This is a genomic window from Monashia sp. HAY1-11D, assembly GCF_056868035.1.
In genome coordinates this window covers 4,563,541-4,605,241 of the sequence record NZ_CP200320.1, presented here as the reverse complement: position 1 = coordinate 4,605,241, position 41,701 = coordinate 4,563,541, and the positions used below count along the sequence as shown (strand labels likewise).

42 protein-coding genes (1 of these 42 cut by a window edge) are annotated in these 41,701 nt (G+C 73.0%); 21 read left to right on the top strand and 21 right to left on the bottom strand.

The window, feature by feature from the left end; all coding sequences use genetic code 11:
• Positions 1-125 precede the first annotated feature (125 nt).
• Positions 126-500, top strand: a complete 375-nt coding sequence (locus AC1VM9_RS21280; protein ID WP_481344589.1) for a cupin domain-containing protein — start codon at positions 126-128, stop codon at positions 498-500.
• Between the two features lie 14 nt (positions 501-514).
• Positions 515-1,705, top strand: coding sequence for an adenosine deaminase (locus AC1VM9_RS21275; protein WP_481343257.1), 1,191 nt, complete (start codon positions 515-517; stop codon positions 1,703-1,705).
• A 19-nt stretch (positions 1,706-1,724) separates the two neighbouring features.
• Here the strand turns inward: AC1VM9_RS21275 and AC1VM9_RS21270 are convergent, their stop codons facing one another.
• From AC1VM9_RS21270 to deoC, 4 genes are read right to left on the bottom strand one after another with little or no spacing between them, the layout of a single operon-like run.
• The gene (locus tag AC1VM9_RS21270; RefSeq protein WP_481344588.1) at positions 1,725-2,402 is read right to left on the bottom strand and encodes a uridine kinase family protein; all 678 of its coding nucleotides are present in this window, start codon (positions 2,400-2,402) and stop codon (positions 1,725-1,727) included.
• Positions 2,403-2,409: 7 nt separating this feature from the next.
• Positions 2,410-3,297, bottom strand: a complete 888-nt coding sequence (locus tag AC1VM9_RS21265; RefSeq protein ID WP_481344587.1) for an aldehyde dehydrogenase family protein — start codon at positions 3,295-3,297, stop codon at positions 2,410-2,412.
• Positions 3,294-4,778 carry an aldehyde dehydrogenase family protein gene (locus tag AC1VM9_RS21260; RefSeq protein WP_481344586.1) on the bottom strand — a complete coding sequence of 495 codons (1,485 nt, stop codon included), beginning with the start codon at positions 4,776-4,778 and terminating at the stop codon, positions 3,294-3,296. The genes AC1VM9_RS21265 and AC1VM9_RS21260 overlap by 4 nt, the downstream gene beginning before the upstream one ends.
• A gap of 12 nt (positions 4,779-4,790) precedes the next feature.
• Positions 4,791-5,780, bottom strand: a complete 990-nt coding sequence (gene deoC / locus AC1VM9_RS21255; protein WP_481344585.1) for a deoxyribose-phosphate aldolase — start codon at positions 5,778-5,780, stop codon at positions 4,791-4,793.
• Between the two features lie 164 nt (positions 5,781-5,944).
• On the opposite strand from deoC, the gene AC1VM9_RS21250 reads away from it, so the two are divergent.
• Positions 5,945-6,628 (top strand): PH domain-containing protein, encoded by a 684-nt coding sequence (locus tag AC1VM9_RS21250; protein WP_481343251.1) that lies wholly within the window; start codon positions 5,945-5,947, stop codon positions 6,626-6,628.
• A gap of 21 nt (positions 6,629-6,649) precedes the next feature.
• Here AC1VM9_RS21250 and AC1VM9_RS21245 read toward each other — a convergent pair whose 3' ends face one another.
• Together AC1VM9_RS21245 and AC1VM9_RS21240 are read right to left on the bottom strand one after the other, a co-directional pair.
• Entirely contained in the window at positions 6,650-8,380 is a 1,731-nt protein-coding gene (locus tag AC1VM9_RS21245; protein WP_481344584.1) for a phospho-sugar mutase, read from the bottom strand.
• Positions 8,380-9,213 (bottom strand): purine-nucleoside phosphorylase, encoded by an 834-nt coding sequence (locus AC1VM9_RS21240; RefSeq protein WP_481344583.1) that lies wholly within the window; start codon positions 9,211-9,213, stop codon positions 8,380-8,382. The genes AC1VM9_RS21245 and AC1VM9_RS21240 overlap by 1 nt, the downstream gene beginning before the upstream one ends.
• Before the next feature lie 65 nt (positions 9,214-9,278).
• On the opposite strand from AC1VM9_RS21240, the gene AC1VM9_RS21235 reads away from it, so the two are divergent.
• On the top strand, positions 9,279-10,682 hold the full coding sequence (locus tag AC1VM9_RS21235; RefSeq protein ID WP_481344582.1) for an NAD(P)H-quinone dehydrogenase: 1,404 nt from the start codon (positions 9,279-9,281) through the stop codon (positions 10,680-10,682).
• Between the two features lie 3 nt (positions 10,683-10,685).
• Here AC1VM9_RS21235 and AC1VM9_RS21230 read toward each other — a convergent pair whose 3' ends face one another.
• Entirely contained in the window at positions 10,686-10,955 is a 270-nt protein-coding gene (locus tag AC1VM9_RS21230; protein ID WP_481344581.1) for a hypothetical protein, read from the bottom strand.
• Positions 10,956-11,050: 95 nt separating this feature from the next.
• On the opposite strand from AC1VM9_RS21230, the gene AC1VM9_RS21225 reads away from it, so the two are divergent.
• Positions 11,051-11,560 carry an antitoxin gene (locus AC1VM9_RS21225; protein ID WP_481344580.1) on the top strand — a complete coding sequence of 170 codons (510 nt, stop codon included), beginning with the start codon at positions 11,051-11,053 and terminating at the stop codon, positions 11,558-11,560.
• An 86-nt stretch (positions 11,561-11,646) separates the two neighbouring features.
• Here the strand turns inward: AC1VM9_RS21225 and AC1VM9_RS21220 are convergent, their stop codons facing one another.
• A complete protein-coding gene (locus tag AC1VM9_RS21220) occupies positions 11,647-13,431 on the bottom strand; it encodes an acetyl/propionyl/methylcrotonyl-CoA carboxylase subunit alpha (protein WP_481344579.1) in 1,785 nt (594 codons plus the stop codon).
• A gap of 116 nt (positions 13,432-13,547) precedes the next feature.
• On the opposite strand from AC1VM9_RS21220, the gene AC1VM9_RS21215 reads away from it, so the two are divergent.
• The 4 genes from AC1VM9_RS21215 (at position 13,548) to kynA (ending at position 16,907) form a co-directional block, all read left to right on the top strand.
• Positions 13,548-14,390, top strand: a complete 843-nt coding sequence (locus AC1VM9_RS21215) for an aldo/keto reductase (protein WP_481343143.1) — start codon at positions 13,548-13,550, stop codon at positions 14,388-14,390.
• Between the two features lie 32 nt (positions 14,391-14,422).
• Positions 14,423-15,406, top strand: a complete 984-nt coding sequence (locus tag AC1VM9_RS21210) for a glycosyltransferase family 2 protein (RefSeq protein WP_483123938.1) — start codon at positions 14,423-14,425, stop codon at positions 15,404-15,406.
• A gap of 81 nt (positions 15,407-15,487) precedes the next feature.
• Entirely contained in the window at positions 15,488-16,003 is a 516-nt protein-coding gene (locus AC1VM9_RS21205) for a DUF3806 domain-containing protein (protein ID WP_483123937.1), read from the top strand.
• Positions 16,004-16,025: 22 nt separating this feature from the next.
• Positions 16,026-16,907 carry a tryptophan 2,3-dioxygenase gene (gene kynA / locus AC1VM9_RS21200; protein ID WP_481343140.1) on the top strand — a complete coding sequence of 294 codons (882 nt, stop codon included), beginning with the start codon at positions 16,026-16,028 and terminating at the stop codon, positions 16,905-16,907.
• 52 nt (positions 16,908-16,959) lie between these two features.
• Here kynA and AC1VM9_RS21195 read toward each other — a convergent pair whose 3' ends face one another.
• The 4 genes from AC1VM9_RS21195 to AC1VM9_RS21180 all read right to left on the bottom strand — a co-directional run bounded on the left by AC1VM9_RS21195 (position 16,960) and on the right by AC1VM9_RS21180 (position 20,121).
• Positions 16,960-17,562, bottom strand: a complete 603-nt coding sequence (locus tag AC1VM9_RS21195; RefSeq protein WP_483123936.1) for a helix-turn-helix domain-containing protein — start codon at positions 17,560-17,562, stop codon at positions 16,960-16,962.
• 713 nt (positions 17,563-18,275) lie between these two features.
• Complete coding sequence (locus AC1VM9_RS21190) at positions 18,276-18,731, bottom strand: SufE family protein (protein ID WP_481343138.1); 456 nt, start codon at positions 18,729-18,731, stop codon at positions 18,276-18,278.
• Positions 18,732-18,759: 28 nt separating this feature from the next.
• Positions 18,760-19,638, bottom strand: a complete 879-nt coding sequence (locus AC1VM9_RS21185; RefSeq protein WP_481343137.1) for a sulfurtransferase — start codon at positions 19,636-19,638, stop codon at positions 18,760-18,762.
• A gap of 87 nt (positions 19,639-19,725) precedes the next feature.
• Positions 19,726-20,121, bottom strand: a complete 396-nt coding sequence (locus AC1VM9_RS21180; RefSeq protein WP_481344573.1) for a MerR family transcriptional regulator — start codon at positions 20,119-20,121, stop codon at positions 19,726-19,728.
• Between the two features lie 60 nt (positions 20,122-20,181).
• Here AC1VM9_RS21180 and AC1VM9_RS21175 point away from each other — a divergent pair, with 60 nt between their 5' ends.
• Genes AC1VM9_RS21175 through AC1VM9_RS21165 form a run of 3 tightly spaced genes read left to right on the top strand, consistent with a single transcriptional unit; the run spans position 20,182 to position 24,192 of the window.
• Positions 20,182-21,366 carry an acyl-CoA dehydrogenase family protein gene (locus AC1VM9_RS21175; protein WP_481344572.1) on the top strand — a complete coding sequence of 395 codons (1,185 nt, stop codon included), beginning with the start codon at positions 20,182-20,184 and terminating at the stop codon, positions 21,364-21,366.
• On the top strand, positions 21,363-22,931 hold the full coding sequence (locus AC1VM9_RS21170; protein WP_481344571.1) for an acyl-CoA carboxylase subunit beta: 1,569 nt from the start codon (positions 21,363-21,365) through the stop codon (positions 22,929-22,931). The genes AC1VM9_RS21175 and AC1VM9_RS21170 overlap by 4 nt, the downstream gene beginning before the upstream one ends.
• Complete coding sequence (locus tag AC1VM9_RS21165) at positions 22,885-24,192, top strand: hypothetical protein (protein ID WP_481344570.1); 1,308 nt, start codon at positions 22,885-22,887, stop codon at positions 24,190-24,192. Before AC1VM9_RS21170 ends, AC1VM9_RS21165 begins: the two co-directional genes overlap by 47 nt.
• Positions 24,193-24,225: 33 nt before the next feature.
• On the opposite strand, the gene AC1VM9_RS21160 is transcribed toward AC1VM9_RS21165, so the two are convergent.
• The 5 genes from AC1VM9_RS21160 to AC1VM9_RS21140 form a co-directional block, all read right to left on the bottom strand.
• The gene (locus AC1VM9_RS21160; protein WP_481343132.1) at positions 24,226-24,888 is read right to left on the bottom strand and encodes a Maf family protein; all 663 of its coding nucleotides are present in this window, start codon (positions 24,886-24,888) and stop codon (positions 24,226-24,228) included.
• 71 nt (positions 24,889-24,959) lie between these two features.
• Complete coding sequence (locus AC1VM9_RS21155) at positions 24,960-26,678, bottom strand: DUF885 domain-containing protein (RefSeq protein ID WP_481344569.1); 1,719 nt, start codon at positions 26,676-26,678, stop codon at positions 24,960-24,962.
• 60 nt (positions 26,679-26,738) lie between these two features.
• A complete protein-coding gene (locus AC1VM9_RS21150; protein ID WP_481344568.1) occupies positions 26,739-28,361 on the bottom strand; it encodes a protein kinase domain-containing protein in 1,623 nt (540 codons plus the stop codon).
• A 137-nt stretch (positions 28,362-28,498) separates the two neighbouring features.
• A complete protein-coding gene (locus AC1VM9_RS21145) occupies positions 28,499-28,774 on the bottom strand; it encodes an acyl-CoA carboxylase subunit epsilon (protein WP_481344567.1) in 276 nt (91 codons plus the stop codon).
• Positions 28,771-30,447 carry an acyl-CoA carboxylase subunit beta gene (locus AC1VM9_RS21140; RefSeq protein ID WP_481344566.1) on the bottom strand — a complete coding sequence of 559 codons (1,677 nt, stop codon included), beginning with the start codon at positions 30,445-30,447 and terminating at the stop codon, positions 28,771-28,773. Before AC1VM9_RS21140 ends, AC1VM9_RS21145 begins: the two co-directional genes overlap by 4 nt.
• A 23-nt stretch (positions 30,448-30,470) precedes the next feature.
• On the opposite strand from AC1VM9_RS21140, the gene AC1VM9_RS21135 reads away from it, so the two are divergent.
• The 8 genes from AC1VM9_RS21135 to purE all read left to right on the top strand — a co-directional run bounded on the left by AC1VM9_RS21135 (position 30,471) and on the right by purE (position 37,973).
• Complete coding sequence (locus AC1VM9_RS21135; RefSeq protein WP_481344565.1) at positions 30,471-31,382, top strand: biotin--[acetyl-CoA-carboxylase] ligase; 912 nt, start codon at positions 30,471-30,473, stop codon at positions 31,380-31,382.
• A gap of 28 nt (positions 31,383-31,410) precedes the next feature.
• On the top strand, positions 31,411-32,700 hold the full coding sequence (locus AC1VM9_RS21130) for an adenylate/guanylate cyclase domain-containing protein (RefSeq protein WP_481344564.1): 1,290 nt from the start codon (positions 31,411-31,413) through the stop codon (positions 32,698-32,700).
• A gap of 106 nt (positions 32,701-32,806) precedes the next feature.
• Positions 32,807-33,622, top strand: coding sequence for an enoyl-CoA hydratase-related protein (locus AC1VM9_RS21125; RefSeq protein WP_481344563.1), 816 nt, complete (start codon positions 32,807-32,809; stop codon positions 33,620-33,622).
• Between the two features lie 192 nt (positions 33,623-33,814).
• Positions 33,815-34,492, top strand: a complete 678-nt coding sequence (locus tag AC1VM9_RS21120) for a response regulator transcription factor (RefSeq protein ID WP_076259350.1) — start codon at positions 33,815-33,817, stop codon at positions 34,490-34,492.
• Between the two features lies 1 nt (position 34,493).
• The gene (locus tag AC1VM9_RS21115) at positions 34,494-35,522 is read left to right on the top strand and encodes a sensor histidine kinase (protein ID WP_481340773.1); all 1,029 of its coding nucleotides are present in this window, start codon (positions 34,494-34,496) and stop codon (positions 35,520-35,522) included.
• A gap of 40 nt (positions 35,523-35,562) precedes the next feature.
• Positions 35,563-36,207 carry a GtrA family protein gene (locus tag AC1VM9_RS21110; protein WP_481344562.1) on the top strand — a complete coding sequence of 215 codons (645 nt, stop codon included), beginning with the start codon at positions 35,563-35,565 and terminating at the stop codon, positions 36,205-36,207.
• Positions 36,208-36,232: 25 nt separating this feature from the next.
• Complete coding sequence (locus tag AC1VM9_RS21105; protein WP_481344561.1) at positions 36,233-37,423, top strand: 5-(carboxyamino)imidazole ribonucleotide synthase; 1,191 nt, start codon at positions 36,233-36,235, stop codon at positions 37,421-37,423.
• A 55-nt stretch (positions 37,424-37,478) separates the two neighbouring features.
• Positions 37,479-37,973, top strand: a complete 495-nt coding sequence (gene purE, locus AC1VM9_RS21100; RefSeq protein WP_481340782.1) for a 5-(carboxyamino)imidazole ribonucleotide mutase — start codon at positions 37,479-37,481, stop codon at positions 37,971-37,973.
• Positions 37,974-38,035: 62 nt separating this feature from the next.
• Here purE and AC1VM9_RS21095 read toward each other — a convergent pair whose 3' ends face one another.
• Entirely contained in the window at positions 38,036-38,500 is a 465-nt protein-coding gene (locus AC1VM9_RS21095) for a CoA-binding protein (RefSeq protein ID WP_483123933.1), read from the bottom strand.
• Between the two features lie 75 nt (positions 38,501-38,575).
• Between AC1VM9_RS21095 and AC1VM9_RS21090 the strand changes: the two genes are divergently transcribed.
• Positions 38,576-39,595: an LLM class F420-dependent oxidoreductase gene (locus AC1VM9_RS21090; protein ID WP_483123931.1), complete on the top strand. Its 1,020-nt coding sequence runs from the start codon at positions 38,576-38,578 to the stop codon at positions 39,593-39,595.
• A 21-nt stretch (positions 39,596-39,616) separates the two neighbouring features.
• On the opposite strand, the gene AC1VM9_RS21085 is transcribed toward AC1VM9_RS21090, so the two are convergent.
• The 3 genes in view from AC1VM9_RS21085 to AC1VM9_RS21075 are tightly spaced (each overlapping or abutting the next) and all read right to left on the bottom strand, a layout consistent with a single transcriptional unit that may run on beyond the window.
• Positions 39,617-40,447: an SDR family oxidoreductase gene (locus tag AC1VM9_RS21085; RefSeq protein ID WP_483123930.1), complete on the bottom strand. Its 831-nt coding sequence runs from the start codon at positions 40,445-40,447 to the stop codon at positions 39,617-39,619.
• Positions 40,444-41,274, bottom strand: coding sequence for an acylneuraminate cytidylyltransferase family protein (locus tag AC1VM9_RS21080; protein WP_483123929.1), 831 nt, complete (start codon positions 41,272-41,274; stop codon positions 40,444-40,446). Before AC1VM9_RS21080 ends, AC1VM9_RS21085 begins: the two co-directional genes overlap by 4 nt.
• A protein-coding gene (locus tag AC1VM9_RS21075) for a Gfo/Idh/MocA family protein (protein WP_483123927.1) crosses the window boundary here: on the bottom strand, positions 41,271-41,701 show its end. 559 nt of this gene lie beyond the right edge of the window; only the last 431 of its 990 coding nucleotides appear in the window; its start codon lies off the right edge, out of view; its stop codon occupies positions 41,271-41,273. Before AC1VM9_RS21075 ends, AC1VM9_RS21080 begins: the two co-directional genes overlap by 4 nt.

Here is a 41,701-nt window from a genome sequence, read left to right as displayed (position 1 = left end):
GGAGCCTTTTGCAGGAGCCCGTTCCGCGGGCGCCGAACGGGGTTCACCCGGCGTTCGCGGGGTCGTCCACCGGGCGCCTTTCGGCGGCGTCTTCCGGCCGCCGACGCGGGGCGTAGGGTGGCCTCGTGCCTCATCTCATCCCGTCCCCGACCCGCATTCCCGTGCCCGGCGGCAAGGTCATCGACGAGCACGTCGGCGCCGTCAACAGCCCGGACGCCGGCCTCGGCTCCTCGGTCTCCGTCGCGCACATGGTGGCGCCGGCGGACTGGTCGGAGCCTTTCCAGACTCCGGAGTTCGACGAGATCACGCTCGTCCTGCGGGGCCAGGTGCTCCTGGACCATGACGGCGGCCAGTTGTCCGTGGAGGCCGGCCAGAGCGTCGTGACACGGGCCGGCGAGCGGATCCGCTACTCCTGCGGCCCGGAGGGCGCCGAGTACGTGGCGGTGTGCCTGCCGGCCTTCAGCCCCGACACGGTCAACCGTGAGGACGACGAGCAGTGACCGACCGCGCACCGATGACGTCGGTCCCCACCTCCTCGTCGGACGCCGGCCTCGTCGGCGACCTGCGGGCAGCCCCGAAGGTCCTGCTGCACGACCACCTCGACGGCGGGCTCCGGCCCCAGACCATCATCGAGCTGGCCGGCGAGGTGGGGTACGAGTCCCTGCCGGCCACCGACGCGGGGGCCCTGCGCAGCTGGTTCCGCGAGAGTGCGAACTCCGGCTCGCTGCCGCGCTACCTCGAGACCTTCGACCACACGCTCGCGGTCATGCAGACCGAGGAGGGGCTGTTCCGCGTCGCGAGCGAGTGTGCCCAGGACCTCGGTGCCGACGGTGTCGTGTACGCCGAGAGCCGCTACGCACCGGAGCAGCACCTCGGTCGTGGCCTGTCGCTCGAGGCCGTCGTCGAGGCCGTCAACGCCGGCTTCCGTGACGGGGAGGCGAGGTCCGCCGTGGCCGGTCACCCCATCCGGGTCACGTCCCTGCTGACGGCGATGCGCCATGCCGCGAAGTCCGCGGAGATCGCCGAGCTCGCGGTGAGGTACCGCGACCGCGGCGTCGCCGGCTTCGACATCGCGGGTGCCGAGGCCGGCTACCCGCCCACCCGGCATCTCGACGCCTTCGAGTACCTGCGCCGCGAGAACGCGCACTTCACGATCCACGCCGGTGAGGCCTTCGGGTTGCCGTCGATCTGGGAGGCGATCCAGTGGTGCGGAGCCGACCGGCTGGGCCACGGTGTGCGCATCGTCGACGACATCACCATCGACGACCGGCCCTTCGGTGAGTGGCTCGACGGGCACCGCGACGACCCGAAGGCGCTCGTGCACGTCGAGCTCAAGCGTGTGCGCCTCGGCCGCCTCGCCGCGTACGTGCGTGACATGCGCATCCCGCTGGAGATGTGCCCGAGCAGCAACCTGCAGACCTCCGCGGCGCTGTCGATCCCGCTGCACCCCATCACGCTGCTCAAGCGGCTGCGGTTCCGCGTGACGCTGAACACCGACAACCGGCTCATGAGCGACACCTCGATGACGAAAGAGTCGACGCTGCTGGCCGAGCAGGCGGGCTGGACCCTCACGGACTTCCGGTGGGCGGCGATCAACGCCATGAAGTCGGCGTTCATCCCGTTCGACGAGCGCCTCGGGTTCATCAACGAGGTCATCAAGCCGGGGTATGCCGCGTTGGGCTACGTCGCCTCGCCGATGGGCTGAGGCCCGCCGCTCGACGGCGTCAGGGGCGGCTGTTCGTCACGAGGTGCGAGAGCTCCGTCTCCGCCTCGCGTGGCGTGATGCAGCGCGCCCCGAGGGCCTGGGCCTCGGCGACGACGTGCGGCTCGTCGCGCAGCAGCGCCAGGCCCCGCCGGAGGAGGATGTGGGGCGGTTTGCGGCGCTCGGCGAGGTCGCGCGCGAACCGGCGCAGCGCCGTGACGTACCGGTTCTGTCGCACGCACAGCGCGTCGGCGAGCAGACCCTCGGCCCGCAGCGGCGCCACGAGGCGCCCGGCGAACAGCCCCTCGGCCAGGATGTGGTCGCGGGGACCGGCGTCGACGGCGTGCCGACCCGTGACGGCGGAGGCCCCGATGTCGTACACCGGGACCTCGACGTGCCCGGTGTCGACCAGGGTCCGCAGGGCGGTGACCGCCGCGTCGGTGTCCCACGAGTCGATGTGGTCCCAGTCCGCGATGCCGATGGGGGAACGCGGCAGCCGTGGGTCGTCGTGCTCGCGGTAGAAGTCGTCGAGCCGGACGACGGGCCAGCCGTGGGCGGCGCTGAGCCGTGCGGCCAACCGGCTCTTGCCGGCGCCGCTCGGCCCGGTGAGCAGCAGCACGCGTCGTCGGCCGGGCGACGACGCGCTCGCGACCTCGCCCGTCGCGTCCGTGCCACCCACGGCCTCGCGCCCCGCGCTCACGAACCGGTCACAGGCCCTTCGGGTGCCAGACCGTCTTCGTCTCGACGAAGGCACGGATTCGGGTCAGGCCGGGGTCCGCGCTCCAGTCCGGCTCGACCGCGGCGCCCTCGGACAGCGTCGGGCGCAGGACCCGCTTGAGGTTGCCGGCGGCCTCGGCCTCCAGCGCGCCCCACTCGAGTCCGTCGGCGCCGGCCGCACCGGTGAGGTCGATCGCGTTGACGTCGCGGTGCGAGGCGAGCCACGGGGCCACCTCGGCGGTGCGCCCCGTCACGATGTTGACGACGCCGGCCGGCACGTCCGACGTGGCCAGGACCTCCCCGAACGTGACCGACGGCAGCGGCCGGTCGGTCGAGCTGAGCACGACCGCGGTGTTGCCCGTCGCGATGACCGGCGCCACCACGGACACGAGGCCCAGCAGCGAGGAGCGTTGCGGCGCAAGGACGCCCACGACGCCTGTCGGCTCGGGAGCGGACACGTTGAAGAAGGGTCCGGCCACCGGGTTGAGGGTGCCGAGCACCTGGGCGACCTTGTCGGTCCAGCCGGCGTACCAGACGAGGCGGTCGACGGTCGCATCGACGACGCCCGACGCCGCGCGCGCCGACAGTCCCTCGCCCGCTGCCACCTCCTCGACGAACTGCGCGCGCCGGCCCTCGAGCACCTCGGCCACGCGGTACAGCACCTGGCCGCGGTTGTAGGCCGTGGCCGCCGACCACGTGGGGAAGGCGCCACGCGCCGCGACGACGGCGTCGCGCAGGTCCTTGCGCGAGCCCATCGAGGCGTTGGCGAGGAACTGGCCCTGGGCTGAGACGACCTCGTAGGAACGACCCGACTCGCTGCGGGGGAAGGCGCCCCCGATGTAGAGCTTGTACGTCTTGCGGACGTCGAGGCGGCTCATCGGGCGGCTCCCGTCGCGGTCGAGGACACTGTCGCAGGGGTGGTGGTGAGGTAGGCGTCCAGGCCGTGGCGCCCGCCCTCACGGCCGTAGCCGGACTCCTTGTAGCCGCCGAAGGGCGAGGCAGGGTCGAAGCGGTTGAAGGTGTTGGCCCAGACGACGCCGGCGCGCAACCGGTCGGCCATCCAGAGGATCCGCGAGCCCTTCTCGGTCCACACGCCGGCCGACAGGCCGTACGCCGTGTTGTTCGCCTTGGCGACGGCCTCCTGCGGCGTGCGGAAGGTCAGGACCGACAGGACAGGGCCGAAGATCTCCTCGGTCGCGACCCGGTGGGTCTGCGAGACGCCGGTGAGGACGGTGGGCGGGAACCAGAAGCCCTTGCCCGGCAGGGTGCACTCGGGGCTCCACCGCTCGGCGCCCTCGGCGATACCGGCGTCGACGAGGGTCGTGATGCGGTCGAGCTGGGCCCGGCTGTTGATGGCGCCGAGGTCGCTGTTCTTGTCCATCGGGTCCCCGACGCGCAGGGTGCCCAGGCGACGCTTGAGCCGGGCGACGACGTCGTCGTGGACGCTCTCCTGCACGAGCAGGCGCGACCCCGCGCAGCAGACCTGGCCCTGGTTGAAGAAGATGCCGTTGACGATGCCCTCGACGGCCTGGTCGATGGGCGCGTCGTCGAAGACGACGTTGGCCGCCTTGCCGCCGAGCTCGAGGGTGGCCTTCTTCGCGGTACCGGCGATCGATCGGGCGATCAACCTGCCCACCTCGGTCGAGCCGGTGAAGGCGATCTTGTCGACGTCGGGGTGCTCGACGAGCGCCTGGCCGGTGCGCCCGTCGCCGGTGAGGATGTTGACCACGCCCGGGGGCAGGTCGGCCTGCTGGCACACCTCGGCGAACAGCAGCGCCGTGAGCGGCGTCGTCTCGGCCGGCTTGAGCACGACGGTGTTGCCCGTCGCGAGCGCCGGTGCGACCTTCCAGGCGAGCATGAGCAGCGGGAAGTTCCACGGGATGACCTGCGCGACGACGCCGTGCGGTCGGGGCACGGGTCCGCCGGACGGGGTCAGGCCCGCGTACTCGAGCTTGTCGGCCCAGCCCGCGTGGTAGAAGAAGTGGGCCGCGGCCGTCGGGACGTCGACGTCGCGGGTCTCCTTGATCGGCTTGCCGTTGTCGAGGGTCTCGAGGACGGCGAACTCTCGCGCGCGCTCCTGCAGGATGCGCGCGATGCGGAACAGGTACTTGCCGCGCTCGGCGCCGGACAGACGGCCCCAGACACCGTCGTAGGCGCGGCGGGCGGCGGCCACAGCCTTGTCGACGTCCTTGGGTCCGGCCTGGCTGACCTCGGCGAGGACGGACTCGTCGGCGGGGTTGACGGTGGCGAAGGTGGCCTTGGGGCGGGTGAAGGCGCCGTCGACGAAGAGGCCGTAGGACTTCTCGATGGTGACGACGGCGCGCGACTCGGGCGCAGGGGCGTACTCGAAGGTGGGCATCAGGGTCCTCGGTCAGTCGATCGTCACGTAGTCGGCACCGGAGTAGGCGCCGGTCGCCAGCTTCTGCCGCTGCAGCAGCAGGTCGTTGAGCAGGCTCGAGGCCCCGAAGCGGAACCACTCCGGCGTCAGCCAGTCGTCGCCCGCGATCTCGCTGACCATGACGAGGTGCTTGATGGCGTCCTTGGTCGTGCGGATGCCGCCGGCGGGCTTGACGCCGACCTGCACGCCGGTGACCTCGCGCCAGTCGCGCACCGCCTCGAGCATGACGAGGGTGACCGGCAGGGTCGCCGCGGGGGACACCTTGCCGGTCGAGGTCTTGATGAAGTCACCACCGGCGAGCATTGCCAGGTAGGACGCCCGGCGCACGTTGTCGTACGTCACGAGCTCGCCGGTCTCGAGGATGACCTTGAGATGCGCGGTCCCGCAGGCGGCCTTGACCTCGGCGATCTGGTTGAAGACCGTGAGGTGGTCGCCGGACAGGAACGCTCCCCGGTCGATGACCATGTCGATCTCGTCGGCCCCGGCGCGCACGGCGTCGCGGGTGTCGGCGAGCTTGACCGCCATGCTGGCGCGCCCGGACGGGAACGCGGTCGCGACGGCCGCCACGTGGATGCCGCTGTCGCCGAGGGCGTCCTTGGCGGTCGCGACCATGTCCCCGTAGACGCAGACGGCCGCCGGACGCGGCGTCGTCGGGTCGAGCGCGTCGGGCACGAGCGCCTTGGCGCACAGCGAGCGGACCTTGCCGACGGTGTCGGCGCCCTCGAGCGTCGTCAGGTCGATCATGCCGATCGCGGTGTCGATGGCCCAAGCCTTGCTCGTCGTCTTGATCGACCGGGTGCCGAGCGAGGCGGCCCGCGCCTCGCAGCCGACCTGGTCGACGCCGGGGAGCCCGTGCAGCCACGAGGTCAGGGCCGAGTTGGTCAGGCGCGACACCCCGAGGACGTCCCGCGCCTGGGCGGTGAGCTCCTGCGCGCTGCGCGTCGTCGTCGTACTAACGGTCACCCGCCGAGTGTATCCACCATCCGAGACGCCCCCGACCGAGCCGAGGCCGCCCCGGCCGTCGTCGCCACGCCCGGCGCGTGAGAGAGTCAGGCGATGACCCTCGGACCCGGAGGGTGCGTGCCCGGCCTGACCGGGCGGTGACGACGAGGAGACGGGGAGGACGCGTGAGCCGCGACGACGAGGCGTTCGACGCCACACGCCCCGGTGGCGCCGCGGACGCGACGCCGGCGGGCCTCGGACCGCTTCGCGACCCCCACACCGTGCGTCCCGGGTCCTCGATCGCCGTCGGCGCGGCCGGGGGCGTCTGCGGTCTGGCCCTGCTCGTGCCGGCTCTGCTGACGCCCTCGCGCAGCTGGACGCTCATCTCGAGCGTCGTGCTCGCCCTCGTCCTCCTGTGGCTGTTCGTCGTGCGTCCGAGCGCCGTCATCCACGCGGAGGGTGTGCGCCTCGTCAACCCGATGCGGGTCGTCGACGTGACGTGGCCGGCCATCGACGAGGTCCGCTCGCGCTGGGCGCTCGAGCTGTTCTGTGCCGGCCGCAGGTACACCGCCTGGGGCGTGCCGGCCGACCCGGGCCGGCCCAGGTACGGGCGTCAGGCCCTCGCCATCGGGGCCAACCGGCTCCGAGGCACGGCCGGCACCGCCGGCGCCGAGGCCGACACCCGTCCGCGCCGTCCCAAGGTCGATGCACAGACCGTCGCGGCCGAGATCGAGGAGCGGCGGGAGCAGGACCGCCGCCGCAAGGACGGGCGCACGCCGCGCATCGCCACGCAGGTGTGGGACCCGGTCTCGGTCGGGCTGCTCCTGGCGGCCGCCGCCTTCTTCGTCATCGGGACGTTCGTCGTCTGAACGGGTGGGCGGGGCCCGAGGTCAGATCGCGGTGAGGTGCTCGAGGTCGGCTCGCACGGCGGCGAGACGCGTCTCGGCGGTGGCGCGCGCCATCCGGAGCGCGTCGGGCCCCTCGACCGGCTCGATGACCTCGAGGTAGACCTTGACCTTCGGCTCCGTGCCGCTCGGGCGCACGATGACGCGGGAGTCGTCCTCGAGGTACCACCGCAACCCCTCCGTCGGCGGCAGACCACCGTCGCCGCGCGACAGGTCGTCGACGCGCACCACGGTGATCCCGGCCACCGACGCCGGCGGGCCGGACCGCAGCCGGTTCATCAGCGTCTCGGTCTGGGACAGGTCGAACACCCGCACCGAGAAGGAGTCGGTGGCGTGCACGCCGTGCTCGGCGGCGAGGTCGTCGAGCAGGTCGGTCAGCGTGCGCCCCTGCGCCTTGAGGGACGCGGCGAGCTCGGCCAGCAGGAGCGCGGCGCTGACACCGTCCTTGTCGCGGACCAGCTGCGGCGCGACGCAGTAGCCGAGCGCCTCCTCGTACCCGTAGCGCAGGCCCGGCACGCGTGAGATCCACTTGAAGCCGGTGAGCGTCTCCTCGTGGTCCACCCCGGCGGCTCGGGCGATGGCGGCGAGCAGGCGCGAGGACACGATCGAGTTCGCGAACACGTCGCCGCGCCCGACGCCGCGCCGCACGACGTGGGCGCCGAGCAGGGCACCGACCTCGTCACCGCGGAGCATGCGCCAGTCGCCGAGGGCCGGGTCGTGCACCGCGGCCGCACAGCGGTCGGCGTCCGGGTCGTTGGCGATGACGAGGTCGCACGGCGCGGACCGGGCCAGCGCCAGGGCCAGGTCGATGGCCCCCGTCTCCTCGGGGTTGGGGAACGCGACGGTCGGGAAGTCGGGGTCGGGCACGGCCTGCTCGTCGACGGCCGCGAGGTCGGCGAACCCGGCGCGCTGGAACGCGGCCGTCACGGTCCCGTGGCCGACGCCGTGCAGGCTGGTGTGCACGATCGCGAGGTCGCGCGGCGAGCCGGCATCGAGGACGGTGACGACGGCGTCGAGGTACTCCGAGAGCAGCTCGTCGCCGAGGGTCTCCCAGCCGTCGTGCGCGCGAGGGACGTCGGCGACGCGCTCGACGCGGGCGATGTGCGCGGCGATCTGCGCGTCGGACGGCGGCACGATCTGGCTGCCGTCGCCGAGGTAGACCTTGTACCCGTTGTCCTGTGGTGGGTTGTGGCTCGCCGTGACCATGACGCCGGCGTCCGCGCCGAGGTGACGGATCGCGAAGGCGAGGACCGGTGTGGGCAGTGGCTGGGGCAGGAGCAGGGCGCGGCCCCCGGCGGCCACGACCACCGCCGCGGTGTCGCGGGCGAAGACGTCGGAGTTGTAGCGGGCGTCGAAGCCGATGACGACGGTCGGGTGGTCGCCGGCGCCGCCCTCGCTGCGCAGGTAGGCGGTCAGCCCGGCCGCGGCCCGGATGACGACGCTGCGGTTCATCCGGTTCGGGCCCGCGCCGAGCGCGCCGCGCAGTCCCGCCGTGCCGAACTCGAGCATGCCCGCGAAGCGGTCGGCCAGGTCGGTCCGTGCCGCGTCGTCGCCGGCCGCCGCCCGCTCGAGCAGCGCGTCCAGCTCGCCGCGCGTCGTCGGGTCCGGGTCGTCGTCGCGCCACGCGGCGGCGACCGCGAGGAGCACGTCGGCGCCGGGGGCGTCGGTACCGGGGGCGTTGGTGCCCGGGGCGTCGGTGCCGGGAACGGCGGCCATCAGATGCGCCCCACGACCGCGGCGAGGAGGCGACCGCACCGTCCCGCGGCCGCGCGCCCCGCCTCGAGCACCTCCTCGTGGTGCAGCGGCGTCTCGGAGATGCCGGCCGCGAGGTTGGTGACGAGCGAGATGCCGAGCACGTCCAGGCCGCACTGGCGGGCCGCGATGGCCTCGAGGGAGGTCGACATGCCGACGAGGTCACCCCCGATGACCCTGGCCATCTGCACCTCGGCCGGGGTCTCGTAGTGGGGCCCGCGGAACTGCACGTAGACGCCCTCGTCGAGGTCGGGGTCGACCTCGCGTGCGAGCTGGCGCAGCCGGGGCGTGTAGACGTCGGTCAGGTCGACGAAGTTCGGTCCCTCGATCGGGGAGTGCGCCGTGAGGTTGATGTGGTCGCGGATGAGGACCGGGGTACCCGGACCCCACGCCGGGTTGAGGCCCCCGCAGCCGTTGGTGAGGACGACGGTGCTGCACCCGGCGGCCTTCGCCGTGCGGACGGCGTGGACCACCGACCGCACCCCACGGCCCTCGTAGAAGTGGGTCCGCGTCCCGAAGACGAGCGCGCGCCGGCCGGTCTCACCGATGGCGACCGAGCGCATCGTGCCGGAGTGCCCGGCGACCGCGGCGCGGTGGAAACCCGGGACGTCGGCGTTCTCGATGGTCGTCAGGGTCTGCCCGACGAGATCGGCGGTCTGGCCCCAGCCGGAACCCAGGACGAGGGCGACGTCGTGGCGCTCGACCCCGGTGCGCTCGGCGATGACGGCCGCCGCGGCCTCGGCGACGGCGAAGGGGTCGGTCGAGGGGTCGGCGAGGTCGAGGTGCGTCGTGGTCACGCTCAGGACTCTAGCGACGCCCTCCACGTGCCGGACACCTCCCGGCGGGATGGTTGGATGGACGCGTGATCACGCGTGAGACGTCCGTTGTCATCATCGGGGGCGGCCCGGGTGGGTACGAGGCGGCGCTCGTCGCCGCCCAGCTCGGCGCGCAGGTCACGGTCGTCGAGAAGGACGGCCTCGGTGGCGCCGCGGTCCTCACCGACTGCGTCCCGAGCAAGGCGCTCATCGCCACCGCCGACTACATGTCCGACTTCCAGACCGCCTCGCACCTCGGCGTGCGCCTGCAGGACGACGACGGCGACGAGGTGTCCGATGCCGTGGCCCAGCCCGGGACGGTCAACGGCCGCATCCTCGAGCTCGCGGCCGCACAGAGCGCCGACATCCGCGGCAGCCTCGAGCAGGTCGGCGTCACCGTCCTGCCCGGCACGGCCCGCCTCGCCCGGCGCGACCTCGTCGTCGCCGACCTCGCCGACGGCACGACGCGTGAGCTGCCCGCCGACGTGGTGCTGCTGTCCACCGGCGCCTCGCCGCGGGTCATGGACACCATGCGCCCCGACGGCGAGCGCATCCTGACGTGGCAGCAGATCTACTCCCTCGACGAGCTGCCCGAGCGGATCGTCGTCATCGGCTCCGGCGTCACCGGTGCGGAGCTGGCGCAGGCCTACCTCGGGCTCGGCTCGCAGGTCGTCCTCGTGTCCTCCCGCGACCGCGTGCTGCCCGGGGAGGACGCCGACGCCGCGACGGTCATCGAGGAGGTGTTCCGCAAGCGCGGCATGGAGGTGCTGAACAAGTCGCGGGCGGCCTCGGTCGAGCGCACCGCGGACGGCGTCGTCGTCACCCTCGTCGACGGCCGCACCGTCGAGGGGTCGCACGCCCTGCTCGCGGTCGGCTCCGTGCCCAACACGGCGGGCCTCGGCCTCGAGGACACCGGCGTCGAGCTGAGCCCGTCCGGACACATCCAGGTCGACCGCGTCTCGCGCACGAGCGTCGGCGGGGTCTACGCGGCCGGAGACTGCACCGGGGTGCTGCCGCTCGCCTCCGTCGCCGCCATGCAGGGCCGCATCGCCATGTGGCACGCCCTCGGCGACGCCGTGGCACCGCTCAACGTGCGCGGGGTGGCCGCCAACATCTTCACCGAGCCCGAGATCGCGACCGTCGGCATCAGCCAGAACGCCGCCGACGAGTCGCCCGACGTCGAGTCGGTCATGCTGCCCCTCGCGCGCAACCCGCGCGCCAAGATGCAGGGCATCACCGACGGCTTCGTCAAGCTCTTCTGCCGCAAGGCGCACGGCACCGTGCTCGGCGGCGTCGTCGTCGCACCCAAGGCCTCCGAGCTCGTGTTCCCGGTGGCCCTCGCCGTCCAGAACCGGCTGTCGGTCGACCAGGTGGCCAGCACCATCACCGTCTACCCGTCGCTGTCCGGGTCGGTCGCCGAGGCCGCGCGACAGCTGCACCAGGCCGACTGAGCCTCAGCGGGGCGTCGGGTCGTCCGGGTCCGCAGCGCCGTCAGGGTACGTGGGGCCGACGGGGTGGTCTGCGTCCCCGGTGTGCTCGTCCCCGAGTGACTCCTGCTCGCGCCGGTCCTCCTCCGCCCACCGCTCGCGGCGCCGCGTCGAGACCCGGTCGCGCAGCCAGCGCTGGAAGAGCCAGAAGAGCAGGACGAACACGAGCGCGGCGAGCAGGTTCGTCACCGAGAAGCCGTTCGGCTGGGTGGTCGCGGTGGACAGGGTCACAAGCACCCCAGCAGTGTGCCAGAGGCGTAACGTCGGCTCCGTGGCGGCGCCGCCGCCGTCCGGGGCGCTCCCCGCCCCGGTCCAGCCATCCCGGAGGACACGTGAGCGACTGGATCAGCAAGGCCAAGGACTTCATCAAGGGCCATCCGGACCAGGTGGGCCAGGGCCTCGACAAGGCCGAGGAGCTCATCAACGAGAAGACGGGCGGCCGGTACGCCGAGCAGCTCGACGAGGGCTCGGACCGGGTCCGCGACGCCCTCGGCCTGCCGCCGGAGGACGACGGGACGCAGCCGGGTGCGCCGGGCGACCCGACACCCGCCCCGACACCTGCCCCGACGCCTGAGCCGGGACCGAGCCCGGGGCCCGCGCCGACGCCGGAGCCCTCACCGGGACCCGCGCCGGTGCCGACCCCGCCTCCCACGCCGCCCACGCCCGAACCGGGCCCCGTGCCGACGCCGGAGCCGGGGCCTGCGACGCCGCCGCCGGGCGTGCCCGACCCGAACGACCCGAGCCCGGTCGACCCCTCCCTCCCCGGAGGCCCGGGTCCGTCCGAGATCCCGCCCACCGGCGAGGGGGACATCACGCTCGGGGACCCGCCCAGTCGGTCCTGACCCGGCGCAGCCCGGACACGACGGAGGCCGCCACCCGGACGGGTGGCGGCCCCTCGCGGTGTCGGACGGTGGTAGGCCGGGTGGGCTCAGGCCTCGGTGTCCTTGATGTCGGCCAGGACGGCGCCGGAGGTGACGGTCTGGCCGACGGTGGCGCTCAGTCCGGTGATGATGCCGGGTTTGTGGGCGGTGATGGGTTGTTCCATCTTCATGGCCTCCAGGACCAGGACGAGGTCGCCGGCGGCGACGGTGGCCCCGTCGGCGACGGCGATCTTGACGATGGTGCCCTGCATCGGGGCGGTCAGGGAGTCCCCGGAGGCGGCGGCGCCGCCCTTGGACGCGCCGGCGCGTTTCGGGGCCTTCTTGCGGGTGGTGGCCGCGCCGTTGCCGATGGCCAGGCCGCCGGGCAGGGACACCTCGAGGCGGCGGCCGCCGACCTCGACGACGACGGTCTGGCGCGGCTCGGGGGCCGCGCCGGCGGCGTCGGGGCCGGTGACGGCGTAGGCGGGGATCTGGTTGTCGAACTCGGTCTCGATCCAGCGGGTGTGGATGGTGAAGGGCTGGTCCGGGTCGGTCGGGGCGAACGCGGGGTCGGTGACGACGGCGCGGTGGAACGGGACGACGGTGGGCATGCCCTCGATCTGCAGCTCGGCCAGGGCGCGGCGGGCCCGCTGCAGGGCCTGGGTGCGGTCGCGGCCGGTGACGATGAGCTTGGCGATCATCGAGTCGAACGCGCCGGCGACGGTGTCGCCCTGCACGATGCCGGCGTCCCAGCGCACCCCGGGGCCGTGCGGCACGACCATCCGGGTCACGGTGCCGGGGGCGGGCAGGAACCCGCGGCCGGGGTCCTCGCCGTTGATCCGGAACTCGATGGAGTGCGCGTGCGGTTCCGGGTCGACCTCCTCGAGGTGCTCGCCGTTCGCGATGCGGAACTGCTCGCGGACCAGGTCGATGCCGGTGACCTCCTCGGAGACCGGGTGCTCGACCTGCAGGCGGGTGTTGACCTCCAGGAAGCTGATGTCGCCGGCCGGGCCGACGAGGAACTCGCAGGTGCCGGCGCCGACGTAGCCGGCCTCGCGCAGGATGGCCTTGGACGCGCGCAGCAGCTCGGCGTGCTGGGCCTCGGTCAGGAACGGGGCGGGGGCCTCCTCGACGAGCTTCTGGTTGCGGCGCTGCAGCGAGCAGTCCCGGGTCGAGACGACGACGACGGTGCCGTGCTGGTCGGCCAGGCACTGGGTCTCCACGTGCCGGGGCTTGTCCAGGAACCGTTCGACGAAGCACTCGCCGCGCCCGAACGCGGTGACGGCCTCGCGGACCGCCGACTCGAACAGGTGCGGGATCTCCTCCAGGGTGCGGGCCACCTTCAGGCCGCGGCCGCCGCCGCCGTAGGCGGCCTTGATGGCGACCGGCAGCCCGTACTCCTTCGCGAAGGCGATGACCTCGTCGGCGTCGGCGACCGGGTCGGTGGTGCCGGGCACCAGCGGGGCGCCGGCCTTGGTGGCGATGTGGCGGGCCTTGACCTTGTCGCCGAGGGCGTCGATGGCCTCCGGGCCGGGGCCGATCCAGGTCAGGCCGGCGTCGATGACCTTCTGCGCGAAGCCGGCGTTCTCGGCCAGGAACCCGTAGCCGGGGTGGACCGCGTCGGCCCCGGAGCGGGCCGCGACCTCGAGCAGCTTGTCCTGGTCCAGGTAGCTCTCACCGGGGGTCGCCCCGCCGAGGGCGAACGCCTCGTCGGCGACCGTGACGTGCAGCGCGTCGCGGTCGGGGTCGGCGTACACGGCCACCGAGGCGATGCCGGCGTCGGTGCAGGCCCGGGCGATCCGGACGGCGATCTCACCACGGTTGGCGATCAGGACCTTGCTGATGGGAGCCATGGTTCGGACTCTAGCGGCTGGGCCGTGGCCCGTTTTCCGGTCACCCGGCTCATTCCCGCCGTCTCGCCGTGAGGTCCAGCACATTGCCGGACCGTCCCCGATCTAGCGTGTGTCCCATGACGCCACGACAGACGGTCCCGACCCTTCCACTCGGCCACGCCAGCACCCCGGGCCTCGCCGTGCCCCAGCTCGGCTTCGGTGTCTGGGAGGTCCCGGACGCCGAGGTCGACGCCGCCGCCGGGCGCGCGCTCGAGGTCGGCTACCGCCACCTGGACACCGCGCGGCTCTACGGCAACGAGGCGGGCATCGGCCGCGTCCTCGCCGCGTCCGAGCTGCCCCGCGACGACGTCTTCGTCACGACGAAGGTCTGGAACGACGACCACGACGACGTCCGCGGCGCCTTCGACGCGTCCATGGGGCGGCTCGGCCTCGACGTGCTCGACCTCTACCTCATCCACTGGCCCGCGCCGAAGCAGGACCGGTACGTCGCCGCGTGGCGCTCGATGCTCGAGCTGCAGCAGGAGGGACGCGTCCGTTCGGTCGGCGTGTGCAACTTCCAGGTGCCGCACCTGCAGCGACTCCTCGACGAGACCGGGGTGCTGCCCTCCGTCAACCAGGTGGAGCTGAGCCCGTACCTCCAGCAGCGTGAGCTGCGTGCCTTCCACGAGGAGCACGGGATCGTCACGGAGGCGTGGAGCCCGCTCGCCGTCCGGGCGGGTCTCCTCGAGGACCCGGTCGTCACCGACGTCGCGCGCCGACTCGACGTCTCGCCGGCCCGCGTCGTCCTGCGGTGGCACATCGAGCTCGGCAACGTCGTCCTGACGCGGTCGGTGACGCCCGAGCGCATCGAGGAGAACGCCCGCCTCTTCGACTTCGCCCTCGACCGCGAGGCTCTCGATGCCCTGGCCGGCCTCGACCGCGGACGGCGCACGGGCCCGGACCCCGACACGTTCGGCTGACGGGTTCCCCACCCCGTCGCTAGGGTGCGGCCATGGACGAGGGGGTGGTCGGGCAGCACGTCGCCGGGCGCGGACGGGCCGGCCTCAGCGTCTGCGTGGTCACGTACGAGCGCGCGGCCTTCCTCGACCGCTGCCTGGCCGGTATCGCCGCTCTCGAGGACCCCGTCGACGAGGTGGTCGTCGTCGACGCGTCGGCCAGGGACAGGAGTGCGGAGGTCGACGCGCACGACCTGCCGCTGCACTTCGTCTGGGCGCCGCAGCTGGCCGGCTGGATGACACGGTCCCGCAACGAGGCGCTGCGCCGGGTCACCGGTGAGGTCGTGGCCTTCCTCGACGACGACGTCGTCGTCGAACCCGGCTGGTCCGGGGCGGTGCGCGCCGCGTACCGCGACCCCTCCGTCGCGGCCGTCGCCGGTCGCACCCGCAACGGGATCGCGGGAGAGGAGCGCTACGACCAGCCGGTCGGGCGCTACCTGCCGAACGGCCGCCTGACCGAAGGGTTCGCCGTGACGGCGGACGCCCCGTTCGAGGTCGACCACGGGATCGGCGCCAACATGTCGTTCCGGCGCTCGGTGCTGGCCGACCTCGGCGGGTTCCGCGACGACTACCCGGGCACCGCGCTGCGCGAGGACACCGACGTGTTCCTGCGTGTCGGGCGGATCGGCGGACGAGTCGTCTTCGCCCCTGACGCCGTGGTCGACCACCTGCCCGCGCCGCACGTCAGGGGCGCCCGGTTCGACACCCGCTACAAGCTGTACGGACGCCGCAACCACGCGGTCATGGTGGCGCGGCATCGCGGTCTGGGCTCGGCCGACCTGCGCCGCTGGGTGGCTGGTGAGCTTCGTGGTGTCGGCGGGGCGTCGGGTCTGCGGGCTCGCGCCCTGCGGTTGGGTGTGACGGTCATGGGGATCGGCTGGGGGCTGGGTGCGGCTGTGCGACAGGCGTCGTGGGGTCCGTCCGAGCCGCGCCGCACGGGCCCACAGGCCGAGGACCTCCGCGCTCTGCTCTCCGGCTGAGGCGGACCGGCTCACCCGGGTGTGGTGGGCCCGGCATGGACGGGGCTGGGCGGGCTCCCTGCGCCGCAGTACGTTGGCGGCATGGGTCTGTTCTCCCGCCGCAGAAGCTCCGAGGTCACCGACACCGAGGGGCGACCCGCCGTCGACGAGGCCCCGGAGACCGACGACTCGTTGGTGCCCGACCCCTCGGGGCGTCCGGAGAGCCGCCCACTCGGTGAGGAGGAGCGCGCCCGGATCTCCGCGGGCCTGGACCGCGCTCGGACGCTCGGGGTGGACGTCGACGACCTGGAGTCCATCGGTTCGCACTTCGACCAGCAGTTCCGCGCCGTCCAGGCGGACCCGTCGGCCGGGGGCGGGTCCGACGTCGTGGTCGACACCTTCGCCATCGCGATCGGTGAGCACCTGACACGACACAGCGCCCGGGACTGGGCCGTGGTCACCGATGCCTTCGGCACGGACCTGGGACTCGTCGCGGCACGGGCCGACACCGTGGTCGTCCCGCACAACCTCGTCGGCGCCCGGTGGATGCGTGGCGAGACGGGCTGGATCCCGGGCGTCGTGTCGCACCTGGTCCGCCTGCGTCCTCGCCCGCGCTGAGCGGGCCCTTAGGATCGCGGTCATGAACGGAACGGACGGTGCCACCGGTGACACGGATGCGCGCAGCCGACGCGACCTGGAGCAGGGCATCGAACGCGACTTCACGCGCCGGATGTCGTACGGCGACTACCTGCGTCTCGACACGCTGCTGAGCGCGCAACAGCCGCTCAGCGACCCCCCGCAGCACGACGAGCTGCTCTTCATCATCCAGCACCAGACGTCCGAGCTGTGGCTCAAGCTGATGATCCACGAGCTGCGGTCCGCCCGGAACCTCCTCGCCTCCGACGAGCTGGCCCCCGCCCTCAAGAGGCTCGCCCGGGTCAAGCACATCCAGCACTCGCTGACGGACCAGTGGTCGGTGCTCGCGACGCTGACGCCGAGCGAGTACGCGCAGATCCGGCCCTTCCTCGCCACGAGCTCCGGGTTCCAGTCGGCGCAGTACCGCGAGGTCGAGTTCCTCCTCGGCAACAAGAACGCCGACATGGTGGCGGTCTTCTCCCATGACGAGACGGCCCGCACCGCGCTCGACGAGCTGCTGCACGAGCCGAGTCTCTACGACGCGTTCCTGGCCTACCTGGCGCGCCGCGGATATGCGGTCCCCGCGCACCTGCTCGAGCGGGACTGGACCCAGCCGTACCGGCTCGAGCCGGGACTCGTGGACGTCTTCGCCGGTGTCTACGCGGCGCCGCACGACCACTGGGGCGTGTACGAGACCTGCGAGGAGCTCGTCGACCTCGAGGACAACTTCCAGCAGTGGCGGTTCCGGCACCTGCAGGTCGTCCAGCGGACCATCGGCCAGAAGACGGGGACCGGAGGTTCGAGCGGCGTCGACTTCCTGCGTCGGGCCCTCGACCTCACGTTCTTCCCCGAGCTCTACGAGGTGCGCACCCGGATCGGCGGCTGACCGCCGGCACGGGCGGGCCGGGGCCCCTGGTCACGCTCCGGTCAGCCTCGGGTCAGGCTCCGATGGAGCGGGACGGCACGACGAACCTGCTGCGCCGAGGCTCGCACTGGCAGGTGCACTCGGCGATGCAGAGCTCCTCGAAGCACGCGTCGGGGCACGAGCACTCCGGCTCGAGCTGCCGGGGAGGCCGTGTCAGGGGCTGCGGGCCGCGCATGAGCCGGGCGCGGGTCTCGAGCTCGCCCTCGGTCGGGTGGTCCGCGGGGCGCTCACGCCGCGGGCCGTCGGCCAGGGCGCGGTCCCGCGCCGGCCGGAGACCGTACCAACCCCTCGCCGGCCGTCGGTCGTAGCGCGGGTAGGCCCACCGCTCGTAGGGCACCTCGTCCGGAGGCGCCACGTCCAGGTGCGCCGGGAAGCGGCGCCCCTGGTTGTCCCGGACGCCGTCCACCGGCACCGGCTCGACCTCCTGTCCGCTGGAGTCGAGGACAGCCAGCCGGAGCCCGGCGAGCTCGAGGATCTTGCTCAAGGTCGCGAGGCTCGGCAGGCCTGTTCCCGACTCGATGCGGGCCACCGACGCCGGGGCCAGACCGACCCGTGCGGCGAGGTCTCGCTGGCTGAGGTCGGCCCGGCGCCGCACGCGCACCACCAGGCGCCCCACGTAATCGGGATCGGAGAACGACGGTGCAGCGGGAGCGACCATGGACCGACGCTGTCACGACCCACCGACAGAGGCGGCCGGGTCCAAGGTGCCGGCCCCCGACCTCTACGTCAGTGCTCAGTGAGAGTGAGCAGTGACGTAGCGGTCGGAGGGTGTCGCTGCGGGGCGTGGGGGTGCTGCTGGTACGTCAGTGCTCAGTCAGAGTGAGCAGTGACGTAGCCGTGGGAGGGTGTGGCTGCGGGGGCGTGGGGGTGCTGCTGGTACGTCAGTGCTCAGTCAGAGTGAGCAGTGACGTAGCCGTGGGACGGTGTGGCTGCGGGGGCGTGGGGGTGCTGCTGGTACGTCAGTGCTCAGTCAGAGTGAGCAGTGACGTAGCGGTGGGAGGGTGTGGCTGCGGGGGCGTGGGGGTGCTGCTGGTACGTCAGTGCTCAGTGAGAGTGAGCAGTGACGTAGCGGTGGGAGGGTGTGGCTGCGGGGGCGTGGGGGTGCTGCTGGTACGTCAGTGCTCAGTGAGAGTGAGCAGTGACGTAGCGGTGGGAGGGTGTGGCTGCGGGGGCGTGGGGGTGCTGCTGGTACGTCAGTGCTCAGTGAGAGTGAGCAGTGACGTAGCGGTGGGTGTCGCCGCGGCGGCGTGGGGTGCTGCTGGTACGTCAGTGCTCAGTGAGAGTGAGCAGTGACGTAGGAAGGGGCGGCCGACCTGGCCCGGGCGCAGGTCACGCCGCGGTCCTGGCACGCACCTGGCGCTTGATGCGGGCCAGCATGGCGACCATGCCGCGCATGCGCAGCGGGGAGACGGCCTCGGCGAGGCCGAACCGCATCGGGGCGTCGTCCGGGACGGCGAGGACCTCTGCCGCGGTCAGCCCGTCGAGGCCCTCGTGGAGGATGCCCGCGAAGCCGCGGGTCGTGGGTGCCTCCGCGGGGGCGTCGAAGAACAGGTGGACCGCGCGGTCGTCCAACGACGACCCGTCGTCCACCTCGACCGTGAGGAACAGCGGTGACTGGCACTCGTCGACGCGCTCGAGCCGGTCGAGGTGGCCGACATAGCGCTCGGGCAGGGCGGGCAGCTCGTCGCTGAACTCGAGGAGCAGCTGCAGCTTGAGGTCGGTCGAGGCGGTGCGGAAGTCCTCGGCGATCTCGGCCAAGGCCGTCGGGAGGGGAGTGTCGGTCATCGGGATCAGGGCGCCTCGGTCGGTCCGGTCACTTCTCGATGGGGACACGAACGGCGTTGCCCCACTCGGTCCACGACCCGTCGTAGTTGCGGACCGCCTCGAAGCCGAGCAGGTGCGTCAGGACGAACCACGTGTGCGACGAGCGCTCGCCGATGCGGCAGTAGGCGACGACGTCGTCCGTCGGTGCCAGGCCCTGCTCGGCCAGGTAGATCGCCTCCAGCTCCTCGCGCGACTTGAACGTGCCGTCCTCGTTCGCCGCGCGGGCCCACGGCACCGACCTTGCGCCGGGGATGTGCCCGCCGCGCATCGCGCCCTCCTGGGGGTAGTCCGGCATGTGGAGCAGCTCGCCCGAGTACTCGCCGGGCGAGCGAACGTCGACGAGCGGCTTGCCGAGGTGGGCGAGCACGTCGTCCTTGAAGGCGCGGATCGGGGCGTCGTCACGCTCGGCCACGGGGTACTGGGCCGGCTTCGGCGTCGGGACCTCACGCGTCAGCTCGCGGCCCTCCGCGACCCATTTCGCGCGGCCGCCGTCGAGGAGACGGACGTCCTCGTGGCCGAAGAGGCTGAACACCCACAGGGCGTAGGCGGCCCACCAGTTGCTCTTGTCGCCGTAGATGACGACCGTCGTGTCGCGCGCGATGCCGCGGGCGCCCAGGACCTCGGCGAAGCGCGCGCCGTCCACGTAGTCCCGGGTCACCGGGTCGTTGAGGTCGACGTGCCAGTCGATCTTCAGGGCTCCGGGGATGTGGCCGGTGTCGTAGAGCAGCACGTCCTCGTCCGACTCGAGCAGGGCGATCCCGTCCGGGCCGCCGACGTTGCCCGCGGCCAGCTGCTCGGCCAGCCACTCGGTGGTGACGAGACGCTCGGGATGTGCGTAGGCGGAGAACTTCGGGTCTGCAGCGCTCATGCCGCCATCGTGTCACGACCGGGCGCGAGTTCCGCTAGGGGGACCCATAACGCAGCGTCATGGGTGCCGCACCGCGTTGGACGGGCCTCAGGAGGCGTCGGACTCCAGCCGGGCGAGGTCCTCGCGGCACCGGCGCTCGAACTCACCGAGCTCGGCGATGGCGTCCTGCACGTCCCGCAGCCGCTGGTCGAGGTCCGCGCGGCGCTCGTCGATCTGGTCGAGGACGTACTCCAGCTGCGCGCGGCGGCCCCGGGGAGCGTCGAACAGGTCGATGATCGTGCGGATCTGCTCGAGCGGGAAGCCGAGCCGCTTGCCGCGCAGGATGAGGTTGAGGCGGGTGCGGTCGCGCCGGTGGTAGACCCGCTGCGTGCCGCGCCGCTCGGGGGAGATGAGCCCGAGCTCCTCGTAGTGGCGCACCGTGCGATGCGTGACGCCGAACTCCTCGGCGACCTGCGCGATGGTCCATGTCGGCGCACTTGTCATGGCTTCGATCGTGCTTTACGTTTACGTAAGCGTCAAGCGCATCCCACAAGGAGAACACTGATGTTCGAGCTGAGCCCGGAGCACGAGGACTTCCGACAGGTCGTCCGCGACTTCGCCGAGAAGGAGGTCGCGCCGAACATCGCCAAGTGGGACGCCGCCTCCCACTTCCCGACCGACCTCGTGCCGAAGATGGGCGACCTCGGCCTGTTCGGACTCGTCGTGCCCGAGGAGTACGGCGGCAGCGCGGCGCCGGGGCAGGGCGACTTCACGAGCCTCTGTGTCGCCATCGAGGAGCTCGGCCGCGTCGACCAGTCGATCGGCATCACCCTGTCGGCCGGCGTCGGCCTCGGCATCAACCCGATCCTCACGTACGGCGACGAGGAGCAGAAGCAGCGCTTCCTGCCCGACCTCGTCGCCGGGCGGGCGCTCGCCGGCTTCGGCCTCACCGAGCCCGAGGCCGGCTCCGACGCGGGCGCCACGCGGACGAAGGCCGTGCGCGACGGCGAGGAGTGGGTGCTCAACGGCGCGAAGGCCTTCATCACCAACTCCGGCACCGACATCACCTCGGTCGTCACCGTCACCGCCCGCACCGGCACGGACGAGGACGGCTCGGCCCGGATCTCCGCGATCATGGTGCCCGCCGGCACGCCGGGCTTCGTCGTCGAGCCCGCCTACCACAAGCTCGGCTGGCACGTCTCCGACACCCATGGCCTCACCTTCGAGGACTGCCGGGTGCCGGTGGCCAACCTGCTCGGCGCCGAGGGGGAGGGTTTCAAGCAGTTCCTCAAGACCCTCGACGACGGCCGCATCGCCATCGCCTCCCTCGCCGTCGGCTGCGCGCAGGCGTGCCTCGAGCTGGCCACCGACTACGCCAGGACCCGTACCGCGTTCGGCAAGCCGATCGGCGTCAACCAGGGCGTCTCGTTCCAGATCGCCGACCTCGCGGTCAGCGTCGAGGCCGCCCGGACCCTGACCTACAAGGCCGCCTGGCTCAAGGACGAGCTGCACGAGGGCCGCCGGTCGGTCAAGGAGGTCAAGCACGCCGCGGCCATCGCCAAGCTGTACGCCACCGAGGCAGCCGTGACCGCCACCCGCATCGCGACCCAGGTCTTCGGCGGCAACGGCTTCATGGAGGAGTTCCCGGTGGCGCGGTTCTACCGGGACGCCAAGATCCTCGAGATCGGCGAAGGCACCTCCGAGGTCCAGCGGATGCTCATCGCCCGTGGCCTGGGGCTGCCGGCATGAGCACCGGCCACCACGCGCCGGACCCCCGCGTCGGTGACGTCCGACGCCGCCTCGCGGCCGCGCACGCCGCGTCCGAGCTGCCCCCGGAGAAGGCGAAGGCCAAGCTCGACAGCCAGGGCAAGATCTACGTCCGCGACCGCATCGCCCTGCTCTTCGACGAGGGCAGCTTCGTCGAGGACGGCCGCTACGCCAACGCGCTCGCGCCCGGCCTGCCGGCCGACGGCGTCGTCACCGGTCGCGGCACCGTGGACGGACGCCCCGCCGTCGTCATCGCCAACGACCCGACCGTGAAGGCCGGGTCCTGGGGGTCGCGCACCGTCGAGAAGATCGTCCGGGCGACCGAGATGGCGCTGCGCGAGGAGCTGCCCGTCTTCTGGTTCGTCGACTCCGCCGGCGCCCGCATCACCGACCAGGTCGAGATGTTCCCGGGCCGCCGCGGCGCGGGTCGGATCTTCCACAACCAGGTGGCGCTCTCGGGCAAGGTGCCGCAGATCTGCTGCCTGTTCGGCCCGAGCGCGGCCGGCGGTGCGTACATCCCGAGCTTCTGCGACCTCATCATCATGGTCGAGGGCAACGCGTCGATGTACCTCGGCAGCCCGCGCATGGCCGAGATGGTCGTCGGAGAGAAGGTCACCCTCGAGGAGATGGGCGGTGCGCGCATGCACTGCAGCGTCTCCGGCGTCGGCGACCTGCTGGCGCACGACGACGTCGAGGCGATCGAGCTGGCCAAGCTCTACTTCTCCTACGTGCCCGGCTCGTGGCGAGACAGCCCGCCGACCTACCACCCGGAGGACCCCGCCGAGCCGCTGACCGAGCACACGGTGCCGGAGCGCGAGTCGGTCCCCTTCGACATCCACGAGGTCATCGACGGGCTCGTCGACGACGACTCGTTCTTCGAGCTGAAACCGCTCTGGGCCGGCGAGCTGGTCATCGGGTTCGGTCGGATCGCCGGCGAGACCGTCGGCATCGTCGCCAACAACTCGCTCGTCAAGGGCGGGGTCCTGTTCACCGACAGCGCCGACAAGGCCGCGCGCTTCATCTGGCTCTGCGACGCCTTCTCCATCCCGCTCGTCTACCTCGCCGACGTGCCGGGGTTCATGATCGGCTCCGAGGTCGAGCGCGGCGGCATCATCCGGCACGGCGCCAAGATGGTCAGCGCCGTCTCGTCGGCCACCGTGCCCCAGTTCTGCGTCGTCGTCCGCAAGGCCTACGGGGCCGGGCTCTACGCCATGGGCGGGCCGGGCTTCGGGCCGGACGCGACCATCGCGCTGCCGACCGCGCGGATCGCCGTCATGGGCCCCGAGGCCGCCGTCAACGCCGTCTACGCCAACAAGATCGCCGAGATCGAGCAGCAGCAGGGCGAGGCGGCCCGCGACGCCTTCGTCGCCGAGCGTCGCCGCGAGTACGAGGAGGACGTCGACATCGAACGGCTGGCCGCGGACCTCGTCGTCGACGCGGTCATCGAGGCCTCCGAACTGCGCTCGGAGCTGGCCCGGCGTCTGGCCTATGCTTCCCGGCGTGACCGTCACTTCAGCGACCGCCGACGCTCCGTCCCGCCGGTCTGAGTCGCGCCTCGGTCACCGCCTCGAGCACCCGGACCGGGCCGTCGAGGCGCACCAGCCCTTCTGGCGCCGGTTCCCCGTCTGGTTCCCCTTCGCCGTCTACGCGGTGTCCCGGGTCTTCGTTCTCGTCGCCGGCAGCTACCTGGCCCGGTACCAGATCCCGCTGCCCATCGGCACGCAGAACATCCGCATCTTCTACCCGTCGCCCGCCGACCCCGGCTACCTCGTCGCGATGACGAACTGGGACGGCCAGTGGTACCGCGTCATCGCCGAGCACGGGTACCCCGCCGTCCTCCCACGGGCGGGCTGGGGCGGCATCGACATGAACCCGTGGGCCTTCTTCCCGGTGTTCCCGATGACCGTCGGGCTCATCATGAAGCTGACGGGCCTGCCGTTCGTCCTCGTCGCGCCGCTGCTGTCGACCCTCATCGGGTTCGCCGCGATGCACATGCTCTTCAAGCTCGTCGACGAGGTCGTCGGCCGCTGGGAGGCCGTCGTCGCCGTCGTCGCGACGTGCTTCTACATCGCCTCGCCGGCGTTCTCCGCCTCGTACACCGAGTCGACGGCACTGCTCGGCGTCACGACGACGCTGTGGCTGCTGCGCCGCCGCCGGTACGGCTGGGTCGTGCTCGCCCTGCTCGTGCTGTCGCTGAGCCGCAACGTCGTCATCGCCATGGTCCCGGTCATCCTCGCCCACGCCGCGGTCCGCTGGTGGAAGAAGGACGAGGGCACCAACCCGGTGCGGTTCCGCTGGCTCATGGCGGGGCTCGCGGCCTACGCCGGTGCCCTGACCTGGCTGTGGCCGACGATCGTGTCGATCGCCACCGAGACCCCCGACGCCTACAACCAGACGATGCTGGCCTGGAACATCCAGACCAAGGTCAAGCTCTACCTGTGGTGGAACCTGCTCTACGACTACTGGGGTGTCATCGGCCAGGTTCTCGGCATCGCCGGGGTGGCCGCCTTCGCCTGGTTCATGCTGTCGCGGCACTCGTGGCGGTGGGGCCCGGAGATCTGGGGCTGGGCCGGTGCGTACCCGGCGTACCTGCTCCTCGTCACGAGCACGACGCCGAGCCGGATCCGGTACGCGATGCTCGCGTTCCCGATGACGCTCGTCATCGCCTGGTTCCTCAGGCTGCCCCGGGTCGAGCGCTACCGCTGGTGGGTCCTCGGGCTCATCGTCGTCGCCGGAGCGGCGCAGATGTGGTGGTGGACCGAGAACTACCTCGTCATCGAGAACCTCACCGACGACCTCTACCCCTGACCGGGCAGACGGACTGCCGGCTCGGCGGTCGCCTCACTCCGCCGAGCGCCCTACGACGTCGAACCACTCGATGCCGGCGTCGGCGAGCAGCTCGCGCAGCAGGGGCAGCGACAGGCCGACGACGTTGTGGTGGTCGCCCTCGACGGCCGTGACGAACGCGCCGCCGAGCCCGTCGACGGTGAACGCGCCCGCGACGCTCAGCGGCTCGCCGGTTGCGACGTAGGCCTCGATCTCGTCGTCGGACAGGCGCGCGAAGTGGACGGTCGTCGAGGCGGTCGCCCCGAGCGTCGCCCCGGAGTCGTCGCGGTCGTCGACGAGCCAGTGACCCGTGTGCAGGACGCCGGACCGTCCCCGCATCCGGCGCCAGCGGGAGACCGCCTCGGCCCCGTCCGCCGGCTTGCCGTGCATCTCTCCGTCGAGCTCCAGCACCGAGTCGCAGCCCAGCACGAGGGCCGCCCGGTCCGAGCGGGCGGCGACCTCCTCGGCCTTCGCCCGGGCCAGCAGCAGCGCGATGTCGGCCGGTTCGAGGGGCCCGTAGCGCTCGGTCGCCTCGGCGAGGGCGAGGTCCTCGTCGACGCCGCTGACCATGACGATCGGGTCGATGCCGGCCCGGCGCAGCGTCTCGAGACGAGCAGGGGACGCCGAGGCGAGGACGACGCTGACACGGGCGGGCGCGGAGAGGGGGTCGGTCGCCATGCGGGCAGCATACGGCCAGGGCCGGCCGCTCCCTCCGTGACGAGGGAGCGGCCCGGTGCCAGCTCGGCCGCTCAGGCCCCGTCCAGCACGGCCTCGCGGAGCGTGTCGAGACCGACCCCGCCGAGGTCGAGCGCGCGGCGGTGGAAGGCCTTGAGGTCGAACGAGTCACCCTCGCGCTCCTTGACCTGGTCGCGCAGCTGCAGCCAGAGGCGCTCGCCGATCTTGTAGCTGGGCGCCTGGCCGGGCCAGCCGAGGTAGCGGTTGAGCTCGAAGCGCAGGATCTTCTCGTCCATGAACCCGTAGCGGGTCAGGTAGGCCCACGCCTTGTCGTAGTCCCAGGCGCCACCGCCGACCTCGTCGGGCGCGTCGAAGCCACAGTGCACGCCGATGTCGATGACGACCCGGGCGGCCCGCAGCGACTGCCCGGCCAGCCAACCCATCCGGTTGCCCGGGTCGTCCATGTAGCCCAGCTCGGCCATGAGGCGCTCGGCGTAGAGGGCCCAGCCCTCGCCGTGGCCGGAGACCCACGACTCGAGCCGACGCCACCGGTTCAGCAGCTCGGAGCGGTAGACCGTCTGCGCGACCTGCAGGTGGTGGCCCGGGACGCCCTCGTGGTAGACGGTCGTCAGCTCGTTCCAGGTGCGGAACTCGGTGTTGCCCTTGGGCACCGACCACCACATCCGGCCCGGTCGGCTGAAGTCGTCGGACGGGCCGGTGTAGTAGATGCCGCCGGTCTGCGTCGGGGCGATCATGCACTCGATGCGCTGCACCGGGCCCGGGATGTCGAAGTGGACGTCCTTGAGGTTCGCGATGACCTCGTCGGCGCGCTCCTGCATCCAGGCCTTGAGGGCGTCGGTGCCGTGCAGGGCGTAGCGGTCGTCGGCGTCGAGGATCTCGACCCCGCGCCGCACGGACGCGCCCGGCTCGAGACCCTCGGCGATCTGCGTCATCTGGGCGTGCAGGTGTGCGACCTCCTGCTGGCCCCAGCGGTAGGTCTCCTCGAGGTCGACGGTGGCGCCGAGGAAGTAGCGCGACTCCAGCTGGTACCGGTCGCGCCCGCACGCGTCGGCCTCGGGGGCGTGGGGGAGCAGCTCGGCCTCGAGCCAGTCGGCGATCCCCGCGTACGCGTCGGCCGCCGCCCGGGCGTTGGCCTCGAGCAGCTCCCGCTCCTCGCCCGCGAGGGGACGCCCACCCACGGAGGCGCCGGCCACGAAGGTCGCGAAGTACCCGTCGTCGCCCACGAGGTCGCGCGACTGCTCGGCGCACGCGACGACCTGGCGACGCGGCGACACCTGTCCCCGGTCGCGGGCCACGAGCAGGGACTCCTTGTACTGCTCGAGCGCCGTCGGGATGCGCCCCATGCGGACGGCCAGGGTGCGCCACTGCTCCTGCGTGTCGGTGGGCATGAGGTCGAAGACGTCGCGGACCGCCTGCAGCGGCGAGGCGAGGACGTTGAGCGACATCTCGTCCAGGCCGGCCGCGTGGCGCTCCTCGGCCAGGCCGAGGCGCTCCCGCATCGCGGCGACCGTGACGCGGTCGACGTCGTCGGCCGGCGTCGCCGACGCGAGGGCCTCGAGGGTGCGGCGGCGCAGGGCCGACAGGGCGGCGTTGCCGGCCGGGGACAGGTCGTCGAGCTCGTCCTCGCGCCCCGGGACGCCGAGGCTCGTGGCGCTGATCGGGCTCAGCTCGACCATGGCGTCGAAGTAGGTCTCGGCGATGCGGTCGACGTCGGTCTGCGGGCGCGTCGTGGGCGCCGCGGCGGTTGCCGGTGTGGGTGCGGTGTCAGTCACCCGCCGAACGTATCCCACGCCGGTGGCGGTGGGCCCACCCGTTTTCGGCGGGCCCACGCCTCAGTCGGAGCCGTGCCCGTCGGAGACGAAGAGGACGAGCTCGCCGCTGCGTGTCGTCGCCCCGGACCCGGGGTAGGTGCCGACGACGAGGCCTCGGTCGGCATCGGCGGCGAGCTCGACGCGCAGGACCTTGACGCCCTGCTGGTCGACCCATGACTCGACGTCGTCGGCGGGGGCCCCGACGAAGCCGTTGGGGACCGTCCACGGCTGCGCGTCCTTGCCCCGGACGCCGCCCTTGCTGACGACGACCGCCACGGTGGAGCCCTGCTGCACCGTCCGGCCGGCACGCGGGAACGTCGCGAGGACCTCGCCCTCGGGCGCCCGCGAACGGACCTCGACGCCCTTCACGGTCAGGCCGAGCTGCTCGAGGGCCGCCCGGGCGAAGCCGGGGTCGCCCCCGACGAGGTCGGCCGGCACCCGCACCTCGTCGCCCTCCTGCCCGTCACCCCGGCCGGTGGTGTCCGCGGGAGCCGGCTCGGTGGTGACCGGTGCGGCGGTCTGGGTCGGCGGGGCGGTGCTCGGGTCCGGCGCGCTCGTCGTCACGACGGCGGGTGCGGGCCGTTTCGTCGACGAGGCCGAGGCCGGGCCCTGGGAGCCGGAGGTGAGCGCGGAGACGACGGCCCCGACGAAGACCGTGGCGAGCACGGCCGCGACCGCGCCCCAGAGGAGCAGAGCCCGACGCCGTCGAGGCGGGTCGGATCGCACGACCCGCGCCGTACTCGCCCCGTCGGTGGTCGGCAGGGCGCGCGTCGCCGCGAGGGCCTCCGAGGCGTCGGCCGGCTGGAGGGCGTCGGTGGGGTCGGCGGCGCGCACGGCGCGGGCCATCGCGTCGGCGTCGGCGTACCGGTCGGCCGGGGACTTGGCCGTGGCCCGGGCGACGACGCGGTCGACGACCGCAGGCAGACCGGGCACGGTGTCGCTCGGCGCCGGCACCGACTCCTCGAGGTGGCGCATGGCGATGGCGACGGGGGAGTCACCGGTGAAGGGCGGCCTGCCCGTGACCATCTGGTAGAGCAGGATGCCGAGCGAGTAGATGTCGGATGCCGGCGTCGCCGCCTCGCCGCGAGCCTGCTCGGGCGGCAGGTACTGGGCCGTGCCGAGCACGGTGCCGACGTCGGTCAGGGCGGTCTGGCCGAGCGCCCGGGCGATGCCGAAGTCGGTGACCTTGACCGCGCCGTCGGGGCCGACGATGACGTTGCCCGGCTTGACGTCGCGGTGCACGACACCCGCCCGGTGCGCCGCGGCGAGCGCCGCGCACACCTGTGCCGTCACCGCCAGGGCTGCGTCGGCCGCGAGCGGGCCGCGGTCACGCAGCAGGTGGGCGAGGTCGGAGCCCTCGGCGTACTCCATGACGATGAAGTGCGCGCCGTCCTCGATGCCGTAGTCGTAGACCTGCGCGATGTTCGGGTGGTTGAGCCGCGCCACGACGACGGCCTCGCGACGGAACCGCTCGACCGAGTCCGAGTACTCGGAGACCGCGCGGGACATGACCTTGACCGCGACGCGTCGGCCGAGGCGCTCGTCGACGGCCAGGTGCACCTCACCCATCCCCCCGACCGCGATGAGCTCACGCAGCAGGTAACGGCCTGCGAGGCGGGTGGCGGCGGTGGGGTCGACGGACACGAGGGGACAGCCTAGGCGAGGGTCCCCCGCGGGGCCAACCGAGTGCAGGACGCCGCCGTGACGCGAACGTCGCGCTGGCACAACGGACTCGGCGACACGCCCACTCGGCTCGCCGGGCTTCGCGGGGCGTGTCGGGGTCAGCGCGGGAGGGCGCTGGCGCGCCACCCGTCGCGACGCGCGGAGGCGCCGACGAGGTGCCAGCCCGGGTCGCTCCACGGTGAGCGGCCGCGTGCCGGTTCGGGGTCGCGGGCGTCCCCGAGCGCGGAGAGGACGGCGACGAGGGCGGCGAGCTCCTCGGGGGTCGGGTCGCCGGACAGGATCCGCAGCAGCGGCGGTTGCGGCGGTTGCGGCGTCTCCTCGCCGGTCGGGTGGCCGCCGGCGTCGGGCGTGGTGGGGCTGGTGCGGGTGGTCACAGCGGGATGTTCCCGTGCTTCTTCGGCGGCAGCGTCTCGCGCTTGGTGCGCAGGGCGCGCAGCGCGCGGGTGACGTTCATCCGGGTGTTGGACGGGCTGATGACGGTGTCGATGTAGCCGCGTTCGGCGGCGATGTAGGGGTTGGCCAGGGTCTGCTCGTAGTGCGCGACGAGCTCGGCGCGGCGGGCCTCGACGTCGCCGCCGGCGGCGGCGGTCGCGGCCAGCTCCTTGCGGTAGAGGATGTTGACGGCGCCCTGGGCGCCCATGACGGCGATCTGGCCGGTGGGCCAGGCGAGGTTGATGTCGGCACCGAGGTGCTTGGAGCCCATGACGTCGTAGGCGCCGCCGTAGGCCTTGCGGGTGATGACGGTGATCTTCGGGACGGTGGCCTCGGCGTAGGCGTAGATGAGCTTGGCGCCGCGGCGGATGATGCCGTCCCACTCCTGGCCGGTGCCGGGCAGGAACCCGGGCACGTCGACGAACGTGAGCACCGGCACGTTGAAGCAGTCGCAGGTGCGCACGAACCGGGCGGCCTTCTCCGAGGCGTCGATGTCCAGGCAGCCGGCCAGCTGCAGCGGCTGGTTGGCCACGATGCCGACCGGCATGCCGTCGATCCGGGCGAAGCCGGTGATGATGTTCGGCGCGAACAGCGGCTGCACCTCCAGGAAGTCCGGCCCGTCCTCGCCGGCGTCGACGACGTGCTCGATGACCTGCTTCATGTCGTAGGGCACGTTGGGGGAGTCGGGGATGCACGTGTCGAGCCACCGGTCGGTGTCGGTGACGGTCAGGTCGGCCTCGCCCTCGCCGTAGGTCGGCGGGGTCTCCAGGTTGTTGCTGGGCAGGTAGGACAGCAGCGCCTTGACGTAGTCGATGGCCTCCTGCTCGTCGGTGCCCATGTGGTGGGCGACGCCGGACTTCGTGTTGTGGGTCCTGGCGCCGCCGAGGTCCTCGAAGCCGACGTCCTCGCCGGTGACGGTCTTGATGACGTCGGGGCCGGTGATGAACATGTGCGAGGTCTGGTCGACCATGACGGTGAAGTCGGTGATCGCCGGGGAGTAGACCGCGCCGCCGGCGCACGGGCCCATGACCAGGGAGATCTGCGGGATGACCCCGGAGGCGCGCACGTTGCGGAAGAAGATCTCCCCGTACAGGCCCAGGGACACGACGCCCTCCTGGATCCGGGCGCCGCCGGAGTCGTTGAGGCCGATGACCGGGCAGCCGATCTTCATGGCGAAGTCCATGACCTTGACGATCTTCTCGCCGAAGACCTCGCCGAGGGAGCCGCCGAAGACGGTGAAGTCCTGGGCGAAGACGGCGACCTGGCGCCCGTCGATGGTGCCGTACCCGGTGACGACGCCGTCGCCGTAGGGACGGTTCTTCTCCTGGCCGAAGTTGTTGCTGCGGTGCCGGGCGTACTTGTCCATCTCGATGAAGCTGCCCTCGTCCAGCAGCATCGCGATCCGCTCCCGCGCCGTCTTCTTGCCCCGCGCGTGCTGCTTCTCGACGGCCCGCTCGGACCCGGCGTGCGCGACCTCGGCCACGCGACGCTTCAGGTCGGCCAGCTTGCCCGCCGTCGTCGACAGGTCCGGCCCGGACGCGGCCTCCGCGGCGCCGTCGGACGACGGGCTGGGGGTCGGCGTGGACGGCTCTGCCAGGGCGTGATCCGTTGCCATGGCGGCACTCTAGCCTTGGAGACGTGCGCAACTCGCTGGAGCCGGAGATCGTCGATGCGGCCTTGGTCACGTCCGGGCAGCCGTGGCGCGGCGTCGAGTTCCACCCGGCCATCGGGTCGACGAACAGCCGCCTGCGCGACCTCCTCACAGGGACGGCCGAAGGCCTCGGCCCGGACGCGTCGCGCCTCGCCTCGAGCGAGGGCGCGCTGTGGTGGGTCGTGCTCACCGACCACCAGACGGGAGGACGCGGCCGGCTCGGACGCGTGTGGCAGGTGCCGGACCGTGCGTCGGTCGCGGTGTCCGCCGCCGTGCCGGTCCGGGATCCCGCGGGCCTGGGCTGGCTGCCGCTGCTCGCCGGTCTCGCCCTCGCCCGTGCGGTGCGGGCGACGACGGAACGGGCGGGCCACGCGCTCACACCGCGCCTCAAGTGGCCCAACGACGTGCTGCTTGCCGAGGACGACGACCGCAAGGTGAGTGGCATCCTCTGCGAGCTGGTCGACGTGCCGGCCGACCGGGCGAGCGACCCTGCAGGCGACGCGGCGTCGGCGGGACAGGTGCCGTCCCGAGCGGTCGTCGTGGGCGCCGGGGTCAACGTCGACCAGGACCGCGAGGAGCTGCCCGTCGACACCGCCACCTCCCTGGCCCTGGCCGGAGCACGCGTGCGCCGCGAGGACCTCGTCGTGGCCTACCTGCGCGAGCTGGCCGCCCTGGTCGGTCCCGGGGTCGACGCCGGGCTCGGCGCCGGGGCCGCCCGGGAGGCCTACCGCGAGGCCTGCTCGACGCTGGGGCAGGTGATCCGGGTGCACCTGCCGGTCGGTGACCCTGTCGAGGGCACCGCCGTCGCCGTCGACGACACCGGTGCCCTCGTCGTCGACACGGCGTCCGGACGGCGGGCCTTCGCGGCCGGCGACGTCGTCCACGTGCGGCGGCGGTGATTGGAGGGCCTGCTGGCATGATCGGCGCATGACCGAGCCGGGCGCCGACGCCGCGGACGTCGCGGGCGCCGACGACGCTGCCGCCCCGGACGCCCCGGACGTCGCGGACGTCGCGGACCTCGCGGGCGGCATCGGCACGCCCTCCGACCCGGCGGAGCCCGCCCCGGCCGCCGACGCCGCCTCGGCCGCCGACGCCGCCTCGGCCGCCGACGCCGCCTCGGCCGCCGACGTCGCCGAGGCCGCACGCGTCGTTCGTGCCGAGGGCCGGCCGGACGGCGAGGAGCGGGCGACCCGTGACTACACCGAACAGCTGCTCGGCCGACCGCTCGAGCTGCGTCGGCGCGACGTCAGCCGTGCCGCCGAGGTGTCGTTGCTCTCGGCCCGCAGGTTCTGGCACGCGCTCGGGTTCCCCGTCGTCGACACCGACGACGAGCTGTTCACCGAGGCCGACCAGCGGGCCCTGGCGGCCGTGGCGGGCATCGTGCGCGAGGGACTGCTCGACGAGACGACCGCCCTGGCCATGACCCGGGCCTTCGCGCGCTCGACCGACCGCCTCGCCGGCTGGCAGTCGCAGCTCATCGCCGAGGCGGTCGAGGCCGAGTGGTCGGCGGCCCAGGCGCAGGACGAGCACGACGCCGGGGAGTCCCGCGCGGTGCCCGGCATCCAGACGGCGGAGGAGACGGCCCGGCGGCTCGCCGCGCTGACCGACCGCCTCGAGCCCCTCCTCGTCTACGCGTGGCGCCGGCACCTGTCGGCCACCGTGTCGCGCATGCTCGCCGACGCCGACCCCGAGTCCTACGGCCTGACGAAGATGCGCTCGGTCGGGTTCGCCGACCTCGTCAACTTCACGGCCCTCGTGCGGCGGATGTCCGAGCGCGACCTCGCCCGGCTGGTGTCCCGGTTCGAGGCGCTGTCGGCCGACGTCATCACGGCCCACGGCGGCCGACTCATCAAGACGGTCGGCGACGAGGTGCTCTTCACGACGGTCGGCGTGGCGCCCGCGGCCGCCATCGCGCTCGACCTCGTCGAGACGATGACCGAGGACGACGTCCTGCCCGACGTCCGCTGCGGCATGGCCCGCGGACCGATCATCTCGCGGCTCGGCGACGTCTTCGGCACGACGGTCAACCGGGCCTCCCGGCTGACGGCCGTCGCACAGGCCGGCACCGTCCTCGTCGACGCGACGCTGGCGCGCGAGCTCGCGGCGATGTCCGGCTTCGAGCTGACCGGGCAGCGTCGACGCATCCTGCGCGGCGTCGGTCCGGTGACGCCGTCGCTCCTGCGCCGCGCGTCCGCCGCCGGACGCCGGACGTCCTGACCGCCCGGCCGTCCCACCTCACCGACGACCCCCACCCGACCACCGACCGTCCACACCGACCATCCGCACCGTCCAGCACCGCCCGCCCGTCGCCAGGAGAGCCGCCGTGACCGACCAGCCCACCCCGCCGCCCCCGCTCGTGCGCGTCGAGCGGTTCGACGAGCCGCGCCTGGCCCACGTCGCCGAGATCGTCCTCGACCGCCCCGCGGCGATGAACGCCGTCTCCACCCACATGGCCCGCGCGATCAGCGCGGCCACCGCCGAGGTGGCCGCGGACGCGTCGGTCCGCTGCGTCGTCCTCACCTCGAGCCACCCCACGGCGTTCTGCGTCGGGGCCGACCTCAAGGAGCGCAACGCCTTCACCGACGCCGACCTCATGGAGCAGCGGCCGGTGGCCCGGGCGGCGTACGGCGGCGTCCTCGGGCTGCCGGTGCCGGCCGTCGCGGCCGTCGACGGGTTCGCGCTCGGGGGCGGCTTCGAGCTCGCGCTCTCGTGCGACGTCATCGTCGCCGGCGCGGGAGCCACCGTGGGCCTGCCGGAGGTCGGTGTCGGCGTCATCCCGGGAGGGGGCGGCACGCAGCTGCTCGTGCGCCGGGTCGGCTGGTCGCGCGCCGCGCGGGCGATCTTCACCGCCGCCCGGCTCGAGGCGGACGAGGCCCTCGCGCTCGGTGCCGTCGACGAGGTTGTGGCCGCGGGGACGGCACGGGAGCGGGCCCTCGAGCTGGCGGCCCTCGTGGCCGCCAACTCGCCGGTGGGCCTGCGCAACGCCAAGAAGGCCATGCGTCTGGGTGCCGACGTCGACCTCGCGGCCGGTCTCGAGATCGAGGACGCGTGCTGGCGCGCCACGGCCTTCTCCGGTGACCGGCGCGAGGGCGTGGCGGCGTTCGCCGAGAAGCGGCGCCCGCAGTGGCCGGGACGCTGAGCGCTCCCGGGGCGGCCGGGCCCTCACCGCGCGCCGAGGGCGAGCGCACGTCGTGGTGGTCGCCGCCGCGTCGACGACGCGGGTGCGTGCCGACGGTGCGTGCGAGTGCGAATCGTCCCATTGTCGATAGGCTGCCCACGGCCGGCGCGGACGACACGAGCGGCGGCCCCGAGCGATGTGAGGGACGGTGACATGACGAGAGTGCTCCTGGCGGAGGACGACCCGGCCATCTCGGAACCGCTGGCGCGGGCGCTGCGGCGCGAGGGGTACGACGTCGACGTGCGCGAGGACGGCTCGGCCGCCCTCGACGGCGCCAAGGAGAACCCCGACCTCGTCCTGCTCGACCTCGGCCTGCCGAAGATCGACGGCCTCGAGGTGTGCCGTCGCATCCGCGCCGAGGGCCGCACGATCCCCGTCCTCATCCTCACTGCCCGCGCCGACGAGGTCGACACCGTCGTGGGCCTCGACGCCGGGGCCGACGACTACGTCACCAAGCCCTTCCGGCTCGCCGAGCTGCTCGCCCGCGTCCGGGCCCTGCTGCGGCGCACCCCGACGGAGGTCGTCGCCTCGGGGGAGCTGGTCCGCATCGACTCCGACGGCCGCCGCGCCTGGTTCAAGGGCCAGGAGCTGCAGCTGACCGCCAAGGAGTTCGACCTGCTTCGGGTGCTCGTGCGTGAGCAGGGCAAGGTCGTCTCCCGCGAGCAGCTGATGCGCGAGATCTGGGACACCGCGTGGTTCGGGTCCACCAAGACCCTCGACATGCACATCTCGGTCCTGCGCCGCAAGCTCGGTGACGACGCCACGTCGCCGCAGTACATCGCGACGGTCCGTGGCGTGGGCTTCCGCTTCGAGCGTCCCCAGGCGGAGTGAGATGAGGCGGCTGCTCGACCGGATGACGTTCGTGGTCGTGGGGGTCACGGCCGGGCTGTGCCTCGTCCTGGCCACCGGCGTCCTCTGGTGGGTCCTGACCCAGCAACGCGACGAGGTGGGCGCGTGGCTCGACCCCGACCCGCTCGTGGGCCTGGGCTGGTTCGCCGCCGCGATGGCCGGGGTTGCGGCCGTCGCCGCCGGCGTGGGGTTCCTCGCGACCCGGGCCTGGCGCCAGCGCGTCGAGGGGGCGTCACAGGAGCTGCTCCACCTCGCGGCACGCTTCGCCAACGGCGAGGCCCGGCTGACGCCGGTCCACTCCGGCATCGCCGAGATCGACGAGGTGTCCGGCGTCATGACGCGCCGGGCCCACGACATGACCAAGACGCTGGCGGCCGAGCGTGACTTCGCAGCCGACGCCTCGCACCAGCTGCGCACGCCGTTGACCGCCCTGCTCATGCGCCTCGAGGAGATCTCCGAGACCGACGACGCCGAGGTGGTCAAGGAGGAGGCGAACATCGCGATCGCCCAGGTCGAGCGGCTGACGCGCGTCGTCGACGACCTGCTGGGGCGGGCCCGCGGGTCCGGTGGCCCCTCGCCGGCGGTCTCCCTCGACTCGGTCATCGCCGCGCTCCAGCGCGAGTGGCAGCCGGCCTTCGAGCAGGCGCGACGGTCCGTGCGCGTCCGTGGCGAGCGCGGCCTCTTCGTCCGGTCGACGCCGGTGGCGCTGTCCCAGATCCTCTCGACGCTGCTCGAGAACTCCCTCGTGCACGGCCGTGGCACGGTGGACATCCACGCGCGCCGGTCCGGCCCGTCGGTCATCGTCGAGGTCAGCGACCAGGGCGACGGCGTGCCCGCGGCGATGGCGCCGCACATCTTCGAGCGCTCGGTCAGCAGCGGGGCGGGGGGCAGCACCGGCCTGGGCCTCGCCCTGGCACGTGACCTCGCCGAGTCCAACGGCGGCCGCCTCGACCTCGTCCAGGCCCAGCCGGCCCGGTTCGCCCTGTTCCTGTCCGAGGCCGAGACCGACTGAACCGCCGGGGGCTCCCCGGGGGCGGGGGTAGGGTGCGCCCGTGAGGCGCGTGCACCACTACCTGTTCGTGCGCCACCGCCACAACTGGGTGCTGCTCTTCCGGTTCGGGGCCGTGGGTGCCTCCGGCGTGCTCGTCAACATGGTCACCCTCATCCTCGTCAAGAAGCTCGGCCCCGGCGAGCACCTGGCCCTGCTCGCCCTCGCCGGCACCGAGTACCACGTGCGCTGGTACCACGTGTACTCGACCGTCGCGTTCCTCGTCGCCAACCTCTGGAACTTCCAGCTCAACCGCTCGTGGACGTTCCGGACGAGCCGGCACGCCCGGTGGCTGCGGGAGTACCTGCCGTTCCTCGCCGTCGGTCTGCTCGCCCAGGTGGTGGGCCTCGTCCTGCTGACCCTGCTCATGCACCCGAGCTCGGCGTTGCACCTGCCGCAGTCGGTCTTCGACAACTCGACGGGCTTCCGCACCCGCCTCTACTGGGCCCAGCTCATCGTCATCGCGGTGACGACGCCGGTGTCCTTCGTGCTCAACAAGCTGTGGACCTTCGCCGCGGTGCGGACGCACCACCCCGACCTCGCCGACCCGCGCCACGCGGAGGCGGTGCTCGCCGAGCCGGACGGCCTGCCCGCACACCCGGCGGGGGTGGCACCGGCGGCGTCGGGTGGACCGGACGTCCGGGCCTGAGGCCGCGCGGCTACGCTTGGGCGCCGTGAGCCAGCCCAAGCGCGCCCCCGGAGGATTCCCCGTCGTCGGCGTCGTCGGCGGCGGCCAGCTGGCCCGGATGATGCAGGGACCGGCCGTCGAGCTCGGCATCCAGCTGTCCGTCCTCGCCGAGAGCGACACCGCGGCCGCGGCCCTCGTCGTGCCGAGCGCCCCCGTCGGGGCGCACACCGACGTCGAGGCGATCCGCGCCTTCGCGGCCGCGTGCGACGTCGTCACCTTCGACCACGAGCACGTGCCCCAGGAGGTCCTCGCCGAGCTCGAGGCCGAGGGCGTCGTGCTCCACCCCACGCCCTCGGCGCTGCGGTTCGCCCAGGACAAGCTGGCGATGCGCGAACGGCTCGAGGCCCTCGGCGTCGCCTGTCCGCGCTGGCGTGCGGCCCGGACCGCGGCGGACGTCGAGGCCTTCGCGGGCGAGGTCGGGTGGCCGGTCGTCGCCAAGACGCCGCGCGGCGGCTACGACGGCAAGGGGGTCGTCGTGGCGCGGTCCGTCGCCGACCTCGCCGACTGGCTCACCCGCGTCGGTGAGCCCGGCGCCCTCGCGGACGGGCTGCTCCTCGAGGAGAAGGTCGACTTCACCCGCGAGATCGCCGTCCTCGTGGCACGCAGCCCCTCCGGCCAGGCGGCGGCGTGGCCCGTCGTCGAGACCGTCCAGACCGACGGCATCTGCACCGAGGTCCTCGCACCCGCTCCGCACCTCGACGCCGACCTCGCCTCGACCGCCACCGAGGCAGCCCTGCGCATCGCCGGGGAGCTCGGCGTGACGGGCGTGCTCGCCGTCGAGATGTTCGAGGTCGAGCGCGACGGCCGGCCGACGTACGTCGTCAACGAGCTGGCGATGCGCCCCCACAACAGCGGCCACTGGTCGATGGACGGCGCCGTCACCGGGCAGTTCGAACAGCACCTGCGCGCGGTGCTCGACCTGCCCCTCGGCGACCCGCGCCCACGCGCACCGTGGACCGTCATGGCCAACGTCCTCGGCGGCGACTACGAGCAGCTCTACCCCGCCTACCGGCACGTCATGGCCCGCGACCCGGGGGTCAAGGTCCACCTCTACGGCAAGGGCGTGCGCCCGGGTCGCAAGATCGGCCACGTCAACGTCAGCTCGACCGACCTCGCCGAGGCCCGCGGGCGGGCCGGCCACGCCGCGGACTACCTGCGCGGCACCGTCACGGAATGAGGACCACGTGAGCGACCAGACCCCCGAGCCGCAGCGGCCCGTCGTCGGCATCGTCATGGGCAGCGACAGCGACTGGCCCGTGATGCGCGAGGCCGCGCGGGCCCTGCAGGAGTTCGACATCCCCTTCGAGGCCGATGTCGTGTCCGCGCACCGGATGCCCGACGAGATGATCGCGTACGGGCACGACGCCGCCGGCCGCGGCCTGCGCGTCGTCATCGCCGGTGCCGGCGGTGCGGCTCACCTGCCCGGGATGCTCGCGTCGGTGACCCCGCTGCCGGTCGTCGGCGTCCCGGTGCCCCTGAAGTACCTCGACGGCATGGACTCGCTGCTGTCGATCGTGCAGATGCCCGCCGGTGTGCCCGTCGCCACCGTGTCGGTCGGTGGCGCGCGCAACGCCGGCCTCCTCGCGGCGCGGATCGTCGCGTCCGGCTCGGACGAGCTGGCTGTCGACGTCCGAGAGCGGATGCTCGCCTTCCAGGAGGACCTGCGGGACCAGGCCCACGCCAAGGGCGCGAAGCTGCGCGACGAGGTCGCACGCGGCCTCGACTGAGCCGAGCGAGCCGACCGGGTCGACCGGGCCGACCGAACCGACTGGGCAGGTGTCGCGCGTCGTCAGCCGGTGACGGCGTCGGCACCGTCGCCGGGCTGGATGCGCGGGTACTCGATCTTCGGGCAGGTGTCCATGACGACCGCCAGGCCGGCCGCCTCCGCCCGGGCCGCGGCGTCCTCGTCGACGACACCGAGCTGCAGCCACAGCGCCTCGATGCCGAGTCGCTCCCGCTGGGCGACCGCCTCGTCGACGAGCGCGCCGACGTGGTCGCTGTTGACGAAGAAGTCGACGACCCGGACGACGGTGCCGTCGGGGACGTCGGCGAGCGCGGCGTAGCCGGTGGCGCCGTGCACCGTGGCCGCGGACGGGTGGACCGGGACGAGGTGCATGCCGAGCTCGCGCTGGAGCCACAGCGACACGCGGTGGGCGGTGCGGTCCGGGTTGTCGCCGAGCCCCACGACGGCCCAGGTCGCCGGCGTGTTCAGCAGGTCGCGGATGACGTCGGGATCGTTGCGGTGCTGGGCCATGCGCCCCATCCTCACACGCAGCAGGCGCCGGAGGACCGCCGGTCCCCGCGCGGTCCGTCGTGGTTGGATGGGCGGATGCGATTCGGAATGTTCGTTCCCCAGGGTTGGCGCATGGATCTGGTCGGCATCGAGCCGGCCCAGCAGTGGGAGGCGATGGTCAACCTCGCCAAGCACGCCGACGACGGAGCCGTCTTCGAGTCGATCTGGGTGTACGACCACTTCCACACCGTGCCGCAGCCGTCCGGCGAGGCGACGCACGAGGCCTGGACGCTGATGGCGGCGTTCGCGGCAGCGACCGACCGCGTCCGGCTCGGCCAGATGTGCACGTGCATGGCCTACCGCAACCCCGCCTACCTGGCGAAGGTCGCGGCGACGGTCGACGTCATCTCGGGCGGGCGGACCGAGATGGGCATCGGCGGCGGCTGGTACGAGCACGAGTGGCGCGCCTACGGCTACGGGTTCCCCAAGGCCGGTGATCGGCTCGGTGCGCTTCGCGAGGGCGTCCAGGTCTTCCGAGACATGTGGACCACCGGGTCGGCCACGCTCGACGGGACGTACTACCAGGTGGACGGCGCCCTCTGCGCGCCCCGGCCGCTGCAGGGCACGAGCCACCCGGGCAGCGAGCGCAACGGCATCCCGATGTGGATCGCCGGCGGCGGGGAGAAGGTCACCCTGAGGATCGCGGCGCAGTACGCCGACTACACGAACTTCTTCGACGACCCCGAGACCTTCGACCGCAAGAGCGCGATCCTCGCCGACCACTGCAAGGACCTCGGGCGCGACTTCGACTCCATCGTGCGTTCGGGCAACTTCAACGTCGTCATCGGCGAGACCGAGGCCGACGTCGAGGACCGCCTCGCGTTCAACGGCGAGCTGCTGCGCAAGGGTGGCGTGCCGGACGCCAAGGTCGAGGAGCACGTCGCGGCGCTGCGACGGCAGCCGGCCGTCGGCACGCCGGAGCAGGTCGTCGAGGTGCTCAAGGACATGCAGTCGCGGGGGATGACCTACGCGATCACCTACTTCGGCGAGGCCGCCTACGACCGCTCCGGCATCGAGCTGTTCGAGGAGAAGGTCGCCCCCGAGCTCAAGGACTGAGGTGTCGGCGGGCTGCGCGGCCTACCAGGCCGTCCAGCCGCCGTCCACGGCGACGACCTGCCCGGTGACGTACGCCGACGCGTCCGACGCGAGCCACGTGACGACGCCGCGGAAGTCGTCCTCGGTGCCCATCCGGCCCAGCGGCGTCAGCGCCTCGTACCGCTCGACGAAGGCGTCGTCCTGCCCCCGGGCGATGCCACCGGGAGCGAAGGCGTTGACCCGCACCTCCGGAGCGAGGACGGTCGACAGGTACCGCGTCAGCTGGGCGAGCCCGCCCTTGCTGGCCGCGTAGGCCGCCGGGTTGCCCATCCGGGTCCCCGCGTAGAGGCCCATGTTGGGCCCGACGAGACCGTAGATGCTCGACACGTTGACGACGCTGCCGTGGCCACCGGCCCGCAGCAGGGGGGCGAGGCGCCTGGTCAGCGAGAACGGGGCCGTGAGGTTGAGGGCCAGGGCCAGCGTGAACGCCTCGTCGGTCTGCTCCTCGAACGGCACGGCGTAGCCCGGCACGCCGGAGGTGCCGGTGAAGGCCGCGTTGTGGACGAGCACGTCACAGGCGCCGAGTGCGGTCACGGCAGTGACGACGTCCGAGAGCCCCTCGGGGTCGAGGAGGTTCGCGCCGAGCGGGACGTGGTCCGAGCCGGGCAGGGCCGTGGCGGCCTCGGCGCACGCCGACGCGTCGAGGTCGACGACGACGACCCGAGCCCCCGCCGCCGCCAGGGCGTCGGACAGCACCCGGCCGAGGGGACCGGCGCCGCCGGTGACGACGGCGGTCCGTCCGGTCAGGTCGGCGAGGTCGGTGGGGCCGGTCGTGCGGTTGCTCGTGGCGTCGCTCGGACGGTCGGTCGTCATCGGGCGTCCCCTGTCGTCGGGTCGTCCGCGGCGTCGAGCCACGGCAGGGTGACGAGGCCGGCGCCCACGAGGGCCTCGATGAGCCGGAACTCGTACTCGTCGTCGATCGAGAACGCCTGCGCCTCGGGGATCTCGAGGCCGGCATGGGTGCCCTCGTCGAACCACGACGCCTCGAGCCGGCGGACGAAGGCGGCCCGCCACAGGTAGAAGTTGCCGTTGATCCGCAGGAACCGGGCGGCGTCCTGACGGCGGGTGATGCCGGTCCCGGCGTCGAGGAACCGGGTCAGGGGACCGTCGGGCCGGGTGGCGTCGGCCGGGCGGACGCCGACCCACACCGGGTTGAACGTCGGCTCGGAGACGCTGACCACCCCGTCGAGGCCGGGGTCGGCGGCCAGGCGGCGTGTCGCCTCGGCGAGCTGTGCGGGCACGCGGCACGGACTCGTCGGGTCGAGCAGCAGGACGGCGTCGTAGGGCCGCCCCTCGTCGGCCTCGACCCACTCGAGCGCGTGCCGCACGACGGGTGCCATGGGGGCGTCGTCGCCGGCGAAGTGCGCCGGGCGCAGGAAGGGAGCCTCGCCACCGTGGGCCCGCGCGACCTCGGCGATCTGCTCCGAGTCGGTCGTCACGACGCACCGGGTCACCTCGGGCGTGACCGCGGCGGCGCGCACCGAGTGCGCGATGAGCGGAAGACCGGCGAGTGGCCGGATGTTCTTGCCCGGCAGGCCCTTCGAGCCGCCGCGAGCCGGGATGACCGCCAGGATGCGGGACCGGCTCGGCGGTGTCGGGGGTGGTGTCGTCGGCGGTGTCGTCGGCGGTGTCGTCGTCACGAGAGCTCTCTCGCTCGGTCGCAGAGGTCCAGCGTGGCCAGCCCCTCCGCGAGGGTGGCGGGCGCGCCCGCACGGTGACGCGTCGACGCGTCGGCGGCCGGGGCCAGGTCGAGGGCGGCGCGGGCCTGGGTGGCCATCGTCGCGTCGCGGTCCCGGTCGGCCGTGAAGGTGCGGCGCGTCACCGAGCCGTCGGCCGCGGTGTGACGCACCGTCGCGGAGGGCAGGTCCCACTCCAGGCACCCGTCGGGTCCCCGCAGCACGAGGCCGCGGGTCGCCGGGCGCGTCACGTAGTCGAGGCGGCAGGTCACGGTCGCCCTCCCGGCCGACCACAGCAGCGTCGCCGCCTGCTCGGCCTCGATGTCGAGGGGTCCGTCGTGCTCGAGCCGGGCGCCGACCAGGGCCGGGGGACCGAGGAGCACGGTGAGGT

Excerpts from the sequence above, each read along its gene's own strand:
- purE (WP_481340782.1), top strand. The coding sequence starts at position 37,479 with ATGGGCAGCGACAGCGACTGGCCCGTGATGCGCGAGGCCGCGCGGGCC.
- AC1VM9_RS21140 (WP_481344566.1), bottom strand. The coding sequence starts at position 30,447 with ATGGCAACGGATCACGCCCTGGCAGAGCCGTCCACGCCGACCCCCAGC.
- AC1VM9_RS21210 (WP_483123938.1), top strand. The coding sequence starts at position 14,423 with ATGGACGAGGGGGTGGTCGGGCAGCACGTCGCCGGGCGCGGACGGGCC.
- AC1VM9_RS21265 (WP_481344587.1), bottom strand. The coding sequence starts at position 3,297 with ATGAGCCGCCTCGACGTCCGCAAGACGTACAAGCTCTACATCGGGGGC.
- AC1VM9_RS21260 (WP_481344586.1), bottom strand. The coding sequence starts at position 4,778 with ATGCCCACCTTCGAGTACGCCCCTGCGCCCGAGTCGCGCGCCGTCGTC.
- AC1VM9_RS21220 (WP_481344579.1), bottom strand. The coding sequence starts at position 13,431 with ATGGCTCCCATCAGCAAGGTCCTGATCGCCAACCGTGGTGAGATCGCC.
- AC1VM9_RS21275 (WP_481343257.1), top strand. The coding sequence starts at position 515 with ATGACGTCGGTCCCCACCTCCTCGTCGGACGCCGGCCTCGTCGGCGAC.
- AC1VM9_RS21095 (WP_483123933.1), bottom strand. The coding sequence starts at position 38,500 with ATGGCCCAGCACCGCAACGATCCCGACGTCATCCGCGACCTGCTGAAC.
- AC1VM9_RS21180 (WP_481344573.1), bottom strand. The coding sequence starts at position 20,121 with ATGACAAGTGCGCCGACATGGACCATCGCGCAGGTCGCCGAGGAGTTC.
- AC1VM9_RS21120 (WP_076259350.1), top strand. The coding sequence starts at position 33,815 with ATGACGAGAGTGCTCCTGGCGGAGGACGACCCGGCCATCTCGGAACCG.
- AC1VM9_RS21190 (WP_481343138.1), bottom strand. The coding sequence starts at position 18,731 with ATGACCGACACTCCCCTCCCGACGGCCTTGGCCGAGATCGCCGAGGAC.
- AC1VM9_RS21170 (WP_481344571.1), top strand. The coding sequence starts at position 21,363 with ATGAGCACCGGCCACCACGCGCCGGACCCCCGCGTCGGTGACGTCCGA.
- AC1VM9_RS21205 (WP_483123937.1), top strand. The coding sequence starts at position 15,488 with ATGGGTCTGTTCTCCCGCCGCAGAAGCTCCGAGGTCACCGACACCGAG.
- AC1VM9_RS21245 (WP_481344584.1), bottom strand. The coding sequence starts at position 8,380 with ATGGCCGCCGTTCCCGGCACCGACGCCCCGGGCACCAACGCCCCCGGT.
- AC1VM9_RS21215 (WP_481343143.1), top strand. The coding sequence starts at position 13,548 with ATGACGCCACGACAGACGGTCCCGACCCTTCCACTCGGCCACGCCAGC.
- AC1VM9_RS21115 (WP_481340773.1), top strand. The coding sequence starts at position 34,494 with ATGAGGCGGCTGCTCGACCGGATGACGTTCGTGGTCGTGGGGGTCACG.
- AC1VM9_RS21160 (WP_481343132.1), bottom strand. The coding sequence starts at position 24,888 with ATGGCGACCGACCCCCTCTCCGCGCCCGCCCGTGTCAGCGTCGTCCTC.
- AC1VM9_RS21090 (WP_483123931.1), top strand. The coding sequence starts at position 38,576 with ATGCGATTCGGAATGTTCGTTCCCCAGGGTTGGCGCATGGATCTGGTC.
- AC1VM9_RS21130 (WP_481344564.1), top strand. The coding sequence starts at position 31,411 with ATGACCGAGCCGGGCGCCGACGCCGCGGACGTCGCGGGCGCCGACGAC.
- AC1VM9_RS21085 (WP_483123930.1), bottom strand. The coding sequence starts at position 40,447 with ATGACGACCGACCGTCCGAGCGACGCCACGAGCAACCGCACGACCGGC.
- AC1VM9_RS21175 (WP_481344572.1), top strand. The coding sequence starts at position 20,182 with ATGTTCGAGCTGAGCCCGGAGCACGAGGACTTCCGACAGGTCGTCCGC.
- kynA (WP_481343140.1), top strand. The coding sequence starts at position 16,026 with ATGAACGGAACGGACGGTGCCACCGGTGACACGGATGCGCGCAGCCGA.
- AC1VM9_RS21185 (WP_481343137.1), bottom strand. The coding sequence starts at position 19,638 with ATGAGCGCTGCAGACCCGAAGTTCTCCGCCTACGCACATCCCGAGCGT.